This window comes from Nocardiopsis sp. CA-288880, from assembly GCF_050955985.1.
In the GTDB taxonomy this organism is placed as follows: Bacteria; Actinomycetota; Actinomycetes; order Streptosporangiales; family Streptosporangiaceae; genus Nocardiopsis; species Nocardiopsis tropica.
Genome location: NZ_CP192105.1, coordinates 2,511,426 through 2,569,096, shown reverse-complemented (window position 1 = coordinate 2,569,096; position 57,671 = coordinate 2,511,426). Strand labels below are relative to the sequence as shown.

General features: G+C 71.8%; 41 protein-coding genes (2 of these 41 cut by a window edge). 27 read left to right on the top strand and 14 right to left on the bottom strand.

The window, feature by feature from the left end; all coding sequences use genetic code 11:
• Positions 1-553: the 5' portion of a TetR/AcrR family transcriptional regulator gene (locus tag ACQPYD_RS11025; RefSeq protein ID WP_433700889.1), read on the bottom strand. 47 nt of this gene lie to the left of the window's left edge; only the first 553 of its 600 coding nucleotides appear in the window; its start codon is at positions 551-553; the stop codon falls past the left edge of the window.
• 174 nt (positions 554-727) lie between these two features.
• On the opposite strand from ACQPYD_RS11025, the gene ACQPYD_RS11020 reads away from it, so the two are divergent.
• Genes ACQPYD_RS11020 through ACQPYD_RS11005 form a run of 4 tightly spaced genes read left to right on the top strand, consistent with a single transcriptional unit; the run spans position 728 to position 6,790 of the window.
• Positions 728-1,495: an ABC transporter ATP-binding protein gene (locus ACQPYD_RS11020; RefSeq protein WP_433700888.1), complete on the top strand. Its 768-nt coding sequence runs from the start codon at positions 728-730 to the stop codon at positions 1,493-1,495.
• Positions 1,496-1,498: 3 nt separating this feature from the next.
• Entirely contained in the window at positions 1,499-4,456 is a 2,958-nt protein-coding gene (locus tag ACQPYD_RS11015; RefSeq protein WP_433700887.1) for an ABC transporter permease, read from the top strand.
• On the top strand, positions 4,443-5,750 hold the full coding sequence (locus ACQPYD_RS11010; protein WP_433700886.1) for an MFS transporter: 1,308 nt from the start codon (positions 4,443-4,445) through the stop codon (positions 5,748-5,750). The genes ACQPYD_RS11015 and ACQPYD_RS11010 overlap by 14 nt, the downstream gene beginning before the upstream one ends.
• Positions 5,747-6,790, top strand: coding sequence for a 3-oxoacyl-ACP synthase III family protein (locus ACQPYD_RS11005; RefSeq protein ID WP_433700885.1), 1,044 nt, complete (start codon positions 5,747-5,749; stop codon positions 6,788-6,790). The genes ACQPYD_RS11010 and ACQPYD_RS11005 overlap by 4 nt, the downstream gene beginning before the upstream one ends.
• On the opposite strand, the gene ACQPYD_RS11000 is transcribed toward ACQPYD_RS11005, so the two are convergent.
• Positions 6,779-7,045, bottom strand: a complete 267-nt coding sequence (locus tag ACQPYD_RS11000; protein ID WP_433700884.1) for an acyl carrier protein — start codon at positions 7,043-7,045, stop codon at positions 6,779-6,781. The two genes, ACQPYD_RS11005 and ACQPYD_RS11000, sit on opposite strands and share 12 nt — an antisense overlap.
• Positions 7,046-7,135: 90 nt before the next feature.
• Between ACQPYD_RS11000 and ACQPYD_RS10995 the strand changes: the two genes are divergently transcribed.
• From ACQPYD_RS10995 to ACQPYD_RS10955, 9 genes are all read left to right on the top strand, one after another.
• Positions 7,136-7,405 (top strand): acyl carrier protein, encoded by a 270-nt coding sequence (locus ACQPYD_RS10995; RefSeq protein WP_433700883.1) that lies wholly within the window; start codon positions 7,136-7,138, stop codon positions 7,403-7,405.
• Positions 7,402-8,055, top strand: a complete 654-nt coding sequence (locus tag ACQPYD_RS10990; RefSeq protein WP_433700882.1) for a GNAT family N-acetyltransferase — start codon at positions 7,402-7,404, stop codon at positions 8,053-8,055. Before ACQPYD_RS10995 ends, ACQPYD_RS10990 begins: the two co-directional genes overlap by 4 nt.
• 7 nt (positions 8,056-8,062) lie before the next feature.
• Positions 8,063-8,842 (top strand): SDR family oxidoreductase, encoded by a 780-nt coding sequence (locus tag ACQPYD_RS10985; RefSeq protein ID WP_433700881.1) that lies wholly within the window; start codon positions 8,063-8,065, stop codon positions 8,840-8,842.
• Positions 8,839-9,786 (top strand): ACP S-malonyltransferase, encoded by a 948-nt coding sequence (locus ACQPYD_RS10980; protein ID WP_433700880.1) that lies wholly within the window; start codon positions 8,839-8,841, stop codon positions 9,784-9,786. The genes ACQPYD_RS10985 and ACQPYD_RS10980 overlap by 4 nt, the downstream gene beginning before the upstream one ends.
• The gene (locus ACQPYD_RS10975; protein WP_433700879.1) at positions 9,783-10,745 is read left to right on the top strand and encodes an ACP S-malonyltransferase; all 963 of its coding nucleotides are present in this window, start codon (positions 9,783-9,785) and stop codon (positions 10,743-10,745) included. Before ACQPYD_RS10980 ends, ACQPYD_RS10975 begins: the two co-directional genes overlap by 4 nt.
• Positions 10,742-12,112 (top strand): class I adenylate-forming enzyme family protein, encoded by a 1,371-nt coding sequence (locus ACQPYD_RS10970; protein WP_433700878.1) that lies wholly within the window; start codon positions 10,742-10,744, stop codon positions 12,110-12,112. Before ACQPYD_RS10975 ends, ACQPYD_RS10970 begins: the two co-directional genes overlap by 4 nt.
• Before the next feature lie 529 nt (positions 12,113-12,641).
• Complete coding sequence (locus ACQPYD_RS10965) at positions 12,642-14,009, top strand: radical SAM protein (RefSeq protein WP_433700877.1); 1,368 nt, start codon at positions 12,642-12,644, stop codon at positions 14,007-14,009.
• Positions 14,006-14,992 carry a hypothetical protein gene (locus tag ACQPYD_RS10960; protein ID WP_433700876.1) on the top strand — a complete coding sequence of 329 codons (987 nt, stop codon included), beginning with the start codon at positions 14,006-14,008 and terminating at the stop codon, positions 14,990-14,992. The genes ACQPYD_RS10965 and ACQPYD_RS10960 overlap by 4 nt, the downstream gene beginning before the upstream one ends.
• Before the next feature lie 219 nt (positions 14,993-15,211).
• A complete protein-coding gene (locus ACQPYD_RS10955) occupies positions 15,212-16,078 on the top strand; it encodes a JmjC domain-containing protein (RefSeq protein ID WP_433700875.1) in 867 nt (288 codons plus the stop codon).
• 184 nt (positions 16,079-16,262) lie between these two features.
• Here ACQPYD_RS10955 and ACQPYD_RS10950 read toward each other — a convergent pair whose 3' ends face one another.
• Positions 16,263-19,094 carry an AfsR/SARP family transcriptional regulator gene (locus tag ACQPYD_RS10950; RefSeq protein ID WP_433700874.1) on the bottom strand — a complete coding sequence of 944 codons (2,832 nt, stop codon included), beginning with the start codon at positions 19,092-19,094 and terminating at the stop codon, positions 16,263-16,265.
• 861 nt (positions 19,095-19,955) lie between these two features.
• Between ACQPYD_RS10950 and ACQPYD_RS10945 the strand changes: the two genes are divergently transcribed.
• A complete protein-coding gene (locus tag ACQPYD_RS10945) occupies positions 19,956-21,776 on the top strand; it encodes a BCCT family transporter (protein ID WP_433700873.1) in 1,821 nt (606 codons plus the stop codon).
• A 569-nt stretch (positions 21,777-22,345) separates the two neighbouring features.
• On the opposite strand, the gene ACQPYD_RS10940 is transcribed toward ACQPYD_RS10945, so the two are convergent.
• Genes ACQPYD_RS10940 through ACQPYD_RS10930 form a run of 3 tightly spaced genes read right to left on the bottom strand, consistent with a single transcriptional unit; the run spans position 22,346 to position 25,520 of the window.
• Positions 22,346-24,484 carry a UvrD-helicase domain-containing protein gene (locus ACQPYD_RS10940; protein ID WP_433700872.1) on the bottom strand — a complete coding sequence of 713 codons (2,139 nt, stop codon included), beginning with the start codon at positions 24,482-24,484 and terminating at the stop codon, positions 22,346-22,348.
• Between the two features lie 44 nt (positions 24,485-24,528).
• On the bottom strand, positions 24,529-24,765 hold the full coding sequence (locus ACQPYD_RS10935) for a hypothetical protein (protein ID WP_344177831.1): 237 nt from the start codon (positions 24,763-24,765) through the stop codon (positions 24,529-24,531).
• Positions 24,762-25,520, bottom strand: a complete 759-nt coding sequence (locus ACQPYD_RS10930) for a serine/threonine protein kinase (protein ID WP_433700871.1) — start codon at positions 25,518-25,520, stop codon at positions 24,762-24,764. The genes ACQPYD_RS10935 and ACQPYD_RS10930 overlap by 4 nt, the downstream gene beginning before the upstream one ends.
• Positions 25,521-25,596: 76 nt before the next feature.
• On the opposite strand from ACQPYD_RS10930, the gene ACQPYD_RS10925 reads away from it, so the two are divergent.
• Positions 25,597-26,196: a hypothetical protein gene (locus tag ACQPYD_RS10925; protein ID WP_433700870.1), complete on the top strand. Its 600-nt coding sequence runs from the start codon at positions 25,597-25,599 to the stop codon at positions 26,194-26,196.
• Between the two features lie 171 nt (positions 26,197-26,367).
• Here the strand turns inward: ACQPYD_RS10925 and ACQPYD_RS10920 are convergent, their stop codons facing one another.
• Together ACQPYD_RS10920 and ACQPYD_RS10915 are read right to left on the bottom strand one after the other, a co-directional pair.
• Positions 26,368-26,835, bottom strand: a complete 468-nt coding sequence (locus ACQPYD_RS10920; RefSeq protein WP_433700869.1) for an NUDIX hydrolase — start codon at positions 26,833-26,835, stop codon at positions 26,368-26,370.
• Positions 26,836-26,843: 8 nt separating this feature from the next.
• Positions 26,844-27,590, bottom strand: a complete 747-nt coding sequence (locus ACQPYD_RS10915; RefSeq protein ID WP_330156268.1) for a helix-turn-helix domain-containing protein — start codon at positions 27,588-27,590, stop codon at positions 26,844-26,846.
• Between the two features lie 154 nt (positions 27,591-27,744).
• Between ACQPYD_RS10915 and ACQPYD_RS10910 the strand changes: the two genes are divergently transcribed.
• From ACQPYD_RS10910 to ACQPYD_RS10895, 4 genes are read left to right on the top strand one after another with little or no spacing between them, the layout of a single operon-like run.
• On the top strand, positions 27,745-27,921 hold the full coding sequence (locus ACQPYD_RS10910; protein WP_330156267.1) for a hypothetical protein: 177 nt from the start codon (positions 27,745-27,747) through the stop codon (positions 27,919-27,921).
• 10 nt (positions 27,922-27,931) lie between these two features.
• The gene (locus ACQPYD_RS10905; protein WP_433700868.1) at positions 27,932-29,152 is read left to right on the top strand and encodes a JmjC domain-containing protein; all 1,221 of its coding nucleotides are present in this window, start codon (positions 27,932-27,934) and stop codon (positions 29,150-29,152) included.
• Positions 29,149-29,880: an aldo/keto reductase gene (locus tag ACQPYD_RS10900; RefSeq protein WP_433700867.1), complete on the top strand. Its 732-nt coding sequence runs from the start codon at positions 29,149-29,151 to the stop codon at positions 29,878-29,880. Before ACQPYD_RS10905 ends, ACQPYD_RS10900 begins: the two co-directional genes overlap by 4 nt.
• On the top strand, positions 29,877-30,749 hold the full coding sequence (locus tag ACQPYD_RS10895) for an aminoglycoside phosphotransferase (RefSeq protein ID WP_433700866.1): 873 nt from the start codon (positions 29,877-29,879) through the stop codon (positions 30,747-30,749). The genes ACQPYD_RS10900 and ACQPYD_RS10895 overlap by 4 nt, the downstream gene beginning before the upstream one ends.
• A gap of 91 nt (positions 30,750-30,840) precedes the next feature.
• On the opposite strand, the gene ACQPYD_RS10890 is transcribed toward ACQPYD_RS10895, so the two are convergent.
• Complete coding sequence (locus ACQPYD_RS10890; RefSeq protein ID WP_433700865.1) at positions 30,841-33,021, bottom strand: N-6 DNA methylase; 2,181 nt, start codon at positions 33,019-33,021, stop codon at positions 30,841-30,843.
• A 132-nt stretch (positions 33,022-33,153) separates the two neighbouring features.
• Between ACQPYD_RS10890 and ACQPYD_RS10885 the strand changes: the two genes are divergently transcribed.
• The 4 genes from ACQPYD_RS10885 (at position 33,154) to ACQPYD_RS10870 (ending at position 43,440) form a co-directional block, all read left to right on the top strand.
• Complete coding sequence (locus tag ACQPYD_RS10885; RefSeq protein WP_433700864.1) at positions 33,154-36,564, top strand: hypothetical protein; 3,411 nt, start codon at positions 33,154-33,156, stop codon at positions 36,562-36,564.
• Positions 36,561-41,249, top strand: a complete 4,689-nt coding sequence (locus ACQPYD_RS10880; RefSeq protein WP_433700863.1) for a DEAD/DEAH box helicase — start codon at positions 36,561-36,563, stop codon at positions 41,247-41,249. Before ACQPYD_RS10885 ends, ACQPYD_RS10880 begins: the two co-directional genes overlap by 4 nt.
• A 96-nt stretch (positions 41,250-41,345) precedes the next feature.
• A complete protein-coding gene (locus tag ACQPYD_RS10875; RefSeq protein ID WP_433700862.1) occupies positions 41,346-42,998 on the top strand; it encodes an SWIM zinc finger family protein in 1,653 nt (550 codons plus the stop codon).
• A gap of 196 nt (positions 42,999-43,194) precedes the next feature.
• Positions 43,195-43,440, top strand: a complete 246-nt coding sequence (locus tag ACQPYD_RS10870) for a hypothetical protein (protein ID WP_433700861.1) — start codon at positions 43,195-43,197, stop codon at positions 43,438-43,440.
• A 136-nt stretch (positions 43,441-43,576) separates the two neighbouring features.
• Here the strand turns inward: ACQPYD_RS10870 and ACQPYD_RS10865 are convergent, their stop codons facing one another.
• Positions 43,577-44,965, bottom strand: coding sequence for a DUF2786 domain-containing protein (locus ACQPYD_RS10865; RefSeq protein ID WP_433700860.1), 1,389 nt, complete (start codon positions 44,963-44,965; stop codon positions 43,577-43,579).
• 317 nt (positions 44,966-45,282) lie between these two features.
• On the opposite strand from ACQPYD_RS10865, the gene ACQPYD_RS10860 reads away from it, so the two are divergent.
• Positions 45,283-46,938, top strand: a complete 1,656-nt coding sequence (locus ACQPYD_RS10860) for a hypothetical protein (protein WP_433700859.1) — start codon at positions 45,283-45,285, stop codon at positions 46,936-46,938.
• 29 nt (positions 46,939-46,967) lie between these two features.
• On the opposite strand, the gene ACQPYD_RS10855 is transcribed toward ACQPYD_RS10860, so the two are convergent.
• The 4 genes from ACQPYD_RS10855 to ACQPYD_RS10840 form a co-directional block, all read right to left on the bottom strand.
• Positions 46,968-48,602, bottom strand: coding sequence for a hypothetical protein (locus ACQPYD_RS10855; RefSeq protein ID WP_433700858.1), 1,635 nt, complete (start codon positions 48,600-48,602; stop codon positions 46,968-46,970).
• Between the two features lie 162 nt (positions 48,603-48,764).
• Positions 48,765-49,193, bottom strand: a complete 429-nt coding sequence (locus tag ACQPYD_RS10850) for a YchJ family protein (protein ID WP_433700857.1) — start codon at positions 49,191-49,193, stop codon at positions 48,765-48,767.
• A 111-nt stretch (positions 49,194-49,304) separates the two neighbouring features.
• Entirely contained in the window at positions 49,305-50,024 is a 720-nt protein-coding gene (locus ACQPYD_RS10845; RefSeq protein ID WP_433700856.1) for a DUF981 family protein, read from the bottom strand.
• A gap of 178 nt (positions 50,025-50,202) precedes the next feature.
• The gene (locus ACQPYD_RS10840) at positions 50,203-51,057 is read right to left on the bottom strand and encodes an alpha/beta hydrolase (protein WP_433700855.1); all 855 of its coding nucleotides are present in this window, start codon (positions 51,055-51,057) and stop codon (positions 50,203-50,205) included.
• Positions 51,058-51,787: 730 nt separating this feature from the next.
• Here ACQPYD_RS10840 and ACQPYD_RS10835 point away from each other — a divergent pair.
• The 3 genes in view from ACQPYD_RS10835 to ACQPYD_RS10825 are tightly spaced (at most 44 nt apart) and all read left to right on the top strand, a layout consistent with a single transcriptional unit that may run on beyond the window.
• Complete coding sequence (locus ACQPYD_RS10835) at positions 51,788-54,103, top strand: vWA domain-containing protein (RefSeq protein ID WP_433700854.1); 2,316 nt, start codon at positions 51,788-51,790, stop codon at positions 54,101-54,103.
• A gap of 44 nt (positions 54,104-54,147) precedes the next feature.
• Positions 54,148-57,435, top strand: a complete 3,288-nt coding sequence (locus tag ACQPYD_RS10830; protein WP_433700853.1) for a tubulin-like doman-containing protein — start codon at positions 54,148-54,150, stop codon at positions 57,433-57,435.
• Positions 57,432-57,671, top strand: partial view of a hypothetical protein gene (locus ACQPYD_RS10825; RefSeq protein WP_433700852.1) — the beginning only. 2,214 nt of this gene lie beyond the right edge of the window; only the first 240 of its 2,454 coding nucleotides appear in the window; it begins with the start codon at positions 57,432-57,434; its stop codon lies off the right edge, out of view. The genes ACQPYD_RS10830 and ACQPYD_RS10825 overlap by 4 nt, the downstream gene beginning before the upstream one ends.

The window sequence follows — 57,671 nt, the reverse complement described above, 5'->3', positions numbered from 1 at the left end:
GGTCCGGGCGGTCGCCCTCGGACAGCCTCGCGCACCCCGCCCACAGTCCGTCGACGGTCACCAGGAGCAGCTCGGCGACGGCCTCCGGGTCCTTCACGGAGGACAGCTCGCCCTCGACGCGCGCGTGCTCCAGGGCCCGCACGAAGCCGGCGCGGAGCCTGTCGTCCAGCACCGAGAGCACCTCCCCGAACGCGGGATCGACCACGGCGCGCGCGTAGAGGGCGCTCCAGGCCCGCACCTGGGCCAGCCGCCGCTCGTCGGTGGGCAGCAGATCCACGAGCACCTGTCGCAGAACCTCCGGAAAAGCAGGGCGCCCGACCCCGTCCTGGAAGACCCCGAAGCACGCGGTGATCTCGTCCGCGATCACCCGGAAAGCGAAGTGGAGCAGCTCCTCCTTGGTGCCGAACTCTCTCTGGACCGCACCCGCCGATAACTGCGCCTCCGCTGCGACAGCGCGAATACTGACCCCCTCCAAACCCTTCTCGGCGGCGATCCGGTACAGCGCGTCGACGATCCGGCGGCGTCTTTCCTCTTTGTCCACAACTTTTGGCATCCGCCCATCATGGCACAGCGGAGAGGATTATCAATACACCCGCGAGAGCACATTGAGACCAGGCCCACGGAATCGAATCCATGAAGTCACGGAGAGCGAAGTCCGACTGCCACGAAGCCTGTCACCTGCGAGAGCGCCGCTGATACACGCGAAAAAGTAATTCATTCCACGGCAATGCTCATACCGAAAGCGACGACCGCGAGGCGATCTGTGACCACCCCAGTCATTCATGTGAAGGACATAACGAAAACGTACGGAGAGGGGCAGGCCTCCTCCTCCGCGCTCAGAAACGTCTCGCTGACGGTCGCCGAAGGCGAATGGGTGTCGATCATGGGCCCCTCCGGGTGTGGAAAGTCGACGTTGCTGAACTGCGCCTCCGGTTTGGACGGCATCGACGGCGGCACGGTGCTCGTCGAGGGCGAGGACATCCACGCCCTCTCCGAGCGCAAACGGACCGTCCGGCGCGCGCGCCGGATGGGGTTCGTCTTCCAGGGGTACAACCTGATCCCGGTGCTCTCGGCGCTGGAGAACGTGGAGATGCCGCTCCTCCTCGGCGGCGCCCGACCCGGCAACGCGCGTTCCAGAGCGCTCTCCGCCCTGGAGCGGGTGGGCCTGGCCGACCGCTCCCGCCACCTCCCCTCCCAGTTGAGCGGCGGCCAGCAGCAGCGGGTGGCGATCGCCCGCGGGATCGTGCACGATCCGGCCATCGTGTGGGCCGACGAACCGACCGGCGCCCTGGACTCCGCCTCGACCTCGGAGGTGCTGCGCCTGTTGCGCGAGCTCCACGCCGACGGCCTCACGCTGATCATGGTCACGCACGACCCCGACGTGGCCGCCTACGGGGACCGCGAGGTCCACATGGCCGACGGCCGGGTGGACCGCGTCGAGGACAACTCCGCGCGCCCGGCCTCCGGCCCCTCCGACGCCTCGCCGGGGGTGTGACGGATGAGCGACGCACTCACCCTCGTGGTCGCGGTGGCCTCTCCGCTGCTGCTGATCGCCCTGGTGGCGCTCACCCCGCGAGGGCGGCTGAGCGTGCGCATCGCCATGCGCAACGCCTTCCGCCGACCGGCCCAGACCCTTCTCGTGGCGTTGGGCCTCTCCCTCGCCGCCCTGCTGTTCTCCGCCTCCTTCACCCTGGAGGCCGCACTCCACCAGGCGATGCGGGCCCAGCAGACCGCGGACCTGGGCGGGGTCGACGCGGTCGTGACCCCGGTGGAGGCGGACGACCGGGAGGAGCCGGAGCAGCAGCAGGAGGAGGCGGGGGAAGCCGCCGACACCGGGCCGCCCGCCCTGGACTCCGACGACGTCCGCTCCATCGAGGACGCCCTGGACGAACCCGGCACCACGGTCTCCTCACTGCTCAGCCTCCCCGTCCCCGTGGAGCACGAGCGCACCGAGCGCGGCGAACCGGCACTCACCGTGGTCGGAGCCGCGAACAACGACGACGCGGTCCGGCTCGTGGACTCGTCGGGCGAACCGCTGGCGCGCGACAACCTCCGCGAGGACGACATCCTGCTCAGCGGGGCCGCCTCCCGCGACCTGCGCGCGGAACGGGGGGACGTCCTCACCGTCGCCGGCCGCACCATGCGCGTCGTCGGCGTGTACGAGACCGGCGCCCCGCTGGCGCCTCCCGCCTCCGCGGTCGTGTCCCTGCGCGAACTCCAGGAGATCGCCGACCTCCCCGGCCGGGTCAACGCCGTCACCCTGGCCTACGACCGCGAGGTCACCTGGGAGGAACGGGAGGACCCCGTCCACGGCGAACTGTCCTCCCTCGCCCGCGCCAACGACTGGGAGGCCGAGCCCCTGCGCGCCTCCGCGCACGAGAGCGCGGACCGCCTCACGGCCGAGTTGTCGACTCTGTTCCTGCTGTTCAGCCAGCTGTCCATGGTGGCGGGCGTGCTCCTGATCGTCCTCGTCGTGATGATGCTGGCCGGCGAGCGCCACGCGGAGTTCGGCGTCCTGCGGGCCATGGGCATGAAACGCGGGCGGCTCGCCTTCGTCCTGGCCCTGGAGGGGCTGGGGTACGCGGTCCTGGCGTCCGCGGCCGGAACCCTCCTGGGCTGGGGGGTCGGGGCGAGCGCGTCGCGTGTGCTCAGCGACCGGGTCACGGACCCGGCCCTGCCTCCGCCGCGCCTGGAGTTCGGGTTCGACCCCGTGGCCATGGCCACCGCCTACCTCATCGGCGTGGGCGTCATCGCGGTGGTCTTCGCGCTCGTGGCCCTGCGGGCCTCGAAGGTGGACATCGTCGCGGCGCTGCGCGGGGCCGAGGCGCCGCCCCGGTCCCGGCGCCGGGCCGTGGTCCTGCCGGTCCTGGCCCTGCTCGCCGGACTCGCGACCGCGGCCCTGGGCGTGCGGAACGGGACCGCGACCGAGACGCTCACCGGGCTCACCCTGGTGTTCGGGGCGCTGGGCGCCGGGCTTCCGCGCCTGCGGGTCCCGCAGCGCCTCGCCCACTCCACGGGGGCGGTGGCGGTCATCGTCCTGTGGTCGCTGCCGAGCGAGCTGTTCGGCGAGACCGGGTCCGGCATCACGATCTTCTTCCTCTCCGGCATCGCCCTGGTGGGCGCGGGCGTCTGGCTGTTCGTGTCCAACGACGACCTCGTGCAGCGGGCCCTGCGGCGCCTCCTGGCGCCGCTGCCGAGGATGACCTCGGTCGTCCCCATCGCGGTGGCCTACTCCGTCCGGAACCGGCTCCGCTCGGGGATGACGATCGCGATGCTGAGCATCGTGGTCCTGACGATCACCCTCAGCGGCTTCGTCACCGCGGCCGTCAACCAGATCTACGCCGACCACCGGTCGGTGACGGGCGGGTTCGACCTCCAGGCGTCCTGGGTCTCCCCGGGCGGGACGCCCCCGGACCTGCGCGGCGTGTTCGAGGAGAGCCCGCACATCGACACCTCGGAGGTGGGCCGGATCGGCGGGTACGCCGACGTCTCCGTGCGGGCCCGCCAGATCGACGCCGAGGCGGGCGCCGAGGAGGTCGGGGTCTGGGGGGCCGACGAGGACTACATCCTCGGCAACCGCTACCCGGTCTTCCTCCGGGCCCCGGGCCTGGACTCCTCCGAGGAGGTCTGGGACGAGCTGCGCCGCTCCCCGAACACCGCCGTCGTCTCCGGGACCATGATCCCCAGCGACTCGGCGGCCTTCGTGGGCGGCGGGAGCGACCTGGAGCTGGAGGGCGTGGACGTCCTGGACGAGGAGCTGCCGGGGGACCTGCGCCTGGAGGTGGCCGGTCCCGACGGCGGCACCACCACGCTGCGCGTCATCGGGGTCGTGGACCGGAGCGCCGAGTACCTCGGGGACGTCGTGACCTCGACCGAGGGGCTGGCCAGGATCACCGGTGAGGACGCCTCCCCCACGCACTGGTTCGTCGCCGCCGAGGACCGGGAGGAGGTCGGGGAGGTCGCGCTCGCCGCCCGGCGCGCCCTGCTGGACCACGGGGTCACGGTCACGCCGCTCCAGGAGGAGGTGGAGTTCCGCGCCTCCTCCAACGGGGTCGTGCAGTGGCTGCTGATGGCCTTCATGGGCTTCGGGCTCGTCGTCGGGTGCTCGGCCCTGGGCGTGGTGAGCATCAGGTCGATCACCGAGCGCCGCAACCAGATCGGGGTGCTGCGGGCCATCGGCATGCAGCGCTCGGGGATCCGCCAGCTCTTCCTCATCGAGTCGCTGGTGGTCACGGTGAGCGGCATCGCGCTCGGCGTGGGGCTGGGCTTCGCCGTGTCCCCGGGCCTCGTGGACTCGCTGCGGGTCGACCTGCCGGGGGTGACCTACACGGTCCCCGTGGCCGTGCTCGTCGTGATCATCGGGGCCACCCTCGTGTTCTCCACGCTGGTGTCCGTGCTCGCGTCGCGGCGCGCGGGCGACGTCCCACCCGCGGAGGCGCTCCGTGACCGCACCTGAGACCCGGCCGGTCCCCCTGCGCCGCAACCGGTCCTTCCGCATCCTGTGGACCGGCCAGTTCGTCGCGCAGTTCGGCCCCGGGATGGGAGCCGTGGCCTACCCCCTCGTCCTCCTGGACTCGGGGGGCACCCCGGCCCTGGTCGGCACGGTGACCTTCGCCCTGGGGGCCGCCGCCGTCGCGGCCAGGCTTCCCGGCGGAGCCGCGGCCGACCGGTTCGACCGGCGCGCCCTGATGATCGGCGCGCAGGGGTCCCGGGCGCTGGCCATGGGATTCCTGGTCCTGGTGCTGGTCGTGGTCGGCGACTCCACGCTGCTGCTGTGGGCGGTGGTGGCGGTGGCACTGGTCGACGTGGTGGGGCACGAGGGCTACCGCTTCGCCGAACGGGCGGCGCTGCGGCACATCGTGCCCCCCTCCCAGCTCTCCGCCGCGGTGGGCCAGAACGAGGCGCGCAACCAGATCGCGTCGATCCTCGGGCCGGTCGCGGGCGGGTGGCTGATGGCGGTCTCGCGGGTCCTGCCGTTCGGCGCCGCCGCCGCGGGCCACGCGGTCGCGGCGATCGGGCTGGTGTTCGTCCGGGAGAGGCTGCAGGGTCCCCGCGAGCCGGCGGCGTCCGTGGAGGGGCCGCGGCGCCGGCGGTGGACGGAGGCGTTCTCCTGGATCGGGGAGCGCCCCCCGCTCCAGGTCCTGCTGCTCGCCGGCGCCGCCCCGAACCTGGTGATCAACGGGGTGATGCTGACGGTCGTCATGGTCGGCGCCGACGCGGGGGTCGGGAGCGCCACGATCGGCGCCGTGCTGGGCACGGTCGGCCTCGGGGGGATCTGCGGGGCGCTGGGGGCCTCCGCCCTCCTCCGGCGCTTCTCCCCCAGGACCCTGGTCCTGGTCACCCTCTGGGTGCTCCCCCTGACGGTGGTGGCGGCCATCCCGCTCGTCGACCACTGGAGCGTGGTCTTCCCCCTGGCCGTGGCCGTGGCCATGGCGCCCCTGCTCTCCATCATCCTCGGCACCTACCAGCTGCTGACCACGCCCGACCGCCTCCAGGCCCGGGTGGGCAGCGCGTGCACGTTCATCTCCGGGGCGGTGGCTCCGCTCGGTCCACTGGTGGCCGGGTTCGGCGTGCAGTACACCGGCACCCCTCTGCTGTTCTCGGGTTTCGCCCTGCTCCTGCTCGGCGTGGCCGCGCTCGTCACCGCGCTGCCCGCCACCCGTGAGCTGACCTCCTTCCCCCGACAGCCGGACCGCCCGGCTGGGAAGTCCTCCGACGAAGCGCCCCCCAGCGCGAAGGAAGCGCCATGAGACCAGATGAGAACATCTCGACCACCTCCGGCAACACCCTGCTGAACAAGGTCCCCGTCGGCATCCTGGGCGTGGGCTCCTACGTGCCCGGGGTGGTCGTCACCAACGAGGACCTGGGCCGCCACCTGGACACGAGCGACGAGTGGATCGTGTCCAGGACGGGCATCCGGGAGCGCCGCTTCCTGCCCGAGGGCGAGAACACGTCCGACATGTGCGTGGCCGCGGCCCTGCGCGCCCTGGAGGACTCCGGGACGGGCGCCGACGAGATCGACTGCGTCATCGTCGCGACGTTCACCTTCGACCAACTGCTCCCCTCCACGGCGCTGACGGTGGCGGACCGGATCGGCGCGCGCGGGGCGGTGTCGCTCGACATGAACCAGGCGGCCTGCTCCGGCGGGCTGTACGGCATGTGGACGGCGGTGCACCTGCTCCAGAACGGCCACTTCCGACGCGTCCTGGTCATCGGGGCCGAGGCCCTGTCCCGCATCACGGACCCGGCGGACCGCACCACCCGGGTGTTCTTCGGGGACGCCGCGGGGGCCGCCGTCCTCGGGCCCGTGGAGGAGGGCAGCGGGGTGCTGTCGTGGAGCCTGGGGGGAACGCTGTCCCACGCGGTGGAAGTTCCCGCGGGGGGCGCGCGCGAGCCGTTCGGGCCGGAGGTGGTCGGCACGGGCCGGCAGTTCCTCCAGATGGACGGGCCCGAGGTGTGGCGGCAGGTCATGACCCAGATCCCCCCGAACCTGGAGGAGACCCTGAAGCTGGCGGGCCGCACCGCGGACGAGATCGACCACTTCGTGTTCCACCAGGCTAACAAGAACCTCGTGACCGGGCTGATGGACGCGATGGGGCAGCCGATGGGCAAGGCCGTGACCACCATCGAGGAGTACGGGAACACGGGCGCCGCGACGATCTTCACCGTGCTGGACCGGTTGAGGGGGGACGGGCGCCCCCGACCCGGCGAGCACACGGTGTTCGCCGTGATCGGGGCCGGCTTCCTGTGGGGAAGCATGTGCCTGCGGCAGCAGGGCTCAGGCGTCTAGCCCCGCCGGCGCGCCTCCCCGGCGCCGGAGCAGGTCCAGCAGGTCCCCCACACTGCGCAGCCCGTCGAACTCCTCCTCGGTCACCTGCGCACCGCACCGTTCCCGGATCAGCAGGCGAATTTCGTACCCGGCGATGGAGTCCACCCCCACATCCTGGAGGAGTTCCTCCCTCCCGGGATATCCCCCCTCACCGTCAACGGCCTCCCGAATGATTTCCATGACCATTGTCTCCGTCACGGCGGATTCCTTTGCCATCGCCCGCTCCAATCTTTTCCGACCACGAACAGCAATCAGCAAGAGAATACACACCGAGCCAAAGCTCTCCAGAACGACAGGGGTTTGAAAATGCGCACGACCGAGTCCTACGAAAGCGAAGTGAAGAAGGTCTACGTCGAGCTCTTCGAGATCGACGCCGCGCCGGAGTCCATCGGCGGCGACGAGGAGCTGTTCGGCCCGCAGTGCGTCCACGGCATCGACTCGATGGACGTCCTGCGCTTCCTCGCCGACCTGCGGAAGCGCTACGGCCTGGACGTCTCGGAGATCGCGACCGAGACCTTCCGCACCCCCGCCTCCATCGCGGCGTTCCTCGCGGGGCGCGAGGGGGGCTCCGAGTGAGGGGCGCCCTGGTCAGCGTGTCCGCGATCGAGGACGACGAGTACCCCCTCGTCGCGCAGTGGTTCCGCAAGGGCCTGGTCGGTGCCCTCAGCACCGGCAGCTCCCAGCGGTTCACCAGCACGTCCGGCATCCGCGCGGCCATCGAGTCGGGGCCCGAGAAGTTCGCCATGGTCCGCACCCACGAGGGCGTCCCGGTCGGCCTGGTGCAGTGGCGCCAGCGCAAGTACCCGGGGAGCTACACCGTCGGCGGCGTCATCGGCGACAGCGAGCTGTGGGACTCCGGGTGCGGCGGGGAGGCGTCCTGGCTGCTGGTCCACGAACTGTTCCACGCGCACAACGCGCACCGGATCGAGTTCATCACGGCCGCCTTCAACGCCCGGGTGATCCGGATGCTGGTCAAGTCCGGGATGGTCATCGAAGGGGTCCTCCGCGACTACCTGTTCCTCGACGGCCAGTACCACGACGCGATCGTCACCTCGTACCTGCGGGACGAGTACTACGGCGCGGACGAGAGCGGCATGACCGGCGACGCCTTCTTCGGCGACACCGTGCCGGCCTCGGACAAGGCAGAGGCCCGCGCGCTGCTGCGGGACTACATGCAGAACCGGCGGTTCGACGACATCACCAGGTCCTACACGAAGGAGCCGTGAGAAGCACATGGAACTCGACTCGAAATTCGCCCTGGTCACGGGCGGCGGCAGCGGCCTCGGCCGGGCGGTGTGCCTGCGCCTGGCCGAACTCGGCGCGGGCGTCGCCGTCGGCTACCTCTCTCGCTCCGAGGTCGCGGAGAAGACCGCCGAGGAGATCCGCGCCTTCGGCGGCACGGCCCAGGCGGTGAAGATCGACGTCCGCGACTACGCGGAGGTCACCGAGGCCGTGCAGGGCCTGGTCCGGGAGCACAAGAGCATCGACATCCTGGTCAACAACGCCGGCATCTGCACCGCGAGCACCATCGTCTCGACCGAGTCCACCGACGGGTGGAACGACGTCATCCAGACCAACCTCGTGGGCGCCTACAACTGCATCAAGGCCTGTGCCCTGCCGATGATGCTCCAGCGGTCCGGCGCCATCGTCAACGTCTCGTCCATCCTCGGCCTCGTCGGCAAGGGCGGGCTGAGCGCCTACTGCGCGAGCAAGGCCGGCCTCTCGGGCCTGACCGCCTCCCTGGCCGCCGAGTTCGCCATGCACGGCGTCCGGGTCAACGCGGTCGCCCCCGGCCTCTCGGGCGGCACGGGCATGATCCAGGAGTTCCCGCAGGACCAGCTGGAGATCATCGTCAACGAGCGCATCCCCCTGCAGCGTGCCGCCGAGCCGGAGGAGATCGCCGAGGCCGTCGTGTTTTTGGCACGCGAGGGCTCCAGCTACATGACCGGGCAGACCATGGTCGTGGACGGCGGGCTCACGTCGGTGATCCGGGGGATGGCGAAGACCAGATGACACAGAGGACGGCCGTCCTGTTCAACCCCCAGGTGGCCATGCGCCCCGGGGACTACCGGGACCTGTACGAGGCCCTCCCCCGGGTCCGCCGACGGCTGGAGGACGCCTCCGAGGCGATCGGCGCCGACCTGGTCGGGGCCTTCCACTCCGCCGACGCGGACCTGGTCAACCAGGGGCCGCTCATCCGGCCCATGTCGGTCGCCCTGGGTGTCGCCCTGTACGAGTCCCTGCCCGCGCGGCTCGGGGAGGGGGCCGCGTACATGGCCGGGCTCAGCCTGGGGCAGATCACCGCCGCCGCGGCCGCCGGGGCGCTGGAGTTCGCCGACGCCGTCCGCACCGTGCGGACCATGGCCGCCATCGAGGAGGAGGTCTTCGCCGGACGCGACTACGGGAGCACGTTCTGCTACTGCGTGGACCTCCGGGCCGTGCACGCGAAGATCGGGGAGCTCACCGGGCAGGGGTGGGAGGTGGCGCCCTGCGCCGTCACCGGCGACGACCAGATGGTGGTGTCCGGCGAGGGCCGGGCCCTCACCGCCGTCAACGAGCTGGCGGCGCAGACGGGCGGGGTCGGCGTGCGCATCCCGCACGGCCCGCCCGGCCACTCCCCCATGCTGGCGGAGGCCGAGCGCCGCTTCGCCGCCGAGTGGGGGCAGGCCGACCGGGTGCGCGACCCGGGGGTCCCCCTCATCTGCAACATGGGCGCCCGCCCGCTGACCACGGCGCAGGAGGTGCGCGAGGCCCTGATCACCCAGTACACGCGGACCGTGTACTGGGCCGAGGGCATCGAGCACCTCCTCGCGCTGGGAACCACCCGGTTCGTCGTGGTGGGCCCCGGCCACTTCATCGCCAAGTCCTTCACGTTCATCGGCAGGGCGAAGGGGGCGGACGTGATCCGCTTCGACCAGGCGCCGTCCTTCCTCCGAGACATGGCGGAGCACCGATGAGCGCGGTCCTCTTCGGCGGAACGGTCCCGCCGCTGCACGCCAAGACCGGCGACTTCCTGGAGACCGACCCCTACGCCCGTGCCCGGCTGGAGGAGGCCGAGGAGGTGCTGGGCTCGGGCATCCTCCCGCGGTTCGCACGTACCTCGGAGTCCTACTCCCGCGAGGCCCGGCAGGCCTATCTGGTCACGTGCGCCGCCCTCGCCGACCGCGTCAGGTCGGAGGAGGGGGACGCCCGCCTGTGCACGGCGGCGAGCATCGGCCACCTCCCCGCGCTGCACTACGTGGGAGCGCTGTCCTTCGCGGACATGATGCGGGCGGGCGAGGCCGTGGCCGCGTCCGAGGAGGTGTGGAACGCGGCCGACCACGGCAGGGTGTCCCACTTCGTGTACCGGGTCGGGCGCGACCGCCTCGAGGAACTGCGGGCCCGGGTCGAGTCCGAGGGCGGATGGGCCGAGGTCGCCGGCCACTTCAGCGACACCATCCACCTGCTCAACGTGTCGGCGGAGCACCTGCCCCTCCTCGAACGCGAGGTCAGGGCCGGGGGCGGGGTCTCCGTCCTCACCTTCCCCCAGGCCGAGCACAGTCCGTCCAACGCCGGGCTCCGGGACCGGACGGCCGAGGGCACCGCGGCGTTCCGCTTCCGGGACGCGGGGGTCCCCTTCGTCCGCGGTTCCGACGGCGTCCTGGTGGACAGGGCCGATGACCTGCGCGACACGCTGGTCCAGGACTGCGTCACCCCGGTCGACTTCCCGCTCGTGGTGGGCCGGCTCCGGGAACTGGGCGTGCGGCGGGTCCACGTGATCGGTCCCGGCAACCTGTTCGAGCGGCTGACCAGGGACCACTTCGACGTCACGGTCCTGGCCCCCGACGGCCGCGCCCGGGGCCTGACGACGGCCGGCGCGGGCCCGGCCCGGGTGGGCGGCCGGTCCGCGGCATCCCCGGAAAGGAGTCGGACATGACGGGCACGCTCTTCGTCGACGGGGAGGAGGTGCCCGGGCCCCGTCTCGCAGAGGACGCCGGGGCCCTGACCCGGGCGCTGTCCTCCGCCGGCGCGGGACCCGGGCACGGTGTGGTCCTGGGCCGCGACGACGCCTACACCGCGGTGCTCACGGCCCTGGCCGCCGAGTCCCTGGGGGCGCCGGTGCTCTGCCAGGGCGAGCGGTGGCGCCGCATGGGGTGCACCCGGCGCGTGGCCGCCGTCGTCGCCCCCGGGGCGGGCGGCGGTCCGCCGGCCGTCACGGCCGTCGCCGACGACGGCCGGCCCGCGTTCGCCGAGACCGCGCACACCCTGCTCTACACCTCCGGGAGCAGCGGTGAGCCCAAGGCCGTGGAGCTGTCGCGCGGCGCGATCGACTACCACCGGCACACGGTGGCCGCCCATGCCGGGGTCGGCCCCGGGGACCGGATGCTGGTGCCGATGTCGCTGCTCAACTCCTACGGGTGGGGGGTGGTCCAGTACTGGCTGGCGCACGGGTTCGCGCTGCACGTGGAGTCGCGGCTGAGCATGGACCGGGTGGCCGGGCTGCTCCGCGGCGGCGCGTTCACCACCCTCGACGGCGTCGGCTCGATGTACGCCGCCCTGCTCGCGGCGGCGCGCGAGGACCGGGACCTGGCCTCCGCCCTGGGCGGCCTGCGGTTCCGGGGGTGCGGCGGAGACGTGCTCCCGGTCTCCCTGGTCGAGGGCTACGTGGACGTGGTCGGCGGCCCGATCCACGACGGGTACGGGCTCTCGGAGACGGTCGCGTGGGTCACCCAGTCGGTCCCGGACGACTGGCGGCCGGGCACCGTGGGCCCCCTCGTCAAGGGCTCCTCCGCCCGGATCGACCCGGACACGGGGGAGGTCCACCTGCGCGGCCCGGGCCTGATGGACGGGTACCTGGACGATCCGGGTGCGAACTCCGACGCCTTCACCGGGGACGGGTGGCTGCGCACGGGGGACCGCGGCTCCCTCGCCGGGGACGGCCACCTGACCATCGAGGGCCGGATCAAGGAGTCCCTGGTCGTGCACGGGGAGACCTTCCCCCCGCGGTTCGTCGAGGACGTCATGGCCGCCTGCCCGGCCGTGAGGGAGGCCGCCGTGGTGGGGGTGCCCACCGGGAAGGCCAGGGGCGACCGGCTCGTCGCGTTCGCGGTGGCCGAACCGGGGCACGGCGGGGAGGCGCTCGCCCAGGTGCGGGCGGCTCTGCGCGACCACCTCCCCGTGCACCTGAGGCCGCGGGAGATCCACCTGCTCGACGAGTTCCCCCGCACGAGGACCGACAAGCCCGACCGCCGCGCGCTGCGCTCGTCGGTCACGGCGGGGGGAACACCGGGAACGGCTCGCTGAAAAACCGCGAAGAGTAACACGGGGAACACACAGGACAATAAAAAGGCGAGACACAGCGGGAGGAATTACAGAAGCGATATACCGAGAGCCCCGAAAGCCGAACCAGAGAGGGGACGTTCGGCCTGTTCAGCCTGCCCGAAAAAAGGCCCCACACCCGAACCGGAAAACACTTCGGAGAGGGTTGACAGGAAAAAATATGCCGTCCTAATATGAGCACTGTTCGCGAACCCGCCCCGCAAAGGCAAAAGCTTCACCCGGGAAAGACAGCGCCGGCCACATTGGACTTCCCGAGTCAATTTTGCTGAATCTCAGAGAGGAATGGTTCCCATGCAGGAGTTCGAGGAGATCATCACCGAGTCCGCCGCTGACGAAGAGGTCTCGTTCATCGACTTCAACTGCTAGCAGGCGTCTCTGGCCCGGCCCGAACGGCCGGCGACCGAAGCACCACGGGCCCCGTGGCGGGGCCGGAAGATCCCGAGACCCCGCCGCGGGGCCCTGCTCGTACGACTCTCCGAACAGAGGATCGACCATGCCCGACAAGGCTCCCGACGGCACGTTCCGTCCCTCCCGATTCAACGTGGTCACCAAGGCCGAGGACATCGGCGCGGTCGTCCTCTACAACTCCATGCGGGGAAGCGTCTTCAAGGTCGGGTCCCCGCTCGGCGAGCGCGTCCACGCCCTGCTCCACAACCGCAAGAGCGTGCTCTCCCGACCGGATCCGGACTCGGAGGAGAGGGTCCTGTTCGACACGCTGGTGGCCAAGGGCTTCCTCGTCTCCTCCTCCCACGACGAGCTGGCCGCCGCCGACGACCTGCGGGACCGGCGCAAGAACCGGACCGACCGCCTGGAACTGATCATCATGCCGACGGAGGCGTGCAACTTCCGCTGCACCTACTGCTACGAGGACTTCGCGCTGGGCCGCATGGCGACCCATGTGCGCGAGGGCGTCAAGGCCCTGGTCAGGCGCTACCGCCGCGAACACGGCATCGAGAAGCTCACCGTCTCCTGGTTCGGCGGCGAACCGCTCGTCGCCTTCGACGTGATCGAGGAGCTCAGCACGTTCTTCCTCGACTTCTGCGCCGAGGAGGGGGTCGAGTACAGCGCGGGCATCACCACCAACGGCCTGCTCCTGACCCCCGAGGTGGCGTCCCGCTGCATCGAACTCGGCATCAGCAGCTACCAGATCACCCTGGACGGGCCGGCGCACACCCACGACTCCTCGCGCTTCCTCATGGGCGGCGGCAAGACCTTCGACGAGATCGTCGCCAACCTGACGGAGATGTCGCGCACGGACCGGGTCTTCCGCGCCCTCATCCGCACGAACTTCACCGAGGAGAACAGCGTCCACGTGCCCGAGCTCATCGAGGAGATGAGCCGGCTGTACGCGCACGACAAGCGGTTCCGGGTCATCTACCGGCCGGTCGGCGACTGGGGCGGCCCCCAGGGCGAGGACTCGGAGGCCTTCTCCGGCAAGCAGGCGGAGATGACCAAGCTCGGCCTGTGCACGAGCGCCCTGGACGCGGGCCTGGACCCGGCCGACGACGTGTTCCTGAAGCCGAACGGATCCGTCTGCTACGCCGCCTCGCCGTGGTCCTTCGTGATCCGCCCCAACGGCCTGGTCAACAAGTGCACCGTGGCCCTGCGCGACCCGCGCAACGCGGTGGGACAGCTCGGCGCCGACGGCGACCTGGGGCTGGACCCGGAGCTGATGAGCCTGTGGGTGGACAACGACGACGCCAAGGACTCCGGCTGCCGCTCGTGCTTCTTCCGGCCCTCCTGCCAGGGCGCGCACTGCCCCCTCGTGCGCATCCAGGAGGGCGAGCGGCCCTGCCCGCCCCAGAAGGTCTGGATCGGTCCCACCATCACGACCGTGGCCGCCAGCCGGGGGGCCCGATGACCGGCCGGGCCGGCATCGCGGTGGACGACGACAGCACCTGGTGCGCCTGGACCACGGCGGGGGGCCTGGTCCGCGCCATGGAGCTGGGGGCCGACCGCTCCGGGGAGATCGTCGACGCGGGACGGGGGAGCACCGTCCACGCCGGCTCCGGGACGGGACGCTTCCTGGTCCACGACGGGGAGGCCGTCCGGTCGTGGAGCCCGGACGCGGGGACCCGGAGCGTGTGCTCGGCCGGACCCGGCTCACTGCTCCTCGAACCCGGGGGATCCGCCGACCACGAGGGCGTCCTCGTCGCCGCCGCCTCGGAGTCGGAACTGGCGCTGCTCTCGGCGGACGGGACCGTGTCGTCCCAGCGGCTCGGCGCCCCTCCCCTGGTCCTGGCCTGGCAGCACCGCCGCCGCCGGATCCTGTGCGTCCTCGCGGACGGCACCGTCCACAAGCTCGACCCCCGCACGGCGCGGACCGACACCTCGTCCCTCTCCTTCACGGGGAACCACCGGCTGGCGTGCTACGACGAGGTGCTCGGCGGGGTCTGGTCCGTCCCCGAGCGCTCACCCGACACCGCGCACTTCCACCGGACCGAGGCCGACCGGCCCGGCACGCTCTACACGCTGGGGCTCGGCACGGTCCCGGCGGTGATCCGCTCCTCGCACAGCGGTGAATGGCTGATCGCCGCGACCCCCGGGCGGCCCACGATGCTCACCAACGTCAACAGCGGGCGCTCCTTCACCGTTCCGGGCGAACTGGCCGCACGGGGGGCGCCCAGCGTGTTCTCCTTCGACAACCGGCTGGTGAGCGTCGAGGGCGATGCCTTCGAGGTCCTCCCCGTGCCGGCCCGCGCCGACGTCCGGTCGCGTGACGGCTCCCTCCCCATCGAGACGTTCTGGTCGGCGCCGCCGCAGATGCACCGCGCCACCAGGCGGCCCAGGGAGGAGCGCCCCCGGGGAGAGGGGGGAGGGACACGTGTCGGCGCCGGTTCCTGACCCGCCGCTCCGCACAGGCCCCCCGGGAACCGGCTGCCCGGGCCGTCGGCCGCGGAAAGGGAGGCCCCCTGCCCCGCGGCCGGCAGCGGTCACGCCCCGTCCGGGCCCGGGCCGGCTCCCCCGCCCCTCCCTTCTGTGACCGGCGAACCACGACCCCCGCTCCTGACGACCCGCCGAGGTCGGCGCCGGGGCGCGTCCGACCCTTCCACTGGAGAGCGCATGACACCCACGACGACCACCGATCGGCAGGAGCTCAGGAGCCACGGCCCCACCCTGGGCCGCCTGGTCGGTGACACCGACGCCTTCCTCGAACACTGGGAGCACGCGCCCGCGGTCGCGGAGGCGTCCGCGGACGTGGCGCGGGCCTTCCCCCTGGACAGGGCCCTCTCCCTGCTGCGGACCCCGGGCCTTCCCGTCTCGTGCTTCCGGCTGCTCCGGGACGGCGCGCCGGTACCGCAGCAGGAGTACTCCGCGGCCCGGGAGCGCCCCGGCCCCGGCCGGGAGCCCTTCGCGGACGGCGCGGCCCTGCTGAGGGCCTACGAGGACGGCGCGACGATCATCTTCGAGGAGGTGCGCCTGCTCGTGCCCGAGGTGGCCGCGATTGCCTCCGGCCTCGAGGAGGACCTGGGGTTCGGGATCTACTGCGCGGCCTTCCTGACCCCCGCGGGGAACTCGGGTGCGCGCCCGCACTACGACCTGGCCAGCGGCCTGCTGTGCCAGATCCACGGGTCCAAGGCCTGGTCGGTCGGCGACCCCTCCGAGCGGTGGCCGGCCACGCCCTGCGGCGATGCCCGGCCCGAGTTCGACCCCGTGCTGGAGACGGTCCTGCGGCCGGGGCAGACCCTCTACATCCCCCGCGGCCACCCGCACGCCGGGGCCGCGACGGACGAGCCGTCGCTGCACCTGTCGTTCGCGATCAAACCCCGGACGTGGAGGGACGTCCTCCAGTCGTACATCAGGCTCGGGGCAGCACCGGAGCCCCTGCGGGAGCTCCTGCCCCTCGACCACGCCGGACGCCCCGCCGAGGAACTGGCGGCCGAGGCCGTCGACCGGCTGCGCGGGGCGCTGCGGTCCCCGGCGCACTGACCGCGCCGCCGGAAGCGGCGGCGCGCCGGGCCGCGGGGGGACGGACCCGCGGCCCGGCGCCGGTCCCCTCCGCCGCGACGTGGGGGGCGGGCCCCTGCCGGTCCGCCCCGCGTCCGGCGAGGGGACCGGGCCCGCGGCGGGAGCCCGGGCGCTGCGCGCCCCGGGCACGGGCGACCCGGGAGGATCACCGCAGCTCGCGGAGCCTCTCCTCGATCTCCAGTGCCTGTTCCGTGCGGTGCTGTTCGCGGTAGAGCTTCAGCGCCTGTGTCCATGCCTCGCGTGCGGGGCCCGGCTCGCCGAGGGCCAGGTGCGCCTTCGCCAGGCCGCTGAGGGTGTTCGCCTCCTCGTAGGAGTCCCGCAGGGCGCGGTGCACCGGAAGGGATTCGTGGTAGTGCTCGACGGCTTCTTCGTGGCGGCCCGCCCGGGTGGCGATGTAGCCCAGGCTGTCCAGGCAGGCCGCCTCCCCCACCTTGTAGCCGAGGTCGCGGCTGGCCTTGAGCGCGTCCTGGCAATGGGACCGGGCGCTCTCGTAATGGCCGAACTGGGCCAGGGTCCAGCCCAGGTTGTTGAGCGCGCTGGTCTCCCACGTGGCGTTGCCGACACGGCGGTAGAGCTCCAGGGAGCGTGCCGCGTTCTCCAGCGCCATCTCCTCGTCGCGGATGTGCAGCCCGAAGCGTGTGTAGATCTGGTGCGTGTGGGCCTGGTTGAGCAGGTCCCCGGACTCCTCGAACTGGGCGACCGCCCGCGCGAGGTGCTCCAGGGGCTCCTCCCCCCGGTGATCGGCCTGGATGAGGGCGGTCGCCAGGCCCCGGTGGGCCATCGCCCGCAGGGTCGGGGCGTCCGGCCCCTCGACCCTGGTCGCCGCGTCCAGGCCGACGCGCCTGTTGCCGACGAAGTCGTCGACGTCCCCCCAGCGCCGCAGGAAGGTGTGCGTGTCCCAAGCGAGCCGCCACACCTCGCGGTGGAGGCCGAGGTCCTGTGCGAGGCGCATGACGGCGGGCAGCAGGGAGCGCTCGGTGGTGAACCACGCCAGTGCGTCGGCCTCCCCCGTGAGCTCGTAGGCGCGTGCGCGCTCCCCGGTCGGCTCCACGACCGCGTCCGACAGGATCTCCTGGGGCGCCAGCAGGTGCTTCCCCAGAGCCGCGGTGCGGACGAAGAAGTCGACCAGCGCGGACAGGCCCTCGCGGCGTTCCTCCTCGGACCGGTCCCGCTCGGTCCGCTCCCTGCCGTGGAGGCGGACGAGGTCGTGGAGCTGGTAGCGCCCGGGCATCGGCTGCTCGACGAGATGGGCCGACCCCAGGGTGCGCAGCAGTTGCCTGGTCCGGGCGCGTGTGAGCCCGGCGAGCGCCGCCGCGGCCGGAACCCCCATGTCCTGCGCGGGCGCCGCGCTGAGCAGGCCCAGCAGCCGGGCCGCGGGTTCGGGGAGGGCCCGGTAGGAGGCGTCGAGGACGCTGCGCAGGGACGTGTCGAAATCACCCGTGTCCAGGGCGTCGAGCGTGCTCTCGGCCTCCCCCAGCTCGGACGCGAGTTCGGCGAGCGGCAGGTGGGGGCTGCCGGCGGCGTGGGCGGCGGTGATGGCCAGGGCGAGGGGCAGCCGCCCGCAGCCGGCGACGATGGTGTCCACCGCCTCCGGTTCCCTGGCCACCCGGCGCTCCCCGACGCGGGCCGTCAGCAGTTGGCGCGCCTCGGCGGAGGTGAGCGGGTCGAGGGCGACGACGCGGACGCCCCCGGTGGTGAGCAGGCCGCTGAGCCGCTCGCGGCTGGTGACCACGACGGTACAGGAGGCCGACCCGGGGATGAGGGGGCGGACCTGTTCGGCGTCGCGCGCGTTGTCCAGCAGGATCAGCATCCGTTTGTGGGCGACGATGCTGCGGTAGAGGCCGAACCGCGCCTCGGCACTGGACGGGACGGCCTGCTGGTCCACCCCGAGGGCCGTGAGGAAGTCGTGGACGGCGGTCTGCGGTTTCGTGGCGGGCGCGCTCGGGGCGAAGCCGTGCAGGTTCACGTACAGCTGGCCGTCGGGGAAGCGGTCGAGGTTGTCGTGCGCCCAGCGCAGCGCCAGCGAGGTCTTGCCGACCCCGCCCAGACCGCAGACCACGGTGACCGGCAGCGCCCCGGGGGCCTGCGTGTCGTCGAGGAAGGCCATCTCCCTCCGGCGCCCGGCCAGCAGCGGCGGAGGCGGCGGCAGCTGCATGGGCAGGGGCGGGGGCGCCGGAGCCGGCCGTGCGCCGGGGTCCGGCGCGGACGCGTCCGACACGTCGTGCGCGTCCAGGGCCGGGTCCGCGTGCAGGATCTTGCGGTGCAGTTCCTTGAGCTCCGCGCCGGGATCGGTCCCCATCGCCTCGGAGAGCATCCTCCTGATGCGCTCGTAGTGTTCCAGCGCCTGCGCGGCGCGCCCCTCCCGGTACAGGGTGAGCATGAGCTGGCCGATCAGGCGCTCGTCGAGCGGGTGCCGCTGTGCGAGGTCGGAGAGGTCGCCCAGGAGTTCGGACTGCCGTCCGTGACGGAGGAGCAGGTCGTTGCGGTCCAATTCGGTCCGGAAGCGTTCGAGCCGGAGCCTTTCCCGTAACTCGTTGACCCACGTACTGTCCAGGCTCCCGAACGCGTCGGCCCGCCAAAGGCGCAGCGCCTCCTCGAACAGGGCCAGGGCGGATTCGCCGTTCGCCGAATTCCGCGCCCTCGCGGCGATCTCACGGAAACGGTACAGGTCGATTACAGAATTCGCATCGTCGTCGAGTTTGAGGATGTAGCCGCCGGGCCGCCGATCGACCGTGATCCCGTCGACCGCGCCCAGCGCGGAGCGGAGCCGGGAGACGTAGCTGTACAGCGAGGAGCGGGCCCCGTCGGGAGGGCGCGGGCCCCAGACCCGGTCGATGAGCTGGTCGACCGTGACCAGGCGGCCGGCGTCGACCAGCAGCCCGACGAACACGAACTGCCGCCTCATGTGCCCGAGATCGACGGGGCGCCCGTCGATCCGCATCTCGATGTCGCCGAGTACAGAGATCTCGACCGTCAACGCCACTCCCGGATTGGAACGAAAGGGGACGACCCATACCCGTGGTACGCGGGAGCACAGCAGTACCTTGGACCCCAGGAGTGTACTCCCGGAAGTTCGTTCCAAAACCCTTTGCGGAAGGCACTTTTTCCACGGATTTCCCGGCGGGGGTTGATCGTGGTTCCCGGCGAACAGGCGGACCGCCGCGGCCATGGCTCAACCAGTGGAAAGGGTCACGGTGAGAACAACTCCACGTGTCCTTTGATCCGATGACCGGCCGTTCTCTTCGAGGAGGATATGGCCGTCCCCCCGGGACGACCGCACCACCTGCGCGCGGATATCGACCCCGCTGCCGGCGGCCTTGCCGCCGTCCGGTGGCCCGCACCCGAAATCCCGTCGCGCAGAGCGAAGTTCTCGTGCGGGTCTTCCGTGCCGAATACCCCGCTTGCTTGTCCGAGTCGGTCGGAGGCGGAGGCGTCGTCAGGTTCCGGGTTCGTGCTTCCGCCTCCCCGCGTGATCCCGCGGCGGCCGTGCGTCCCCGTCGGGACAACCGGACCACCGACACGTTCAGGCGGTCGGACGAGGTGTGCGTGGCCGCACGCCGGCACCGCCCGGGCACCCCGGACACAGCACCAGGAGCCGGGTGTCCCTGCGCCGCGGTCGTCGTAACAGCGCGTACACGCCACTGCGCGTCGGGCGACCCTGGCCGCACCGTCGTCGTTAGGGTGTGCACAGATCTCCGGACGTTCCGGTTCTTCTCGGTCGATGAACCCTGTGTCGGAGACCTCCCTATTTTCGGGCTCGGACATGCCGAACAACGCTCAGGCGGGGTAGGAGACACATCCGGCTTCGATACAAGCCTTGGTTCAAAGAAAGGATCACATGCTGACCCGTTTGCACGACGTCCTACGGTTGCGGACCTCGCCGCCGATTTTCTTCGGCTCGGCCGGTGTGATCATCGCGTTCGTGCTCGTCACGATCATCTTCACCGAGCCGCTGGACGCAGCCGTCACCGTCGCCTCGGAGTGGCTGTACACCAACCTGGGCTGGTTCTACATCCTCGGCCTCACCCTGTTCCTGGTTTTTCTGATCTACATCGCCCTCGGCAGATTCGGGCGGGTGAAACTGGGCCCCCACGACGAGGTTCCCGAGCATTCCGGGCCGGCCTGGTTCGCCATGCTCTTCGCCGCCGGCATCGGTAGCATCCTGATGTTCTGGGGTGTGGCCGAACCCATCAGCCATTTCGGCGACCCGCCCCGGGGCCCCTCTCTGGGTATCGAACCGGGAACGGCAGAAGCCGCCTCGGACGCGATGAACTTCACGTTCTACCATTTCACCCTGCACACCTGGACGATCTTCACCCTGCCGGCCCTGTGCTTCGCCTACTTCATCCACAAGCGGAATCTGCCGCCGCGTGTCAGCTCGATCTTCCAGCCGATTCTCGGCGAGCGGATCCACGGTCCCATCGGCGTCTTCATCGACGTCGTCTCCATCGTCGGCACGGTCTTCGGCGTCGCGGTCTCCCTCGGCCTGGGCGCCCTGCAGATCAACAGCGGGATCCACCGCGTGCTGGGCGTCCCGGAGAGCGCCGTCTGGCAACTGGTCATCATCGGCGTCGTCGGCGGGGTCGCGATGATCTCCGTCGCGTTGGGCCTGGACCGCGGTATCAAGGTCCTGTCCAACGTGAACATCTGGCTGGCCGTGGGCGTACTGGTGTTCATCCTGTTCACGGGTTCCACCCTGTTCGTGCTCCGGGGCACCATCGAGTCGCTGGGCCGTTACGTGATGAACCTGCCCGAGTTGGCCCTGTGGAACGACACCTTCGCCAACACCGGATGGCAGACCGAGTGGACGGTGTTCTACTGGGCCTGGACCATCAGCTGGTCGCCGTTCGTGGGGATCTTCATCGCCCGGATCTCCAAGGGCCGCACCATCCGCCAGTTCGTCTCCGGGGTGCTGCTCGTTCCGGCCGGCTTCTCGGTGCTGTGGTTCGGCGTCTTCGGGTTCTCCGCCTTCGACATCGAACTCAACCGCGGGGGCGGCCTGGTCGAGAGCGTCGTGGACCAGGGGGACGTCCCCGGGGCGCTGTTCGCGTTCCTGGAGCACTACCCGGCCCCGACGCTCCTCTCGGTCATCGCCATCATCCTGGTGGTGGTCTTCTTCATCACCTCGGTGGACTCCGCGGCACTGGTGACGGACACGATGGCCAACGGCCACGAGGACTTCAACCCGCTGGGCCAGCGCATCTTCTGGGCCGTCGCCATCGCCGTGGTGACCGCCACCCTGCTGGTGTTCTCCGGGTCCGGCGGCCTGGAGGCGCTCGAGAAGATCATCGTCCTCGTCGGCCTCCCGTTCTTCGTGATGGGCTACTTCCAGATGTACGCGATGCACCGGGCCCTGCGTGAGGACGCCGGAGAGCTGCCCGCGATGCGGACACGCACCTGGAAGAAGGTCCTGCCCCCGGAGGAGTACGAACGCCGCCAGGACGAGGACGAGCACGACACCTCGGAGACCGTCGTCGAGCCCGAAGCCGTCGATGAGCCGCCCGTTCTGCGCGACCCCTACGTCGACCAGGACCATCCGACCGGGACGCCCGGCACACTGCCGGCACGCACCGGTTCGGCGAAGCTCCCCGGCCGCCGGCCGAAACGGACCACCCGGCCGCCGCGGTCCGACCGCCCGGACCGGGAGGAGCCCGAGTAGGCGGGGTCCCGGAGGTCGTCCCGTGCCGGGTGTGAGGTGCCGTCCCCGCCGCGTTCACGAGCAGCGAGGATGGCAGGGCCTCGACCGTCTCGCGTAGTTCGGGTATCCGATCGGGATCCACCCAGAACTGCTGCCAGACGCTTTCCTTGCGTCCTTGACCCGCTCCTCACACCCGGGCAAGGCGCCGCCGTCCCTCCACGAGGGCCGCAGCCTTCCGCGCCCGGGCGTCGCTGATTTCCACGTCGTCAAGCCCTCTTCAGATACGACACGGAGAGGAGGCAGCCCGTTGTGGTGGACGTGCCTGTGGGGCGGCATGCCACGAGCCTGCAGGAATCCCACCGGTATGGCTCCTGAACCGCACAAGAGGCATTGAGGTGCACACGGCCGGTCCGACCACTGGCCGGTGCTCGTCCCCCACTGTCCGAGCGCGCACCACCGGGCGCCACTGCCCGGTCTTTCCTGCGAACAAGCCGACTCTTCCCCCTGCGAGCCCTCACCCGAAGTCATCCGGGAGAACCAAGATGACTCCGGGGAGGGGGCGGGGGTCGCTTCATCTCCTCTTCATCGGCTCAGGCGATACCGGCCTCGAGCAGGAAGGGGCTCGGTTTTCCATGCCATGAGACGTGCAGGTGGTCCCGGGCCCTGGTGCAGACCACGAAGAGCAGGCACCGCTCCGCCATCAGATCCGTCCTGTGCTGGAGCGGGTCCACCTCCTCCGGGGTGATCGCCTTGGGGTTGGGAACCGCCCTGTCGGTGACCGCCACCGCCGCGACGCACCGGAACTCCAGTCCCTTGAGCGAGTGCATCGTGCCCACGCGCACGCCCGGGGTGTCGTCGCCGGCCCCGCGCAGCTCGCACGCCTCGATCCCGGCGGCGGTGAGCACGGAGACCGCCCTCTTGCCCATCCACTTGAACCGGACGGCGACCGCCACCGAGGACGGTTCGATCCCGGCGCCGAGCCACTCCCGGACCTTGGCCACCAGGGCGTCCAACTCGTCCTCCAGGCCGGCGGCGGCGTGCGTGGTGGGCCGGGGCCCCTGGAGCGCCGATCGGTATCCGGCGAGGGACTCGGTGCCGCCGTCAGCCAGGGCTTCCACCTTCTCCCCGTTCAACAGCGGACTCGACCAGGAGAGGATCTGCTGGGTGCTGCGGTAGTTGCGGCGCAGCCGCTGGGAACGGCCCACCACGTTGACACCGAGAGTTTTGAGGGAGACCTTGGCGTCGTAGATGCGCTGGTGGGGGTCGCCCGCGATGAACAGGTCGTCGGGCTTGGGGGCCACGGCGGCGCGCAGCAGCCGCCACTGCGCCGGGTGCAGGTCCTGGGCCTCGTCCACGACCACATGCCGGTACAGCGGCCCCTTCTCCTCCAGGATCCGGGCGGCCAGGTCGCAGCCGCGCAGGTGGGTCTGCACCCCGTCGGCGTCCAGGGCTTCGGTGAACGCGGTGACCGCCCGCCACACCGTCTGCCTCTGGGAGGCGTTCAGCGGACGGCCCCGGCCGCCGCGCGCGGCCTTCTGGTACTCCTCCAGGGTGTCCAGACGCTGCGCCAGGAGGACGTGGCGGTACTCCTGGGCCAGGAACTCGGCGGTCCAGTCCAGCTCCAGCAGCTCGGCGACGGTCCGCCAGCGCTCCAACTCCTTGGCGTCCGTGATGAAGTGCGGGGACTTCCCTCCGGCAGCCTCCGTGAGAACCCTACTGGCCTGGGCGTTGACGGTCGTGATGTCCAGCATGTCGAGGTGGCGGGGGTCGTTCACGAGCTGCCCGACCCCGGCGCCCAGCGCGTCGGCGAGCGCGTTGGTGAAGGTGGTGAACAGCAGCCGGTCGCCGGGGCGGGCGTAGGAGAGCAGGTGTTTGATCCGGTGCATGGCCACCACCGTCTTCCCGGTGCCGGGGCCGCCGGTGACCTGGAAGCTGCCCGGGTAGCTGGCCTTGTAGGCGACCTTGCGCTGCGCCGGGTGCAGGAAGGTGCGCCAGACGGCGAAGGGCTGGGAGAGGATCTCCTCCAACTCGTCCAGCCCGGAGACCAGCTTGATACGGGTGGGGGTGTTGCGGATGGCGGTGTCCAGGTCGTGGTCCGCTCCCCCTGCGGGCCGGTGCGCGACGACGTCGCGCCAGATCTCCGCCACCGAGAACCCCGCAGCGAGGTATTGGAGCACCTCGCTCTGGTCCTCGGGCAGGACCGGGACGACGTCGACCAGCGCGTCCGCGTCCACGACGGTGCGCGCCGCCCGCAGCACCTTGTCCTCGATGCCCAGGGTCTTCAGGTCCCCGTCGGAGACCTTGGCGAACAGCCGCTGTTCGGGAGCGGTGGGAGCCGCGCGCTCCTCCAGGCCGGGGGTGAGGCGCTCCAGTCCCTCGGCGTCCCAGACCTCCAGCGCGCCGGTGAGCTGGTTGACGCCCGCGTCCTGTTTGTTCGCCCAGTCATAGGCCGGATCGTGGTTCATGACCTTGAGCAGCACGTAGCTGTCGCCGCTCTCGGGGGCCAGGACAACGCCCCGGTAGAAGTTGTCCACCTTGAACGTGTAGATATTGCGGTTGCGCCGTGCCTTCGGCGGTTTGAAGTTGAGGCCCTTGTCCGCTTTGAGCTCAGCGGGGGTGAGAAGACCGAACTTCTCCATGGCGAGGCGGACGTTCTTCCGAGCGCTCGGGGGGAGTTCGTCGTACTCACCGCTCTTGAAGAACTGGTCGCCCAAGGCGAGCTGAGGCATGGGTCAGGGCTCCTTCCACGGGGGTGGAGGTCGAAGGGGGCACATCACGGGGACGGGGGTTGTCCCGACGGTGTGCCGCGTCCGCGCAACCGGTCCAGCATCTCCGCCACCTGGAGTGCCTCGGGGGCCTGGGGTCCGTACTGCGCGCGCAGGTCAGCGTACAGCGCGTGAAGTTCACGCGCCGCCTGCCCGGTGTCGCCGGAGCGCAGCCGCCACATGGCGATCGCCTGGCGCAGGTCGAGCGCGTCGTCGGAGCGCTCTCCGCCGACGGCTCTGATCACGGGTGAGGACCTCCTCGGCGGTGTGCAGGGCTCGGGTGGTCCGGAAGGGCGCGTCCGGCGTCGTCACTGAGAACCAGGGCGGTGGCGCGCAGCAAGCGCAGTTCGACGACCTGTGCGGACTCGCTGCCCAGCGCTGCCGGCGCCGGGTCGATGACGTCGTCGAGGACGCCTACGGCCTGGGCGAAACGGTCCTCGTCGATGAGTTCCTGCGCGTGGCGGTCGGCCTCGGCCAGCTCTCCGGGTGCCATTCCCGGGATCACGCTGCCCGTCGGCTCGACCAGGGTGGGCGGCAGCGGCTGGGTCGGAGCAGGTGCGGGTGTCTTGGGGCGGGGCGCCATGGGTCGCCGGTAGGGGCGGGTGGGGTCTGGCAGTGCCCCTGGCGGCAGGGGCTTGTCGGGGGTGGCGGGACCGGTCTGGGGAAGGTGGGGAACGAGCCGGTCGTAGACCTCCTGCGCTGAGGCGGGGCGGGCTTCGGAGTCCTTGGCCAGCAGGCCGGTGACCAGTTGGTCCAGGTCGGCCGACAGGTCCGGGCGGTGCAAGGAGGGGGGCTTGGGTTCCTCCTCCACGTGGGCGCGCTGGAGCCTGAAGGGGGTGTAGTCGGCGGAGAAGACAGGCTGATGGGTGAGTGCCTCGTACAGGATGCAGCCCAGGGAGTACAGGTCGCTGCGCGGGTCGACCCCGCCGGCCAGGACCTGTTCCGGGGGCATGCAGGCGCGGGTGCCGAGCTGCCTGCCGGTCATGGTGATCCGGGTCATGTCGGTGCGCCCACGCGAAACGCATCGCTCACGTGCCGCTCACTTTTGGTCGTGACCCACTGACATACTGTCGGCCATGTCTTCCCCTTCCTCCCCTTCCCCCGCCATGTCCCCCGGCTCCCCGCAGGCTCCGCGCGGGCGTCGCCTGCGTGGCGGCTACGTCGCGAGCCTGGTCTCCGCGCTCGTCACGCTGGTGGTCTTCGGGGTCCTGCTCGCGCTGGGCCCCTGGGTACGTCACCCCGCACCGGACTTCATCAGCGAGGTGGGCACGAACCTGGAGGTCCAACTTGAGGTCGATGAGGAGGACCTCGACGTCATCGGGGTCTACGGTCTGTCGTTCGATGGCACCTGTTCGTTCACCACCCCCTCCGGATCCCCGGGGATGAGCCAACGTCGCCATGTGCGCAGCGTCGACTACGGGGCCGAGGAGTGGCATCTGGTCCAGACCCTGGAGGTCACCGAGAGCGGCACCTACGACGTCAGTTGCGACAACAGGAACACCGAGTTCGGCCTCGCCTCCACGTACGTGGCCGACAGTGCCGGAATGCGGCAGTTCACCTGGGCGGTCATCTGGATCTCCCTGCCCGTCCTGGGGTTGGCCACCACAGTGACCATCGCCGTGGTCACCCGGGTGCGCGACCGCCGGGAGAAGGTCGCCGCGTCGGGACGCCACTGACCCACACGTGGAAGTCCCTGGGGTCCGCCGGTGCACGGACCCCTTTGTGTGTGCTGGTGGTGGGCCGAAGGAGGCTCACCCGTCTTCGTGGAGGGGTCCTGGGAACGGGCCGGCCCTGTCGTTGCCAACCAGCGTGAAAACGTCACCCGAGGCGTCCCCGTGCAACGGGGATCAGCCCGCGTGGGGGGCGCCCCCAGCCAGCGCGTGTTCCACGCGCAGTCGCTGGGTGTGGTGCATCTCCAGCCCCGCCACCTCCTCGGGACCGAACCAGCGGACCTCGTGGGACTCATCGCTCACCGCCAGGCGACCGCTGACAACCCGGGCCCGGAAGCACACGTTGAACTGGCGGCGCACCTCACCGTCGCTGTAGGCGATGATGTGCCGCGCGTCGGTGTAGGTGCCCACCAACCCGGTCACCTCCACCTCATAGCCGGTCTCCTCGCGCACCTCCCGCACGGCCGCCTCCGGAAGGCTCTCGGTCATCTCCATCGCTCCGCCCGGCATCGCCCACAGCCCGTTGTCCACCCGTCGCTGCAACAGCAAGCGGCCCTCGTCGTCGACGACGGCCGCACTGGCCGCGACCACCAGACTGTTGGGAACGGGAGCCTCAGGGTCGTCGTAGTACTCGGTACGGGCCATGTGCTGATTCACTCCTCAAGGGGTAGGGCGGTACACCATACGGCGTCCATACTGGCGGCATAGGCGTCGAACAGCCCTTGAGGAGCCGTGCGTTTGAGCCGCAACAGCGGGTTGCCGTAGGCGTTGACCCCGTACAGGTGCGTGTTGACGTACATGTGGTCATCGGCTCGGTAGAGCGAGTTGTACAACGTCGTGGAATGCACCCTCACCGAGATTCCCGGGGCTGTTGTCAGAGGCCGGTAGTGCATCGCGGCCAGGTGGCATCGGGACTGTATGCCGTGGCCGAAGCTCTCCTCCTCACCACGCACACGCACGGCCTCGCAGTCGGGATCCCCGATGAGCACACGCACATGGACATCGTCTTCGGCCCTGTCCCTGAGCAGGTCGTTCCATCCGGAAATCTGTTCGTGGAGGAACAGAGCCGCGTAGACCAGGATGTCGATCGACCTCTCAGCAGCCGCGAACATGCCCCGCCACTGCTCGGCTGGCACGTCGGAGCGTTGCCGGTGAACAGCCACCAGGTCCTCATCCGTGTCCGCCGCTCCTTTGGTCCGCCGTTCCAGGGAGGGCCAGAGTTCGCGGGCGTCCGCACCGAGCACACACGCCACCGCGTGTGCGTTGCGGCGGTGGGGCACTCGTCCGGTGCTGATCCAGCGGGCCACGGTCTTGGGGTCGGTGCCCACGTGTTCGGCGAGGGAGGCCACCGTGTGTCCGGACTGTTCCAGGCGGACGCGAAGCCGTTCGTTGGGGGGCATAGGGACGTTTCTACCGCACCGGGACGTCTTTCGAGGCGTCCTTCGTGCGGTAGCGACGTCCCAGGGACCTGGAAAGACTGGCACCACCTGAGATTCCCCTCTCAGCCGTCCAGGGCTGCTTCCTGGGCGGGAACCTCGCAGAAGGGAAAGTCGCATGGGCGACCTTTCGCACACTGATGCCGCCACCGAGAACGACGGACTCCTCCTCCTGGTCGAGCAGGTGGGTGTGGCCCACGACCGCCACCGTTCGGAGCACTCCGACATCACCAGCTCGCAGAACTCGGCCGGGGACGACGGTGAGAACCGTGACCTGAACCTGCCCAAGGAATAGGAGCACGTCCATGGAGCACCGGCTTGTCACCGGAATCGAGAAGGCGCTCGGTTGGGAAGGCCCGTCGGCGGTGGGGACCGCGTTCGCCCGTGGAACCCTGGCCGACGACGCACTGCTCGAACGACTGATGACCCCCTACCGGCTGATGGAGACCATCCAACGCCGCCACCTGTCCAGTCCGCAACTGCGCTGTTACTCCAAGGGGCAGGAGCTTCACCCCTCCAGTTACCTCTCCACCGCCGTCAACCGCCGCCGACAGGCAGTACAGCAGGCGGACATGGCCGCGCTGGGTGTCATCCTGAACAACGACGGCACCATCGTGCTCGACAGCGTCGACACCTTCGACCCAACCATGGAGGTCGCCTGCCGAGCGCTGGGATGGTGGTCCGGGGAACTCGTCTCCGTCAACTGTTACCTGGCTGTGGGCGACACCCCGGGTTTCCATCTGCACTGGGACGATCACGACGTCATCGCCGTACAGCTCTCGGGCGAGAAGTCCTGGCAGGTTCGTGGGCCCTCACGGCCATCGCCCATGTATCGGGACGCCGAACAGAACCTGGAGCCGTCCGAAGAGGTCGTCTGGGAGGGGACGATGTCCGCCGGGGACATCATGCACATCCCGCGGGGCTGGTGGCACACCGCGACCCGGGTCGGTTCCGGCAACCAGGGGCACTCCCTGCACGCGACGTTCGGCATCACCAAGCGAACCGGTGTCACGTGGGCGAACTTCCTCTCGGACGCAGTGCGAGCGGACGAGGGTTTTCGCTCCGACCTGGAGAGCGCCCGTGGTCCCATCGACGACGAAGGGCTGTTGACCAGGCTCTCCGAGACGGCACGCGCGAACCCGCCCTCGAACTATCTCGGCCAGCTCCGGGCAAACACGCCACCCCAACGACACATGCCCCTGGTGCACTCCTTCGGGCCCCTGGCCGGAACGGACGTGGTCGCGGTCACCGAGTTCCCGCCCGTCCTCGCCGTCGACGACACGGCGGTCCGGGTGACCGGCGGCGGGAAGAAGCTCACCTTCCACACGCGCGTCGAACCGGCGCTGCGTGCCCTGTTGTCGGGCCACCCGGTTCGCCTTAAGGAGGAGAACAACGACCTCCGGACCGTGGCCGCGCATCTGATCGAGGAGGGCCTGTGTGCTCCGATGACCGAAGGACTGTCCTGGGGCTATACCGGTCTGGTCCCGACCGTGACCTGCTCGGACGGGCCCTTGAACTCGGTGTGACCTGGTTGGACACCGCCTTCAACTACCAGAGGTTCGCCGCTCACCGGTCGCTGGCGGATACGGCCGGGGATCTGCTCGCCTCCTTCGAGGTCAGCACGAAGGTCGGATTCTTCCCTGACGGGCACGACCTGTCCCCGGAACGGCTGAGGGCAGCGGTGCGGAAGATACCCGAAGAGCTCGGGTGTGTTCCAAGCACCGTGCTTCTACACAATCCCGAATGCTCGGCCGATGGCTTCGAAGAGGCCTGCACGACCTTGTCGGAGATGCGCGACGCGGGGTACTGCCGTGCGTGGGGGTTCTCCTCCTGGGACCCCCGATCGCTGGCTGACCGTGACTTGCCGGTTCCACGGCCGGATGTGGTCATGATCCGCGCGGGCCTGAGTGTTCCAGCTCCGGTGCTGGATGCCGCCGGGCGGCTCGTGAGACGGGTTGGTGCCCGAGCGGTGTGGGGGATGGCGCCCTTCGGTGGCGATGCGGCCGGTCCCCTCTGGTCGGAAATCGACACCTCGCTGTTCCTCGCACCCGGGCAGCAGGCCAGCCGCGTCCAGGCGGGGGTGGCGGCGGCCTGGGTCGTCCCGGTCGTCGAAAGGCTGGCCGTGGGTACCTCTTCGCCCACGCATCTGGAGGAGATCGTGCAAGCTGAGTCCCTGACCGTCTCGACCAGCACGGTCGACCGCTACCGCGCGCTGTTGCGTCGTAGAGCAGAAAGGGCCGACACAGCATCATGACCTCCCAGGACAGCACCCCGCCGGCCGTGTTGGACAACCTGGCGACCGTGGACATCGACCACGTGGTGGATCAGGCCGAACAGCGGCTGGGTCGTCGGCTGTGCCGTGAGGGTGCCCACTACAGCCGGTTCAACGGCACCGCAGGGTTTCGCAGCGACGCCGACACCTGGGTGCGCCTGTCCTGGAGGCGCCGCACACGCCTCCACGTCCCCTCCTGGACCGGGACCGAAGAAGCGGCGGCAGTCATCCACGGGGTCCCCAAACCCGTGTGGATCGCTGCCGCCACCTGGTCCGACCCCGGTCATGGTGTGGTCTGGAAGGTCGAGGAAACCTCTCTGGCCCCTGCCAGTGCAGTGTCGACCACTGCTGAGATCGTCAGCGACCCGCACCTGCCTGAGTCTTGGTGGACCAGTCTGGGGGCTGGGCTGGCCGAACTCGCCGTGCACACGACGGACCGTGTGGCCCTGAACCAGATGCACCTGACTGGACGTGTGCACGAGATCTACGGCACCGACGTCAACACACGGATTCCGGACGGTGAATGGGCCTGTGCCCATGGCGATCTCGGATACGCGAACCTGACCGGACCCACGCTGGTTCTGTTGGACTGGGAGAGCTGGGGGATGGCACCGATCGGGTGGGACGCCGCCTGCCTGTGGTCGGCTTCGCTCGGCGTCCCCGAGGTCGCGGACAAGGTGGTCGAGGAGTTCACAGAGCCGTTGGCCACCAAGAGCGGACTTCTGTGTCGGTTGCTGCTGTGTGCCAACGTCGCTCGGGTCGGCAGACGGGTGGGGAGGGATCTGCCGATGACCGAAGTCATGGCCTCGACCGCTGACATGCTCATGGCTGAACTCGCGAACCTGCCCTGATCCGCTCCGGAGGACGGCTCCTGGTACGTGCTGTTGTTCACCGGGGTTCTTCCGAAGGGGTGTGTCCGAGAGGTGCGGGGCGGGGTGTGTCTCAAGTCTGGCCGATGTGTGGAAGCTCCGTGTCCTGTTCGGCGGGGGGCGGGGACGGCGGCGCCAGCAGCCCGGACCGCAACCCGCTGGACAGGCGCTCGCCCAGGTCCGCCGCCACCTCCTGAGCACGCCGCAGTTCGGCCCGGAAGTCGTGCAGCTCACGGAACGCGGCGCCGTAGCGTCTCTGCTCGTCCAGCGACAGCAGGGGCAGCCGCAGCCGCCGCAGATCGACCCGGACGATGGTCGAGCCCTGCCCGGCGCGGCGCAGGTTGTCCTCATCGTCCAGGAACCCGGCCAGGAACCACGTGTCGATGTGCGCCGGGTCCGGTCTGAGCAGGTGCAGGTTCAGCCCCAGGAGCGCCCCGGCGTCGGTGTCGGTGGCGACCCGGGCCCGGGACAGGTCCCTCCGGGCGAGTGTGGAGGGTGCGACGACGTCACCAGCTCGGATCTCCACCCGTGTGTCCGGTTCCCCGGCGTCCCCGGCGTTTCCAGCACCCCCGGAGCCTCCTGTGTCCCCCGAGCCCTCGGCCAGGCGGCCGCTCGGCTCCCTGTCGCCGAGGACGTCGCCCAGGGTCAGCACCCGAGGGCCAGTCCCCTCTGCCTCCTCCTCCGAGGAGGTCAGCCCGGACGCCGCCGTCGGGGCCCGGTGCAGGACCAGCGCGCCGGAACGGGCGAGGTCGGCGACGGTCACCATCCGCCACTCCTCGGCCGCCCGCTCGCCCCAGTCCTGCCCTGGCACGGTGGAACATGCGCGCTCCAGAGCGCGGAGGGTTCTTCGCCGCACCTTGCCCGCCCGTATCCGCGCCTCCTCGGCGTTCACCTCGGGCACGGCCAGCGGCAGGTGGCGGCCGGGGGTGAGGTCGACGGAGTCGTCGAGCAGTTCGATCACGGACACGGTCCGGCAGAAGCCGGGGACGTCCTCGGCCCCGCCCGGTTCGTCGAGGAAGGTCCGCCAGGTGTCGCCGACGGCCCCGCGCGCCTTCTCCCACTCGATGGGACGGCGCCCGTCCCCGTCTCCCTCCGTTGTCTCACCGGTGCCGATCGCGGTGTCGACGAACAGCACCCGGGGTTCCGCAGCCATTGAGGCGGGCTGTTCCAGCACCCACAGGTGCAGTCCGACATGGACGGGCGCCGCGGCTCCCACGGGCAGCCCGACGACGGCCCGCAGCGCACCCCGCCGGAGCAGTTCCCGGCGGATGCGCCGGCCCGAGGGCCGGGAGGCGGCTGCCGGAGGCATGAGCACCACGACCCGGCCGCCGGGGCGGGTGTGGGCCAGGCAGTGCTGGATCCAGGCGAGCTCGGACTCGACGCGGGGCGGCACCCCGTAGGCCCAGCGCTCGTCGTAGGCGAGCTGTTCGATCCCCCAGGCCTTCTGGTTGAAGGGCGGGTTGCACAGCACCGCGTCGAAGAGGCGCCCGGCGAAGGCGTCGTCGATCAGCGAGTCGCCCTCGGCGATCCCACCGGGTGCGCCGGTGGACACCATCCCCACCCGCGCGCGGGCCAGGTGCGCGGTGGACACCGCCCTCTCCTGCCCGTACAGGCCGACCGCGCCCTCCTCCGCGGCCGTTCTCAGGAGTGTGCCGGTTCCGCAGGCTGGGTCGAACACCTCGGCACCGCGCACCCCGGCCAGGTCGGCCATCAGGCGGGACAGCGGCTCAGGGGTGATGTGCGCCTTGCCGCCCAGTGCGGCCAGGTAGGCGTCATGCAGGTGTTCGGAGAGTTCACGGGCGCGCTCCGGTGTCGGGGCCGCCTCCCGTACGGCATGGATGAGACCGGGCCCGTCCGGGTGCGCGGCCAGCCGTGCCTGCACCGCGTCGCCCGTTGCTTCCCCCGCCATGCCTGCGGCCGCGGTGCCGTCCCGGGGCGGACCGGCGGCACCGCCCCGAAACAGGCGGAGCAACATCTCCTGGACACCGGCCACCACATCTCCCAGGTCTCCGCCCCGCGCGGCGACGGCGCGCACCCGTTCCCAGACGCGCTCGTGGGGTTCCCGCTCGGGCAGTCGACCGCCACCGGCGAGCCATGCCTCCACCTGGGCCCGGTCGAACAGCGATCGGTTCCCGCTCCCCCCGACGGGTTGCGGGAAGTTTCCGTGGCGCCTGCGCCAGTTGCTGACCGTGGTCCGGCTCACCTGTGCGATCCGTGCGATGTCGGCCGCAGTGACCTGTGAGGTCTCCACCATCAAGGGCCTCCTCTCGTGATCTGAGGACAGTACACCACAAGGATTTGCGGGTTGACAATGTTTTCACGTTACTTCTATGTTGACTGCATCGGAGATAATACGCAGCGCCAACGACACCCCCTGGAGCCGGCGATGTCCATGCCCCTGCCTCTGCCCTTCGAGCAGGAGGAGCCCCCGGCCAATGCCACGAAGGTCACCCCCGAGCAGCTGCTCAATATCCGTGAATCCGAGTGGCGTCCCCGCCTGGAATCGGTCTCCCTCGTCTCCGAGGCCCCGTTCAACCAGCGGGAACTCGACCAGGCCGCACGGGCTCTGGGCAAGGTCTTCAGCACCCAGCTCGACGTGTACCAGAAGGCCGCCCTTCACCGGTGGCCCGCCTGTACCGCCGCGGTCACCGTCGGCACCGCCACCAGCCGCTACGGCAGCGGTACCTTCTGGCCGCCGTTGTGGAAGACCACCGGGGTGTCCTCGGCCCGGCAGGAAAGCGGAGCGTGGGGGGACAATTTCCTGCGCGCGCTGGAGATCCTGGGTCTGGACGCCTTCCCCGGCATGAACCACAAGTACGTCGGACCGATCCTCATGCACTCGGGCATCCCCACGTACTGTCTGGGAGACCTCTTCGACCTGCTGCTGCACCGTGCCGCCGTCGCCCCGGGCTCCGACGCGCACGGATTCCACCAGTGGGCCGTCTCGGGCCACCATCGCCTGAAGGACCTGGACATCCCGGCCCAGCGCTTCATCTTCTCGGGCGGTGACTACGCCCTGGAGACCATCGAGCGGTGCACGCACCTGCTCGACGCCCTCCGAGAGGATCCCTCCGCGAGCGCCCGCGACGTGGGACTGCCCGGGCGCTTCCAGCAGCCCGCCCAGGAGGCGCTGGACCGGGCGGCCTCCCGCGGTACGCTCCCCAAGCACGAGGCCTCCGGTGCCGCCCGCCCGCGCGTCACGCGACCGCGCATCCACCTGGATCCCTTTGTCCACGGCGTACACGTCGTCCTGCCCACGGTCGAGGACGGCGACAACCTGGACGTGCTGTGGGAGGTCACCACCGACGACGGGACCCGCACCGTGCGCGCTCACCGCCGCTGGGGGACGGGGGCGGCCGAGCAGACCGTGTTCGCCCTGCCCCGCCCCACCCGTACCGTGAGCGTGACCGCGCAGGGGGTGGGATCGCGTGAACAGCTGGCCCTCATCGACCCGGCGGACCCACTGCTGATCTTCGACGACTCAGGCGCCCTGGTGAGCACCGACCTCGCGCTGCCGCCCGGACCGGTCTGGGTACTCCACCCGACCGCGCACGCGCTCGCCCGGGCCGAGGCCGTGGAGGACCTCGGCGAGTTCGACGTGCCCTACGGCTGGGAGGGCTGGACACTGCTCCGTGCGCGTCTGAGCCGCAACGACTGGATCCGGCTCGCGGACGGGCCCTCCCACCACGTACAGGGCCGGGAGAGGCCCCGGTTGGAGCTGCCGGCACCGGTCACCGGTGTGACCACTCCGCACGGAGCTCCGGTGTACGCCGAACTGCCCGTCGTGGTAATGCCCGAGGCGGAGGGCGCGCCGGTGGACTGGCTGGTGGAGACCCGGTCGGTGGAGGAGGGACGCCTGGTCTCCCGCACCCGTGCGCGGTCCGGTGACCGCCTTCGGCTGTTCGAGGACCTGCCCTCCCCCGTCGTGGGCTCGTTCATGGTGCACGTCCGGGGCCCGCTGGGCCGCGGTCTGAGCCGACAGGTCACCGTCGCCGAGGGACTGGCGGCGCGGCACACGCCGGACGTACGCGTGCTCGACACACGCGGGCTGATCCGTGCCGAGACGCACCTGACAGCTCCGGAGGGTGCGGAGGCCGCTCCTCACCACCTGCGCTTCGGCCACGACGAGCCGGCGCACCCGGTATCGGTTCGCGCCGGGACGTCGGTGCTCCCCCTCGTCGTGGAGCCTCCGCACATCCGCCTGCTGACCACAGGAGAACGGTCCCCGCAGTGGCGCGCCGAACCGCTCCGCCTGGACTGCGAGTCCGTATCGGAGGCGGGCGACCTGCTCGTCCGCGTGCCCGAGGACGGAGTCCGGCCCGGCCCGCTGTGCGTGCTGCACGGTGACGACGTCGTCCAGTGGGTGAGCGCCAATGCCACCCTGGGAACGAACACCCATCGCTATCCGCTCGGGCAGGTCGTCGAGACGGCCGCCGCACGGCGCCATCTGCGGCTGCTGATCGGCCACGGCACGACACCGGTCCCCGTCGCCGTCGTGCGCCCCCGGCGGCTGGCCGGCGGCGCCGAGCTTCGGGACGGAATCGTCGAACTCGACGGCTTCGCCGGTATCGAGGACGTCAGCGCGGCCGTGTACTCGTACGGCGCACCGTGGCGGCCCCCTGTGGTCCTGCCCGTCTCCACCGACGGGCACATCCGGCTTCCGCAGGAACTGCACGATACGGGGCGCATGCGCCTCCTTCTCGCCGTCGACGACCCGTGGTCGGTTACCGACTGGCCGCACTGGCCGACCATCAGCGACCCGAACGTGCTGTCCTGCGAAGCCCACGGCCGCCCCGCGGGCTCCGACCCGGACGAGGAGCGGTTGTGCGCCGCTTTCGCGACCGGTGCCGGTCTGGACACCCTCTCCCTCACCCACGACAACGCCGTGCGACTGTGGCGGGTGCTGGGCTCCTCGGACCTCCTGATCAGGTCGGGTGTGCCCAGGGAGCGGGTCGACGCCTGTGCCGCGGCACTGGGCAACACCCCGCTGCCGGCGCTCCTGGCACACGGCAGCGCCGAACTGTCCGCCGCGAAGAGCGTGTGGGCGCTGGTCGTCGGAGGGCTCGCAGCCGTGCCCGCGGGCGAGCGCGTTCCCACCCGGCAGGCAGCGGAACTGTGGCACCGCCTGCCCGCCGCCGCTGCCCTGGCCACCAGCAACCTCATGCCCCTGGTCGATGCCGCGTCCGCCGACCCCGACCACGTCGAACTCCTGGAGCAGATGGAGCAGCAGTGCGGTTCCATCGCCGCGGACCTCCTACGGGGCGCTCCGGACCCGGCCTCGGGCTCGGGCAGGTTCGACGCCAACACCGAGCACCTGGCCCGCATGCCCGAGGACCAGGTCACCGCGATCTGGCAGGCTGCGCGGGTCGTGCCGCGCGCCCTGCTCGACGAGGACTCGCGTACGCAGGCCGCCCTGGCGCTGTTCACCGCACGGAACCAGTCCGAACTGCACCGCATGAGGCGCGACGCCTCGGATATCACCTCTGCCGTACTCCACCTGGTCAAGCGGTTGCAAGAGCCCTATCGACGCCGGGCCCTGGCCCTGTTGGAGCCGCGCCACGCGCCGGGCGCCGCCCGATGGCGCAACCTGCCCGCCGCCTCGCTCGCCCTGGCTCTGGCTGCCCGGCTGGCCGCACGGGGAGAGCCCTCGTTCACCTCCCTCGTCCGGAGTCAGCGGGCTGTCTGGGGGGACCTCGCCCGGTGTGCGCCCGACCTGGTCCGCATCGACATCGTCCTGGCCGAACTCACCCTCGCCGGGGCCGAGCGCGCACACTTCACCAAGGAGCACACCCGATGACCTCCCAGATCGACCCCATCGACGTGAGCGCGATGATCAGCGGTGGCTACCGCCGCTACCTGCGTTCACTGCTGCCGGTGCGCGACACCGCGCTCGCCGAGGCCCTCGCCGACCAGATCACCGACAGCCCCCTGCTGAGCAAGGGACCGCTGCTGGAGGCCACCCCCTCCTACGAGACCGGGCGTACGCCGCGCGAACTCATCACCGAGGGGGTCCTCTCCCCCGGGTTCGGCTCGCTCTCAGGTCCCGCTGTCCACCTGGACCGGCCGCTGTACACGCACCAGGAGGAGGCCATCCGCAAGGCACGCGAAGGCCGCAACCTCGTGGTGGCCACCGGAACCGGGTCGGGCAAGACCGAGAGCTTCCTCCTGCCGATCCTCAACGAGCTCGAGGCCCAGCACGAACGCGGAGAACTCGGTCCGGGTGTCCGGGCCATCCTGCTGTACCCGATGAACGCACTCGCCAACGACCAGCTCAAGCGGTTGCGCGAGACCCTGCTGGCACACAGCCCCCACATCACCTTCGGCCGTTACACCGGGGAGACCAAGGAGACCGAGCGGCAGGCGCTGGACTCCTTCCGTGCCCTGCACCCGGGCCGCGACCCCCTCCCCAACGAACTCCTCAGCCGTGAACACATGAGGCGGAACCCGCCCCACCTCCTTCTCACCAACTACGCGATGCTGGAGTACCTGCTGCTCCGTCCCGCCGATCTGGACCTGTTCGAGGGCGAGCACGCCGGCCACTGGCGGTTCATCGCCCTGGACGAGGCCCACGTCTACGACGGTGCCAAGGCCGCCGAACTGGCCATGCTCCTGCGCAGGCTGCGCGACCGCGTCGCCCCGGGGCAGGCGCTCCAGTGCATCGCGACCAGCGCTACCGTCGGCGACGACCCCGGGGCGGTGACGACCTTCGCCCAACGGCTCTTCGACGCCCCGTTCATGTGGGACGACGGCGATCCCGCGCAACAGGACCTGATCCGGGCCACCCACCGGGACACCGTGCCCGACTCCACGTGGGGGCCGTTGTCCGCCCTCGACTACCAGGCCGTCCGCAGAGCCGACGATCCGGGCCTGGCTCTGCGAGGAGCGGCCTCGCAGCACGGTGCGAAGGGCACCGACCCCTTCACCCTCCTGGCCGGGGAGCGACGGATCCAGCACCTGCGGGTTCTCCTGGCCCGGGGCGGGCCCCGGCCCCTCGACGAGCTGGCAGAGGAGCTGTTCGAGGCCGTCCCCGGGACCGAAGGGCCGGGCGGGGAACTCACCGCAGCCGACCGCCTGCGGGTGCTGACCGACCTGGTCGCGCTGGCGAGTGCGATCCGCGACGCGGACGGCAATCCGCTCCTGTCTGCCCGCTACCACCTGTTCACCCGTGCCACCGACGGCGCGTTCACGTGTTTGACCGAGCAGGGCCCGCACGTGTCGCTGGCCCGCCACGAGACGTGTCCCGCCTGTTCGGCGTCCGCGTTCGAGGTCGGATCCTGCAAGCGCTGCGGTGACCTGTACCTGGTCGGCAGCATCGAGGCCTACGGGTCCGGGCTGAGGCTGCTGCCGCAGAGCCCCCACCAGAAGGCCCCCGACTGGCTGCACCTGGGCAGCACCCCGATCACCCTCGACGACGATGACGACACCCTGGAGGCCCCGCACAAGATCAACCCGCAGACCCGTTACCTGTGCGTCGGCTGCGGCACGCTGTCGGAGTCGCCGACCGGTGCGTGCGCGGTCGAATGCACAGACCGGTCCCTGCGGGAAGGCCGCCTGATCAAGACCCGGGGTGACCGGGCCGCCCGGTGCCTGAGCTGTGGTGCACTCGGCACCCACACCCTTCGCCGGTTCGAGAGCGGCAACGACGCCTCCGCCGCGGTCGTGGCCACGGCGCTGTACCAGGCCCTGCCCGAGGACGCCGACGACAGGGTCGCCGACCAGCCGGGAGGCGGCCGCAAACTCCTGATGTTCAACGACAGCCGCCAGTCCGCGGCCTTCTTCGCCCCCTACCTGGAGGGCAGCTACCAGCTGTTCCAGCGTCGGCGGCTCATCCTGGACGGGATGATGGAGATCCACGACCCCGATGATGATCTCCGGGTGGACGACCTCGTCGACGCGACCGCGCGGACCGCGAAGAACGCGGGCCAGTTCGACCGCAAGGTGTCCAGGCGTCAGCGCACGGCGACGGTCGCTCCCTGGGTGATGAGCGAGCTGGTCAGCACCGACGACCGCCAGTCGTTGGAGGGACGCGGCCTCCTGCGGGTCGGCATGACCCGCCCCGAGGGCGTGAAGCTGCCCCCGGCCTTCACCAGCCGCCTCGGGCTGGCCGAGAACGAGGTGTGGGACCTGTTCGGGGAGTTGGTGCGCACGCTGCGCCAGCAGGGTGCGCTGACCATGCCCGAGGACGTCGCCGCCGACGACGAAGTGTTCGCTCCCCGGCTGGGCCCCGTCTATGTGCGCCAGACCGGGGCGGACCGTACACGCAAGGTGATCAGCTGGCTGCCGACCTCGGGACAGAACCGCCGGCTGAACTACCTGCGCCGGGTACTGGAGCGGTTGGAAGCGACCGCGAACCCGGTGATGGTGCTGGAGAAGGTCTGGGAGCTGCTCAGGTCCACGTCCGAGGGGTGGCTCGTCCCGTCCGAGGTCCGGGGCCTCGGGACCGTCTTCCAGGTGGACCACGAGGGACTGGAACTGTCCCTGGTGACTCCGGAGACCACCCCCTACCAGTGCGATGCCTGCCGACGTCTGCACCCGGTGTCGGTGCGCGGTGTGTGCCCGACCATGAACTGCCCCGGGACTCTGCATCCCTACGAGATCCCGGACCCGGACAAGGACACGGATCACTACCGTCACCTCTACCGAACGTTGAACCCGGTCCCGCTCTCCGCGCAGGAGCACACCGCCCAGTGGTCGGCCCAGGAGGCGGCGCGCATCCAGCAGGAGTTCGTCAAGGGCCGCGTCAACGCCCTCTCGTGCTCGACGACGTTCGAGCTCGGTGTGGACGTCGGCGAACTCCAGTCGGTGTTCATGCGCAACATGCCGCCCACCACCGCGAACTACGTGCAGCGGGCGGGCAGGGCCGGGCGGAGGTCCGACTCGGCGGCGCTGGTGGTCACCTACGCGCAGCGCCGCTCCCACGACCTGTTCCGCTACCAGGAACCGGAGAAGATGATCTCCGGGGAGGTGCGGGCGCCCTACGTCCCGCTCGCCAACGTCCGGATCGACCGGCGGCACGCCCACTCGGTGGCGCTGGCAGCGTTCTTCCGCCACTGGTTCCAGGAGACCGGTGAGTCCTGGGGCGCCGTCGGCCAGTTCTTCCTGGGCGGCACCGAGGGCGGTCGGGCCCCTGTCACCCGGGTGAGGGAGTACCTGTCCCCCGTGCCCGAGCATGTCACCGACGCCCTGCGGCGAATCCTTCCGGAGGAGATCGCCGAGGAGATCGACGTCGAAGGCGGGGGCTGGGTCCACGGACTCACCGAACTCCTGGAAACCCTGCGTCTGGAGATCGATCAGGACGTGGCGGATTTCGAACGCCGCCGGGTGGAGGCATTCGAGGCCCGCAGGGACGCTTTGGCGGAGCGGTTCGGCAAGACCATCAACACGGTGGTGAAGAGGCCGCTCCTGGGTTTCCTCGCGACCCGCAATGTGCTGCCGAAGTACGGCTTCCCGGTGGACACGGTCGAACTGCGCACGCACCACTCCGGGGAACCGGTCGGCAGGAGGCTGGAGCTGGCCCGGGACCTGAGTTCGGCCATCTACGAGTACGCCCCGGGGGGTTCCATCATCGCGGGCGGGAAGAAGTGGACCTCTGCGGGGGTCTACCGCCTCCCCGGACGGGAGCTGCACCCTCACCACTACCGTGTGTGCACGGCCTGCGGCTACTACGACGAGTCCAAGGACCCCCTCGACGGCGTGTGCCGGGCCTGCGGAGTGGTGGCCCGGGGCGGACGGACCAAGTACATCGTCCCCGAGTTCGGCTTTGTCGCGGGCGCCTCCGTGCAACCGGCCGGAACGACACCGCCGCAGCGATCCTGGCACGGTTTCACGAGCGTGCTCAGGCTCGCCGCTGAACCAGAGGACCACGTCTGGCCGCTGCCGGGCGGCGGCGAGGTCCTGTGCAGGGCGGGGAGCCGAGGTGAGCTGGTGGCCATCTCCGACGGCCCCGCAGGACAGGGGTACCGGATCTGCGGCTGGTGCGGTTGGGGGACGGGGACGGCGAGCGGCAAGGTGCCGACCGAACATGCCAACCCTCTGAAGGGGTCCTCGTGCTCGGGTCCGCTCTCACACTTGTCCCTCGCCCACCGGTACGAGACCGACATCGTGGAGATCTCCTTCGGAGGCCGTCTCGACATCGGGCGCAGCCCTGACCAGACCCGCTACTCCCTGCTGTACGCGCTGCTCGAAGGAGCCTCCTCGGCTCTGGACATCAGCCGTGACGACATCGACGGTGCGACCTTCAGGCGGGCCGCAGGCACAATGGCACTGGTTCTGTTCGACACGGTCCCCGGAGGCGCAGGAGGCGCCACCCGCATCGCGTCGGCCTTCCCCGAGGTCCTCGAAGCCGCCCGGGCGCGGGTCGGCTCCTGTGACTGCGGCTCCGAGACGTCCTGCTACGGCTGCCTGCGCAACTACCGCAACCAGCACTTCCACGACCGCTTGCGGCGGGACGCGGCCCTGCACGCACTGGATGCCCTGCTCTGATCGCACCTGCGTGACCCGGCGCGCGGCCCCGGTGAGGACGGCCACAGCGGAGGCGGTTCGCGGGACCGTGCGCCGGGTCCGGTGTTCAATGGGCGGATGCGTGCCTTCTCCCGTGAAGAACTCCTCGAACTGGCCGGACGGAAGTCCTACGACCGCGGCGCCTCCTACGTCCCCGCCGTGCAGGGCCTGTCCACCGACAGGACGACCGTGCACGGCACGGTCACCGGAACCCGTGTCTACCGGGTGGAACTCACGCCCGGCCGGTCCCGGATGTCCTGGGAGTGCGACTGCCCGTGGGCGGAGGAGGGCAACTTCTGCAAGCACTGCGTGGCGCTCGGCCTGGTGTACATCTCCGCGGTGGAGCGCGGGACGTCCGTCCCCGCCGCCGCGGCCCCGCCGGACATCCGGACCTACCTGGAGTCGCTCGCCTACGCCGACCTGGTCGACCTGCTGGTGTCGGCGGCCGGGACCGACGAGGCGCTCGAACGCCGGCTGGAGGTGCGCGCGGCCTCGGCTGCCGTCACCGGCTCCGGCGGCGGCGATATGACCATGGCCGCCCTGCGCGCCTTCGTCGACCGGGCCCTGCGCATCGACGACTTCGTGGACTACCGCGAGGCCCCGGCGTACGCGGAAACGGTGTCCGACGTCGCCGAACAGCTGCACCGGCTCATGGAGGACGACCTGCACGACGCGGCCGAGGAGCTCTCCCGGTACGCGGTCGAGCGGCTCGGCGAGTACCTGCCCCTCACCGACGACTCCGACGGTGAGGTGGGAGAGGCCGCCCTCCGCGTCGTGGAGGCGCACGTCGAGGCGTGCGCCAACGCGAACCAGGATCCGGTGGAACTGGCGGAGTGGCTCCTGGACCGGCAGCTGAACGGATCGGACGTCCCCGAGCTCCTGCTGGAGTCCTACGCCGGGGCCCTCGGCGAGGCCGGGTTGGAGCACTACGGGAACAGACTGGTCGGCATCGGGGCGGACCGCACCTCCGACGACTGGGGGACGCGTTTCCTGATGGCCGAGTTCGCGCGGGTCAGCGGTGACGTGGACCTGCTCGTGCGCGTGTACTCCCAGGGCCGGGAGGGGGTGTACCACGCCGGGATCGTCGACGCCCTGCTCTCCGCCGGGCGCGACGGCGAGGCCCTGGCGTGGGCCGAGCAGGGGCTGGCCGAGGAGGGACACCCCGACGGGCGGCTCGTGGAGCACGTCGTGGGCGCCTACCGCGCCGCGGAGAGGTGGGAGGACCTGCGTCGGGTGCGCTGGGAGGTGTTCGAGCGCTCGCCCGGCGTGGAGAGCTACCGCGCGCTGCGCGACGACGAGGCGCCGGGGGAATGGCCCCGCGTCCGCGGCCAGGCCCTGGCCGTGCTGCGGAGGTCGGCTGCCAGGCGGAACACCCGGCACTTCCCCTGCCCCCTGGTGGAGGTGCTGCTCTGGGAGGGCAGCGGGGACGAGGCGTGGGAGGCCGCCACGGAACACGGCTGCGACGACCGGCAGTGGTTGAGGCTCGCGGAACTGAGGGAGGAGGAGCACCCGGGTGACTCCCTCGACGTGTACGTGCGGGAGGTCTCCCGGCTGGTCGCGCTGACCGGTACGGCGCCCTACCCGCGGGCGGCCGAGCTGGCCCGCAGGGTTCACGGACTGTACGGGCGCCTCGGACGGCCGCAGGACGCCGTGGAGTTCGTGGCCGGGCTGCGTCGGGAGCACCGGCGCAAGCGGCGGTTCCTCGCCGCGTTGGACCGGGCGGGCCTGTAGGGGGCCACGGCGCAGGGGGCGAGCGCGCCTCCGGGGCGGCGCTCCCTGCCAGTTCTCCGGTTGTCCGCGCGGCGCCCCTCCCGGTCCGCCGCGAGGCCGTCTCCCGCACCGGTTGTCGGGACGGTCGCCGGACTCCATGGAAGAAGAGGACCTTGGTCCTGGGTCAGACCCCGCGGACGATCGACATCATGTCGACATGGACACCCTTCCGTTCGGACCGAACGCCATCCTGATCTCCCCGACCGACATGGCCCACAAGGTCGGGTGCTGGCACAACGACGAGCCCCGTATCCGCTCCGGGGAGCACCCCGGATGGGGTTGGAGCCCCGAGGCCGCCGCCGAGCAGTGGCTGCGGATCGGTGAGGGCCAACCGCTCCAGGCGACGGAGGGCGACACCTCGCGGTCGGCGACGAGGCGGTGCAAGACCTGCCCCGGTGACTGACGCGCCCCCTCAGGACGGCTCATGGGGCTGATCGGCCACCGCCCCCGGCCCCACCAGGGCCGGTGAGCACGAAGCAGGCCGCCCGAGGAGCCGCGATCCCCACCGCACGGGCCTCCCGGCCCGGAAACCCTCGGGTTCACCCGTCCAACCGGTCCCGCACGCCGAAGTCGGCGGCGTCGGCCGCCGCCCGGCCCGCCGTCCAGCCCTCGGCGTTGGAGGAGCTGGCCACGGGCACCTCCACCAGCTCGGGGAAGGCCTCGGCGAACGCCTCCTCCACCTCGCGCTCCCTGCGGGCCAGGACGGGGACCAGGTCGGTGCCCGACTCGGCGTACTCATCGACGGCCCGTTCGCGTCCGGTGACGGCGGCCTCCGCCAGCCGCTCGCCGATGCGGGCGGTGAAGGCGGTGAGGAACGAGGTGCGGAAAGAGCGGGTGGTGGAGCGGCCGTAGGCGTCGCGGGTGGCGCCGGCCTGGCGCATGGCCCTGGTGGCCTGGAGCAGCAGCGAGGTGAAGAGGAGCTCGACGGCGTCGACGTCCCCGGCGGCGCCCATGACGGTGCACATGCCCAGGTCCTTGTGCCACACCGAGCGGCAGTGGTTGGCCTCCGAGACCACGGAGAGCAGGGAGGCCTTGTGCTGTTCGTAGGGCGCCTCCACCGGCAGGCGGCGGCCCCGGGTGTCGCCCGTGGTCCCCGCCTGGGCGGCCAGCGCGGCGTGGTCGATGCTGTGCCGGGCCATCATCTCCTGGGCGCGGGCGGAGAGGGCCTCGGCCTCCTCGGGGAACTCGGTGGCCTCGGCCTTGGCCAGGAGTGCGCGGATGCGCGCGAGCTTGGCCGGGTCGGCCCGGGTGGCGGCGCCGGCGGAGGGGGTGCGGGCGTGGCCCGGGAGGGGGCAGAGCACCTGCAGCGCGGGCACGGCGTACAGGAAGGTGAGGACGCGCAGCGCGGTGTCCACGGCCGCGGGGCGCCGCAGCCTGTGGCGTTCGGCGAACCGCTGCGGGTGGTCGGCGTCCCGTCCCCACCAGGGCTCGCCCAGGGCGCGGACCTGTTCGGCCCATTCCGGGGCGACGCGGGCGGCGGCGTAGCTGCGGTACTGGGCCACCACCAGGTCGGCGGTGAGGTCGGAGCCCACGGTCCCGGTCTCCCGGCGGGCGCCGCGGACCAGTTCGGCGGGCTGCCAGCCCCGGGGCCACACCTGGGCCACGGCCTGTCGGAGTTCGGCGAACAGGATCCGGTCGACCGTCGTACGCCACCCGGCGGGGCCGTCCGCGAGGAGGCCGACGACGCGCTGGGCGGGGCCTGGGCGCCCGTGGTGGAAGGCCTGGACGGCCTGGCCGACCAGCGCGAGGACCTGCTCCGCGTCGCCGGGCCGGTACTGCCCGGACGGCGGCGGCCCCGTCCGGGGCCCCGGCTGGGATCCCGCCTGCGGACCCGTGGCCGATCCGGTCTGTGCCGCCGAGCGGTGGCGCCTGTGTTCACGCTCCTTCCTGCGCGCGGCCTGACGGCGGTTCCTGTTGTCCGTGCCCATCCGTACCTCCCCGGACATGGTGGCAGACCCGGCCGGGTACCGCGCGACCCCTGGGGAAAACCCCTCCCGAGTCGTGACGCGGCGCCCGTGCGCCGGGACCAGACCGGGAATGCCCGGCCGGGCGGCTGCCGGGCGCCGCGGACCGGTGGTTCCACCCCTCACCAGCGCCTTTGGGGGTCCGCGATCCCGGTTCCCGGGCGGCGGTGGCGTCCGCGGCCGTGAAACCGGGCCGACCGGGTTCGCGAAACCGCCCCACGGCCGTGCCCCGGAGGGGTAGAAGGGATGTCCGCGCACCACCAGGAGACCCGGGAGCGAACATGCCCTCTCATGACCGGTCGGCCCCGGGCCGGGAGCCCTCCTCCGCGAGGCCCGTGTCGCTCCTCCCGGCGGATGTCCTCGCGTGTGCCGCCCTGACCACCCCCCTGCTCCGCGACGCCCTGCGCCTGGCGCGCTGGAGCGCTCCCGCCACCCCGCTCACCCCGGAGGGCCTCCCGTACGCGACGGACATCCGCGCGGCGGACGAGGCGCTGGGGCTGTGGTCGCACGGCCTCGACGCGGAGGCCGCCTCCGAGGGGCCGGACTGGGTCGACGCCGAGGCCGTCGAGGCCGCGCGCTTCGCGCTCCCGTGGCGGACCGCCGTGCGGCTGGGCCTGCTGGAGGCGACCGCCGACTGGGCCGGGCCCGAACCGGGGCTGGAGGAGCGGGTCCGCGACCCGGACCAGGTCCTGCGCTGGTGGACCGAGGTGTTCGAGGCCTCCGTCGGCCGCGCGCGGGACGACCTCTCGGCGGGGACCCCCTGGCCGGGCGTCGACGAGCCCTGCCTCGTCACCGCCGTCCTGCGCTTCCTCTACGAGGCGCCGGACGGGTTCCGGGTCCCGCTCCCGGTGCTGGTCGGGGCGGTTCTGCGGGAACCGGCCGAGGGACCGGGCCCCGATCTCCCCCTTCCCTCACGGGACCGGCGGCGGGCGACCGGCAGGGTCGTGCGCACCCTGCGCCAGCTGCTCGGGACGGGCGCCGTGGCCCTGGTCGCCGCGGAGGACGCGGGCCCCGACGGGGCCGCCCCCCGGTGCGCCGGGTACGGCCACCCGGCGGTGGAGCTGACGCCCCTGGGGCGGTACGGGGTGCGCGGTTTCCTGGAGGAGGAGGGCGTCGAGGCGCCGCTCGTCGGAAGCCTCGCCGGGGCGGGGGCGGCGGGGTTCCTCGACGCCCTGGGGACGCTGCCGCCCGATCGCCTGATCGCCGAGGTCCGGCCGTGGCTGGACGAGCGGACCCCCGCCGCGGCCCTGCGCCAGATCGTCGCGGTGACCGACGGCCCCGGCCGGGCGCTGCGCCGCTGGACGGGGACGAAGGTGCTGGACGCGACCAGTTCGGAGATCGGGCGCGAGCTCCGCGCGCTCCTGTCCTCCGACCGCCCGTCCGTGGTCAGCCTGGCCGCCGTCGTCCTGCTCACCTCCGGGACGCTGTCCCCGGAGGAGGTGGACGGGGTCATGTCCGGGCACGGGCACTGGGTCGTCATCGACATGATCGCGGCGGCCGCGGAGCGCAGCCCCGAGGACCTGCCCGGGTTCCTGTCCGCCGACGGGGTTCCGGACATCGAGCAGCTCGTCCTGGAGGACACCGACCGCCTCTGGAGCCCCGAGCACCCCGACACGCTCCCCGTCCTGAACGCGGTCGGCCGCCACCACCCCGACGCCTCCACCGCCGCCCGGGCCCGCGAGGCCGTCCGCGCCCGGGCGGTGGCCCAGCTGCGGAGGCGGCCCGGGCTCTCTCCTCCCGCCCACCGCAATCCGTTCCGGCCCTGGTCGAGAGGGGCGGCGGACCCCGGGTACGGGGGCGGCGACGCGGAGGCCCCCGAGGCGGGGCCGGACGACGGGAGGGAGCGGTTCCGGGTCCGGAACTGGTTCCGGCGGCGCCCCCGGAACCCGTGGCGCGTTCGCGGCAGGCACCGGGCCCAGGACCGCGACCGCCCCTGAGGCCGGGGAGCCCGGGCGGCGGCGCGGGCCTAACCGAGCAGGGAGTCGAGCAGGGGGCCGAACTCCTCGTCGGAGGTGCGGACGGAGACCGACTTCGCCTCGTGGTCGACCTCGATCCCCACGGCCCGCAGGTCGGGCACGGCCTCCTGGCCCGCGGCGAGCGAGCCGGGGTGCCACCAGTAGAGCTGCGCGCCGATGGGCTTGGCGGCGTCGGCGGCGAACTTCCCGGCGATCTCCTGCAGGTTCTCCATCGCCGCGAGGGGGTGCCCCTGGCCGAGCGGGTGGGCGATGAGCACCTCGGGAACGGGGAAGGCCACGAGGGCTCCGTGCGGGGCCTCGCCGATGTGCCGGCCGAGGGCGTGCGCCTGCGCGGCCACGTAGGGGTGCTGTCCGCCGATGTGCACGAGGCGGACCCCGTCGAGGTCGTGCTCGCTCACCTCGACGGGCTCGTCCAGGGAGCCGGCCACGGCCTCGGCGAAGACCTCGTCGTCGGGGCGGCCGGTGTCCTCGTGCGCCTTGCGGGAGAGGGGCTGCAGGCTCTGGGGGCTGTCGACCACGACGGTCTGCCACAGGCCGGGGGCGATCTCCCGGGCGAGGAGTTCCTCCAGGATCCCCTCGGGGAAGGCCGAGGCGGGGTAGAGGCGGACCCGGAGCCGCCCGGCCCCGCCCGCCCCGGGGTCGCCGTCGGGCGCCGGGGCCCCGGTGGCGCCGTCCGGCCGGGTGGCCTTGGCCAGCTGGTCGACGGCCGCGCGGGCGAACCCGGCCGCGTGGTGCGCGAGCTGGTCGGGGGCGGCGTCGGCCAGGGCGGAGCGGAACCCGCTGATGTCGGTGGTGGCCCGGTTGCCGTCGGGGAGCGGTACGACCAGCGTGTCCGCCTCCTCGAAGGAGACCTCGACGCCCTCCTCGCGGAAGGCGGAGACGAGGGCGCCCGCGACCGCATCGTCCGCGCCGGAGGCCGTTGCGGGGGCTCCGCCGGGGGCCCCGCGCTCCCCTGCCGCGCGGGCCATGTACCCCCCGAAGTGGGTGGCCAGGCCGAGGCGCTGCTCCGGGGGCAGGACGGCCGCCTGGTCGAACGTGTCCTTGAGATCGTTGTCCAGGAGGACCCCGCCGTCGGGGAGGGAGACCCGCAGGCCGGTCGGCGGCAGGTACTCGGCGCGCAACCCCTCGGCTGCGCACGCCTCGACCAGCGCCGCGCCGAAGTCCGCCGTGATCTGTTCGGTCGGCAGCTCCCGCGCCTCCGCGAGCCTGGCGCGCAGCCATGCGGGGACCGCCTCCTCGTCGCGGGGGAAGCGCTCCAGCTCCTGGGCGTAGGCGAGGGGGCCGGCCCCGGGTGCGAGTTCGGGTTCGGTGTCGTGGTTGTACTCGACGTTGAGCTGGTGGGTGTGGTGCACCGAGATGATCATGGAGAGCCAGGTCCCCTTGCCCTCCTGGTACCCGGCGCGCTTGAGGGCGCCGACGAGCTCGCCGACCCCCTCGGGGACCTCCACCTGGCTCACCTGGCCGTCGGCGTCCTGGACGGCGAGGGTCTCGTCCGTGTGGGCGCCGATGACCCTGGTCAGGTAGGTGAGCTGCTGCCACCCCTCGGGCACGGCCGAGACCAGCCGGCCCGCGAGGTCCTGCAGGAGGGGGCCCTGTTCCAGCGGGCCGGGCGTCGAGGCGTTCATGGTGCTCTCCGTGTCCGTTCGGCGACGTTCGCGCACCCTTCCTACCGTGCCGGGGCGGCGGCGCGCACCGCGGGGCGCGCCCGTCGCCGGGGGTTCACCGGTCGCCGGGCCCGCCGTCCGGGGCGCACGAGCCTCCGGCCCGGCCCGCCCGGCCCCGCGGGGTCACTCCGGGAGGGCGTCGAGGTAGACCCAGGCCCCCTCGTGGCGCAGGAAGCGGCTGTGCTCGACGAGCTCGCCCTCCCGGCCGTTCTCCCGGTACACGGCGCGGAAGGCGACCGTGCCCTCGTTGTGGAAGGGCGTGCCCTCGCCGGTGGACAGGATCTCCAGCCGCACCCACTGCGTGCGGGCGTCGAGGTCGAGGTCGGCGGGCCGGGTGCGGGGGTGCCAGCTCCGCAGGAGGTAGTCGCGGTCGCTGACGGCGAAGGCGCTGTAGCGCGAGCGCATCAGCTGCTCGGCGGTGGAGGCCGCCGCCGTCCCGCTGTGCAGGCGGCCGCAGCAGTCCCCGTAGGACTCCGGCCTCCCGCAGGGGCAGGGGGAGCCTGCCGCCGTGGTGTGCGGTCGGGGGCCGGTGCGTGGTTTTCGCTGCGACATCCCCCCATTGTGGCCGGTCCTGGCCGTGGGCGGTCCCGGACGCGCGGTCTCCGGAACGGCTGCGGCCGGAGGGCCCCGCCCCGGCCACGGGCGCCCGCCGGGCCGGCAGGGTCACATGGTGTTGATGACCAGACCGATGTGCGTGTAGTAGTTCAACGCCCCGAACAGCAGGAACGCCGCCCCGGCGACGCCCCACGCGACGCCGATCACCGTCCACAGCCCCGAGCCCAGCGACCTGAGTCCGAACGGGAACAGGACCGCGCCGACCCCCACGAGTACGTAGAGGCCGGAGATGAAGGTCGCCTCCAGCCAGGGGTAGGCGCCGAACACCCCGGAGATGGGCTCCTGCGGAGGGGCCGCGAAGAGCATGAACGCCCACCCCGCCGCGGCGATGCCGAACGCCGCGAGTCCGATGCCGAACACCAGGACGGAGAGGGGGCCCGCGACCCGCGCCGCGTGCGCGGCGGGGTTCTCGTGCGTGTTCAGGGCCTCGCCGCGCTTCCACAGGTACAGGGACGCCGCCAGGAGCAGGACGCCGAACACGAGGCTCGGCTCCCCGAAGACGATGTTGTCGAACGGGAACCCGCCCGCCGCGAGCGGCCAGGTCAGGGTCATGTGCAGTCCCGTGGTCGCCAGGAGCAGGCCGAGTGCCCCGAAGGCCAGCGCCCATCCGTCGGGCACGATCCGCCCGCCCCGCAGCAGCGCGCGGCCCAGGGCGACCACCAGCAGCAGTCCGGCGCCCGCGGCGACGGACATCACGGTGTTGTACGTGGGCATGGTCGCCCAGTCGATCGTCAGGCCGCCCTCGACCCCGGTCAGGAAGTCCCCCATGTGCCCCGCCCCCGTTCGAGAACCGGCCCGCGGGAAGAGCACGGGCCGGTTCCGCAAAAGTCGCACAGAGTCACGGTGGAGTCACGCATCGCCGCAGGTGGCGGGGGGACGAACCGGAGTTCCGGCCGGGGTGGCCGGGGCCGCCGGGCGAGGGGGCTCCGTACGGTCGGCTCCCCGTCTACGAGAGGTTGCGCCGGCGGACGTCCCACTCGGTGGAGCACAGGCCGCAGTCCTCGCCGACGAACTCGCCCCCCGCCTCCTCGTCCCCCTTGAGCCGCCACTTCAGCCACGCGGTGCCGACCCTGCCGTACTCGCCGCCGTGGGGTTCGGCGAAGGTCCCGAAGTGCCCGACGTCGAGGTTGCCCATGAACGCGGGCAGGTCCGAGGGGATCCGCTCCCAGTCGTCGAGGGCGTTCTCGTAGGCGATGTCGGTCGGCCCGCCGGCGAAGTAGGCGATCGGGGCGTGCAGGTCGTCGAGCAGGTGGTTGTCGGAGTCGCTCAGCAGCCCGCTGTTCCAGAGTACGGTGGTGGTGATCCGGGGGTCGTCGGCCACCTCGTAGGTCTCCAGCCCGCCGCAGGACTGGCCCATGACGGCGATGTTCTCCGTGTCGATCCTCCCCCGGTACTCGCTGAACAGTCGGCTGTTCTCCGCGATCGCCCAGTCGACGGCCTCGGTGAGCATCTCGGGGTCGGTCCTGCCGGTCCCGCCCGGGCGGCCGTTGGCGATGACCAGGAACCCGTGCGAGGCGAACTCGGTGAGGATGTTCTCGAACCACGTCCCGTCCGCGCGGCAGGCGCCGTTACCCCAGGCGACGACGGGCAGCGTCTCGTCCTGGGGCAGGTCGACGGGCCGGTAGACCGTGTGGTCGCGCAGGCGGAGGGTGGTGACGTACCCGGCGTCGTAGGGGCCCGTTCCGCCTGCGGCCTCCACCCGGTCTGCTGCGGCCGTTCCAGGAGCCAGGGGTGCGAGGGCGGCGGCCAGCAGGGCGACGAGGACGGCTGCCGTCCGGCGGCCGGGTGCGCGCGATTCCATCTCGTGTCTCCTCAGGGGGTGCGGGGGACAGCGGCCTCGGGCGCGCTGTCCCCCGAATATTCGACACGGGAAATCGGCTGTCAATCGCGTTCGGACAGGACCGGTCGATCCACCGATGAAGCCGCGCCCGCCCCGGCGACCCCTCGGAAAAGGGGCGGGAAAACCGCCGCCCGATCCCCCTTCACCCCGACCCCCTTCGACGGGTTCCCGTGTGCGGGGGCACGGGCCGAATCCACCCGCGCGGACACCTCCGGGGCGTCGACCTCCCATCGCCCCCTCTCCCTTTGGGACGAAGGACCTGAAACGTCCCTGCCGCCCGGACACCGTCGCCCCCGGCCGGGCTCCCTCGCCGAGGATCAGCCGGTCAGCGTTCGACAGCCGCCGGCGCACACGGAACCCGACCCCGCGGGGGGGAACGCCCCAGAGGGCCCTTCGCACCCCGGTCGGGCAGGAAACCGAACCCCCGTCGGAAAACACCGAGCAGGACATAACCCCGATAAAAATGACCACCAAAACCCCAGAGGCACACCCGAACACCACAAAGAAAGAAAAACCCCAGAGATCCCATCGGCCACATATATGGAACGGAAAACCGCACCGGAATCCGTTGAAGCACCTCTCGGAAAGAAGTACAGTATGCCTCCCCTATATTTTTCCGATGACAAGCATCTTGTGCACGTGAAAAAGGATCGCTTTCCCTCACCACCTCGACGAGAAGGGAACAGGTGGCTTGGCCACGACCCCCCGCGTGAAGCCGGCCGGGAGCCGCACGGCCCTCGTCGCGACACTTCTCCTGCTCCTCGGACCGGCTGTCCCGCTCCCCGCCCACGCCGGGGCACGCGCGCCGCAGCCCGGGGAGAGCGCCCCGGTCCCCCTCGACATCGTGGTCCTGGTGGACGAGTCCGGTTCCCTGGGCCGGGACGACGTCGAGGAGGAGGCCAGGGCGGCCTCGACCATCGCGCAGAGCGTCCTGGACCCCGGATCACGCGTCACCGTGGTCGGCTTCGGCAGCAACAACGGCGAGTCGGGCCAGATCGCCGCCCGGGAGGTGTGCCGCCCCACCCTCGTGGACGAGGACGGGGGCCGCCAGTACCTGGCCGACTGCGTCGACGGCCTGGAGCGCCGCGAGGACTCCGAGGGCGACGACACCGACCACGCCGAGGCGCTGGGAGCGGCGCTGGGCCACCTGACCGGCGCGGACTCACCGGACGGATCGTCCAAGATCGTCTTCCTGCTCACCGACGGCGCGCTCGACGTACGCGACAGCCCCCAGTACGGCGCGGCCGAGCGCCGCAACGACAACGCCGCCGCCCTGGTCGGGGAGCACCTGGAGCAGGCGGCGGAGAACGGCGTGCGGATCTGGCCCCTGGGGTTCGGGAGCGCCATCGACCGGGACCAGCTCGACGCGTTCGCCGCGGGCGGCTCGCAGGACACCTGCAACGACCTCGAGGTGTCCGCCCCGGTGGCCCGCGTGGCCGACGACTCCTCCGACGTGGCGCGCTCCCTCCAGGAGGCCCTGGCCGCGGCGTCCTGCTCCCAGGTGGGGGAGCCCGCGGACGAGACCCTGGCGGGCGGGGGCCGGGCCACGCTGGAGGTCGACATCCCGCTCGTGGCGACCGACGGCGCGCTCATGGTCACCAAGAACAACCCGGCCATCCGCGTGGAGTACCTCGACCCCGAGGGCGAGGCGGTGGACACCGGCGCCGCCGAGCACCGCGGCTCCGCGATCACCGTCAGCGGTGAGAACAGCCCCGTCGAGGTGCTGCGGCTCGTCGACCCGATGCCCGGCACCTGGAGCGTCCGGCTCACCTCGCCCGAGGGGACCCCCGAGGAGCTGGTGACGGCGCGCGCCCAGTGGAAGGGCTTCATCAACACCTTCCTCCGGGTGGAGGGCGGTCAGGAGCCCGGCGAACTGGTGGTCCGGGTGGACATCCGCACCCGCCGCGGCCCGATCACCTCCCCCGAGGCCCTCGCCGACCTCGAGTTCTCCGCCGAGGCGGCCTTCCCCGACGGCTCCTCCACCCCCGTGGGGATCGGCGACGGGGGCGAGGCCCCCGACTCCGCGGCCGGGGACGGGCAGTACGCCGGCACGGTCTCCGTCCCCGAGGGGACCGGCGAGGTGACCTTCACCAGCCGGGTCCAGGGGCCCGGCGTGCCCGACGACGTGCACGAGTACGTGTACACCTTCGACCCCGGGGGCAGCAGCCTCCGGCCCGACGTCTCCTTCGGGGAACTCCCCGAACAGGTCTGGTCCGGCCAGGAGGTGGCCGGAACCCTGACCGTCGCCAACCAGGGGCCGCGGGAGGAGACCGTCGAGCTGGTGCTCGCCCCCTCGGAGGGCCTGCTCGCCACCATCGCGCAGGACGCCTCCGGCTTCGCGCCCGGGAGCAGCCGCAGCGACTTCACGGTCCGCGTCGGCGAGGGCTCCGAACCGGGCCCGGCGACCCTCAACGTCCTGGCGGTCGACGCCCGGGGCGAGGTCCTGCACACCTCCCCCACGATCACGACGACCGTGCGCGCCGCCCCCGGCGCCCTGGAGCGGTACTGGTGGATCTGGGCCCCGCTGGCCGCCCTGGTCCTGCTCGGCGGGGGCGCGCTCCTGCTGGGCCTGGGGCAGGCACGGGAGAGGCGGGACGTCAGGGGGATCTCCGCCACGCTCCACCGGGACGGCGTCGCCCTCCTCCCGCCCCTGAAGGCCCCCGCCAGGCGGAGCACGGTCTTCGCCTTCACCGTCCGCGAGGAGGAGGGGTTCGACCCCCGGCTCGACCACCCCCGCGGCTCCGGTCCGGCCCCCGTCCACGAGGTCCGGCGGCACCGCTCGGGCGGTGTGCTGCTGCGCACCGCCGACGGCCGGGAGCAGATCCTGCGCTTCGGCCGGGCCGGCGAGCCGCTGTCCGGCGGCCTGACCGTGTCCTTCGACGACGGCCGGGCACGCCGGAGGGAACCCTCCCCTCCACCCGCGCGGCACGAGCGCCCCCGGACCCCGGGCCCCGGTGCGGCCGCCCCCGAGCAGGCACCGCCGGCCGGCGGCATCCAGCTCGACTGACCCCCTCCCGAGGAACGACGCACAGCCGAAGGGTTCCCCTCTCCATGACGATGAAGCTCTACCAGCCGCTTCTGTACGTCGGTCTCGGCGGCACCGGCTGCCGTATCGGCGCCGAGCTCGAACGCCGTATGCGCGAGGAGTTCTGCGGCCCCGACGGGACCGAGTTCCAGAGGCGCCGCCCGGGCGCCGACCTCCTCCCCTACCAGCTGCCGTCCTGCGTGCAGTTCGTCTACGCCGATGTCAGCCGCAGCCAGCTGGACGCCATGCCCTCGAGCGTGGTGCCCGGACGCCGGTACTTCCCCGCGGTCGAGCGGACCGCCCACTACGTGCGCGACCTGCTGCCCGAGGTCCGCACCTACCCGGAGGCCGCGCGCAGCCTGCGGCTGAGCGCGGGCGAGACGGTGGGGCACTGGCTCCCGCCGGAGGCGGGCGAACCCCGGGTGGCGCCGCTGGACCACGGGGCCGGGCAGTTCCCCACGGTGGGCCGGGCCGCCCTGTTCGAGACCTTCCGGGGCGGCGTAGGGCCGGCCGTCGCCCCCCTGCACGAGGCGATCAACCGGCTCGCCACCTCGGCCGGGGACCTGGCCGCGCTGGGCGGCGCGCTGCCCCGCGCGTGCGACGTGTTCGTCTCGTTCTCCGTCGCGGGCGGCACGGGGGCCGGGATCTTCTACGACTACCTGCACCTGATCGCCCGGGCCTTCGAGCGCTCGGGCATGCGTATCCAGATCTACCCCCTGGTCCTCATGCCCTCGTCCTTCGACGAGGGGTTCGGCGGCGGGCGCAACGCCCGGCTCAACGCGGGCCGCGCCCTCCTGGACCTGTTCCGCCTCGTCGACGACCAGAACGGGCGCGAGGCCTCCCTGGAGCTGGCCGACGACACCCGTCCCTCGCTCCGCAGCCGCGAGGAGGCCTGCGTCCACTACCCGGTGGAGGGCCGCGTCCAGATGGCGCCCTCCACGATGCAGACGGCGTTCCTGTTCAACAGGCCGACCGGGACCGACCGCGAGGACCTGCACCGCTCGGTGGTCTCCCTGATGCTGTCCCTGGCCGGGACCGACCCCGACGACAAGGCCGAGGAGACCCCCGGCGCGCAGCAGGAGTACCAGTCCTTCGCGGACAGCTTCATCAACGGGGACAGTGAGCGCGGTTCCTCGGCCGAGACGGGCATCGGCGACAAGGGCGTGTCGACCGCCCTGGTCGCCTCCATGACCGTGCCCGTCGACGAGATCGCCGACATCATCGGCTCCCGGCTGCTGCGCTCGGCGGTGGAGGACATGCAGGCGCCGATGCGCGCCCTTCCCCCGGAACAGACCCAGGAGGCACTGCGGAGCTTCTTCTCCGAGGCCCAGCTGCACCCGCTCCTGGCCCGGACCGGCATCGGCTTCGCCGAACCGCAGCCCGCGGACGGCGCCAAGGAGGTCGCGGGGGCCCTGTACGACCGCGGCGAGGCCATGAAGCACAGCCTGGCGGCCCTGCGCTCCCGCCTCGCCCGCGAGGCTCCCGACCTGGCCCGGAGCTTCGACCACCGGTCCGGGACACGCGCGCTGCTCTCCAGGCTGGACCCCTTCCAGGCGCTGCGCGTGCTCTCGGGCGACCCCCGGAGCGGCGACCCGACGGCGCAGCTGGGGATCCTCGGCCTGCTCCAGCGGCGCCGCGACACGCCCCCGCCCCCGGAGGGCATGAGCGGGTTCCCGGCCCTGCCCGAGATGCGGGACCGGCTGGGCGGCCTGCGCAGGATCCGCTTCGCCGACCCCGAGCCCTCCGCCGCCCGGGCGCGCCAGGACGCCTGGTACGACTGGCAGACGCGGACCGCCTGGAGCGAGGCCTGGGCGGCGGCCGAGCCCCGCTGGAAGCAGCAGACCGCGCAGATGGCGCGGGACCTGCCCGCGCTCGTCCAGCAGCTGGACGAGCACGCCCGGGCCGACCGCCCCCGCTTCGAGCGGCTCTCCCGCGAGCTCTACCGGCAGCGCACCGGGGTCTCCTACCTCCTCCCCCCGTCCGGCGGCGACCTCGAACCGTTCTTCGCGCGGGTCCGGGAGCAGGTGGTGCGGCACCTGCACGAGTCGGGGCAGCTGCACGCCTCCCCCACCGACGCCGAACTGGTCCAGACGCTCCTCGGACCGCGCGTCTGGGCGGAGGCCTTCGGCGCCGCCCTGGAAGGCGGTCCGGCCGAGGCCGTGGCCTTCCTGCGCGAGCGGCTCAAGACCTGGGTCAAGGGCTTCCTGCGGGACCCGAAGTCCCCCAGGGCCCACCTCCTGCCCCGGCTGGCGGACCTGCTATCCCACGCCGCGGGACAGACGGCGGGCAGGATCGCCGAGGAGGACCTGGCCCGCTTCCGCGCCCAGGTGGCCGGCCTGCTCCCGGTCGGGTACGACCCCCAGGGGAACGGCCCGCTCAAAATCCTGATCTCCTACGACTCCCCGGCCAAGAACGACGCTGTCGAGCAGTGCCTGAGGGAGATGCTCAACCTGCCGCGAGGCGCCGGGCACAAGTTCGAGTACCGGGTGACCGGCGCCGAGAGCATCAGCGTGGTCCTCTTCCGCAGCTCCATGGGCATCACCGAGGTCCCCGAGGTCCGGGAGGTCATGCGGCTGTGGTCCGACGCGCTCACCCGCCACCAGCCCGGCGACCACCTGCCCTGGCGCCAGCGGCTCGGGTACGACTTCAGCCACCTGGCCACGACGGAGCGGCACCGGGTCCGCATCCTGCAACGGCTGCTCAGCGCCCTGTGGAACGGGAGGGCGTCCGTGGTCGGCGACCCGTCGGCCCCGGACGAGGTCCGCTTCGCCCTGGGCGGCGGGGTCACCATGCCGCTGCGGCTGGCGCCCCTGGGCCGCACCTCCTCCTGGGGCAGCCTGCTCCAGGCCTACGAGCGCTGGGCCTTCACCGGCGAGGACGGCATCACGGGGCAGTTCAGCGCCCAGCTCATGCGGGAGGTGCCGTTCGGCGTCGACAGCAGGCCGGAGCCCCCGCACCCGGTCTTCGAGGCCTTCTGCCGCCTGGCCGACGACCGGAGCGAGGCGCGGCGGCTGGAGCGGATGGCGCAGGGCCTGCCCGGCAGCTCGCGCGGCAGGCTGCTCCAGGCACGGGACTTCTGGGAGCTCACCGTGCCCGCCGCCATGGACCTGGAGTTCGCGGGGGTGAGCATGCCGCTGTTCTCCAACCTGAGGCAGCTGCGCTCGGAGGCGTCGGACGCGGGCGGCGGGGCGGGGCCCGGGTACCGGACCGCGACACCCGGGGAGCCCGGTCTCGACGGCATGGACTTCGGCGGAAGCGGGGTCGGGAACGGCCCCGGACGGCCCGGCGGCCGGGAGGGTGACCCGCTGCGATGAGCGTGCGCCTGTTCGACCTGCGTGGGAGCAGTCCGGCGGAGGCCCTGGGGGCCGTCCTCGGCGAGCTCGGGGAGGGCGCCCCCCTCACCGGGGCCGACCGGGTCGTCCTCCTGGACGGGACCCGGCTGCTGGCCGCACACACGGCCGCCTACGAGGCGGTGTTCACCAGCGGCCGCGTCCGCTCCGCGGTGTGCGTCGCCGTGGGCCCCCCGACCGCGGACGCCGGGCGCCGGTTC

Coding starts and splice junctions, on each gene's coding strand:
- ACQPYD_RS11020 (WP_433700888.1), top strand. CDS start 728: ATGCTCATACCGAAAGCGACGACCGCGAGGCGATCTGTGACCACCCCA.
- ACQPYD_RS11015 (WP_433700887.1), top strand. CDS start 1,499: ATGAGCGACGCACTCACCCTCGTGGTCGCGGTGGCCTCTCCGCTGCTG.
- ACQPYD_RS11005 (WP_433700885.1), top strand. CDS start 5,747: ATGAGACCAGATGAGAACATCTCGACCACCTCCGGCAACACCCTGCTG.
- ACQPYD_RS11000 (WP_433700884.1), bottom strand. CDS start 7,045: ATGGCAAAGGAATCCGCCGTGACGGAGACAATGGTCATGGAAATCATT.
- ACQPYD_RS10995 (WP_433700883.1), top strand. CDS start 7,136: ATGCGCACGACCGAGTCCTACGAAAGCGAAGTGAAGAAGGTCTACGTC.
- ACQPYD_RS10985 (WP_433700881.1), top strand. CDS start 8,063: ATGGAACTCGACTCGAAATTCGCCCTGGTCACGGGCGGCGGCAGCGGC.
- ACQPYD_RS10980 (WP_433700880.1), top strand. CDS start 8,839: ATGACACAGAGGACGGCCGTCCTGTTCAACCCCCAGGTGGCCATGCGC.
- ACQPYD_RS10975 (WP_433700879.1), top strand. CDS start 9,783: ATGAGCGCGGTCCTCTTCGGCGGAACGGTCCCGCCGCTGCACGCCAAG.
- ACQPYD_RS10970 (WP_433700878.1), top strand. CDS start 10,742: ATGACGGGCACGCTCTTCGTCGACGGGGAGGAGGTGCCCGGGCCCCGT.
- ACQPYD_RS10965 (WP_433700877.1), top strand. CDS start 12,642: ATGCCCGACAAGGCTCCCGACGGCACGTTCCGTCCCTCCCGATTCAAC.
- ACQPYD_RS10960 (WP_433700876.1), top strand. CDS start 14,006: ATGACCGGCCGGGCCGGCATCGCGGTGGACGACGACAGCACCTGGTGC.
- ACQPYD_RS10955 (WP_433700875.1), top strand. CDS start 15,212: ATGACACCCACGACGACCACCGATCGGCAGGAGCTCAGGAGCCACGGC.
- ACQPYD_RS10945 (WP_433700873.1), top strand. CDS start 19,956: ATGCTGACCCGTTTGCACGACGTCCTACGGTTGCGGACCTCGCCGCCG.
- ACQPYD_RS10940 (WP_433700872.1), bottom strand. CDS start 24,484: ATGCCTCAGCTCGCCTTGGGCGACCAGTTCTTCAAGAGCGGTGAGTAC.
- ACQPYD_RS10930 (WP_433700871.1), bottom strand. CDS start 25,520: ATGACCCGGATCACCATGACCGGCAGGCAGCTCGGCACCCGCGCCTGC.
- ACQPYD_RS10925 (WP_433700870.1), top strand. CDS start 25,597: ATGTCTTCCCCTTCCTCCCCTTCCCCCGCCATGTCCCCCGGCTCCCCG.
- ACQPYD_RS10920 (WP_433700869.1), bottom strand. CDS start 26,835: ATGGCCCGTACCGAGTACTACGACGACCCTGAGGCTCCCGTTCCCAAC.
- ACQPYD_RS10915 (WP_330156268.1), bottom strand. CDS start 27,590: ATGCCCCCCAACGAACGGCTTCGCGTCCGCCTGGAACAGTCCGGACAC.
- ACQPYD_RS10910 (WP_330156267.1), top strand. CDS start 27,745: ATGGGCGACCTTTCGCACACTGATGCCGCCACCGAGAACGACGGACTC.
- ACQPYD_RS10905 (WP_433700868.1), top strand. CDS start 27,932: ATGGAGCACCGGCTTGTCACCGGAATCGAGAAGGCGCTCGGTTGGGAA.
- ACQPYD_RS10895 (WP_433700866.1), top strand. CDS start 29,877: ATGACCTCCCAGGACAGCACCCCGCCGGCCGTGTTGGACAACCTGGCG.
- ACQPYD_RS10890 (WP_433700865.1), bottom strand. CDS start 33,021: ATGGTGGAGACCTCACAGGTCACTGCGGCCGACATCGCACGGATCGCA.
- ACQPYD_RS10885 (WP_433700864.1), top strand. CDS start 33,154: ATGTCCATGCCCCTGCCTCTGCCCTTCGAGCAGGAGGAGCCCCCGGCC.
- ACQPYD_RS10880 (WP_433700863.1), top strand. CDS start 36,561: ATGACCTCCCAGATCGACCCCATCGACGTGAGCGCGATGATCAGCGGT.
- ACQPYD_RS10875 (WP_433700862.1), top strand. CDS start 41,346: ATGCGTGCCTTCTCCCGTGAAGAACTCCTCGAACTGGCCGGACGGAAG.
- ACQPYD_RS10870 (WP_433700861.1), top strand. CDS start 43,195: ATGGACACCCTTCCGTTCGGACCGAACGCCATCCTGATCTCCCCGACC.
- ACQPYD_RS10865 (WP_433700860.1), bottom strand. CDS start 44,965: ATGGGCACGGACAACAGGAACCGCCGTCAGGCCGCGCGCAGGAAGGAG.
- ACQPYD_RS10860 (WP_433700859.1), top strand. CDS start 45,283: ATGCCCTCTCATGACCGGTCGGCCCCGGGCCGGGAGCCCTCCTCCGCG.
- ACQPYD_RS10855 (WP_433700858.1), bottom strand. CDS start 48,602: ATGAACGCCTCGACGCCCGGCCCGCTGGAACAGGGCCCCCTCCTGCAG.
- ACQPYD_RS10850 (WP_433700857.1), bottom strand. CDS start 49,193: ATGTCGCAGCGAAAACCACGCACCGGCCCCCGACCGCACACCACGGCG.
- ACQPYD_RS10845 (WP_433700856.1), bottom strand. CDS start 50,024: ATGGGGGACTTCCTGACCGGGGTCGAGGGCGGCCTGACGATCGACTGG.
- ACQPYD_RS10840 (WP_433700855.1), bottom strand. CDS start 51,057: ATGGAATCGCGCGCACCCGGCCGCCGGACGGCAGCCGTCCTCGTCGCC.
- ACQPYD_RS10830 (WP_433700853.1), top strand. CDS start 54,148: ATGACGATGAAGCTCTACCAGCCGCTTCTGTACGTCGGTCTCGGCGGC.